Source organism: Brevundimonas sp. (assembly GCF_046295775.1).
Lineage (GTDB): Bacteria > Pseudomonadota > Alphaproteobacteria > Caulobacterales > Caulobacteraceae > Brevundimonas.
This window is the reverse complement of record NZ_JBKBML010000011.1, coordinates 1-53,333: the sequence shown is the minus strand read 5'-3', so window position 1 is coordinate 53,333 and position 53,333 is coordinate 1. Positions and strand designations below refer to the sequence as shown.

Below are 53,333 nucleotides of genomic sequence, written 5' to 3'. Positions count from 1 at the left end.
GAAGTCCGCCCGCTCGGCGACCAGTTCGTCCAGGCGCTCCAGCACCCGACGCCCGGCCGCCAGGTCCCGGGCCGCGCCCGCGCCGCCGAGCCCGCGCGCCACCTCGTTCGGATTGACGAACTGAAACGCCTCCGCGCTCGCGCAGGAAGCCGTTGATGAAGGTGGTCTTCCCGGCTCCGTTAGGCCCGGCGAGGAGGACGAGGGTGGGCATTGCGGCAGGTTAAGCGGGAAATGGGTTTGTGTCCTGATTTCCCCCGCATTTCACGAATCCCAATGGGCGTATTTGTTTACCACCAGCGTCACGCTATTATTTCGGCGAGCGGGAACTTGTCGTACTTCAAGCCTTCCGCAGGCCTAAGAAGCCGAGAGGGTTCATGCTAACCAGCGTCGATATCGAGCACTTCAAGAGCTACCGGTCTGCAACATTGCAGCTTGGCCCGTTGACGGTGTTGATAGGTGCCAATGCCTCCGGCAAGAGCAACGCGCTTGAGGCGTTAAGGCTATTATCTTGGATCGCTCAAGGGAATCGTCTGAGCAACATTAAATACGCTGTTTACGAGAATGACGCGTCTGTCCGGGGCACCACTAAAGATCTAGGCTTTCGCGGGCAGAAGAAATTTACTCTCAAGGCAACTCTCAACAATAGATGGGAGTATGTGTCGTTTACATTGCTGGTCGATGGAAATGGCGATCTGCATATAGCCGACGAGCGTATGGATGTTCTCAATTTTAGCACGCTGCCGCTTTATGAGGTGGTCGGCCGCACCGGTGATATCGGAAGTGATCTTCAGGTCGCGTACAATAATTTTGCTCGAGGCGGAATAAAGCCAAAGGTAAGTTGCACTGATCAGATGGCGATCATGACGCAACTGCAAAGTTCAGCACGGTTTGCCGGTACACACAGACAGGCACAACGGCGAATTCCTGAAAGCTGCGAGCGGTTTCAAAGGGAGTTATCGGCCTTTCTGTTCCTCGATCCTCAGCCGTCCTTGATGCGAGGATACAGCTTTAAAACCGATGACCGCCTCCATGGCGATGGTTCAAATCTCTCTGGAGTGTTGGCCAGGATATGTGACGCGCCAGCTATGGGTGCGAGGCTTCTGGAATTGATTAAGAGCCTACCCGAACAGAATATTAATTCGATTGATTTCATTCAGACGCCAAAAGGCGAGGTAATGGTGCAATTGGAGGAAACTTTTGGCGGTGAAAATAGGAAATTTGACGCAACTCTCCTTTCTGACGGAACTCTGAGAGTTTTATCGATCGCGGCAGCTGTAATGTCAGCTGACGAGGGAAGTCTCGTCGTTATCGAAGAAATTGATAATGGCGTACATCCGAGTCGTGCCGAGATGCTTCTGGGAAACATCGCTGCGATAGCAAGTGAGCGTGGCATTAGAGTGCTGATTTCTAGCCATAATCCTGCGCTGCTCGACGCGTTGCCTGATAGCGCTGTCCCGAGCGTTGTGTTTTGTTACCGCAATCCAGACACTGGCGAGAGCGAGTTGACTCGTCTCCAAGATATTCCTGACTATCCCGCTCTAATAGCGCAGGGGCCGGTTGGTCACTTGATGACAAGCGGCCTTCTGGAACGCTTCGTCAAAAATCATCCGGGCCCAGCTTTAAAGAAGCAACGAGCCGAGGCTTGGCTCGCAGACCTCAGAGGCAAATAGCATGCCCGTGGTCACTATCGTGGACACCTGCGTGTTCTTAAATGTGCTCGACGTTCCAGGGTTCAATCAGAACAGAGGTAGCGTCCTTGACGAGGTCGAACGCCGTATTAGGGCAGGCGAGAACCTGCTCTTGCCATTCTGTGCAATTTTAGAAACCGGCAACCACATCGCTCAGCTGTCAGACGGGGGGAATCGCCGACGATACGCGGACGTTTTCGTTAGCCAAGTGAGAGCAGCGCTTGCCGGGACGACCCCGTGGACCCCGACGCAAGCACTCACGCTAGAGGACTTGGGGTCGTGGTTGGGCGATTTTCCAGATTCCGCGATGCGCGAGGTTGGGCTGGGCGACCTGACCATCATTAAGGAGTGGGAGGCCGCCTGCATTCGGCATCCTCAGTATCGAGTATTGATCTGGTCTCTCGACGGCGGGCTGGCAGGCTACGATAGGGTAATCTAGCCCTCAAATTTTCACCTCCACCACCCCGCCCCCGGCGCGGAATTTCGCGCTCATCTCGGCCATCCCGGCCTCCGCCTCCGCCAGCGATCCGCCCGCATCGTTCTGGGCCTGGGCGTCCCGGCGGATGTCCTGGCTGATCTTCATGCTGCAGAACTTGGGGCCGCACATGGAGCAGAAGTGGGCGGTCTTGTGGGCCTCCTTGGGCAGGGTCTCGTCGTGGTATTTGCGCGCCGTCTCGGGGTCGAGGCCCAGGTTGAACTGATCCTCCCAGCGGAACTCGAACCGGGCGCGTGACAGGGCGTCGTCGTGGGCGCGGGCGGCGGGGTGGCCCTTGGCCAGGTCGGCGGCGTGGGCGGCGATCTTGTAGGTGATGACGCCGTCCTTGACGTCCTGACGGTCGGGCAGGCCCAGGTGCTCCTTGGGCGTGACGTAGCAGAGCATGGCCGTGCCGAACCAGCCGATCATGGCCGCACCAATGGCCGAGGTGATGTGGTCATAGCCCGGCGCGATGTCGGTGGTCAGCGGCCCCAGCGTATAGAAGGGCGCCTCGTGGCAGTGCTTCAGCTGCTCATCCATATTGGCCTTTATCTTGTGCATCGGCACGTGGCCGGGGCCCTCGATCATGACCTGGCAGCCCTTGGCCCAGGCGATCTTGGTCAGCTCGCCAAGCGTCCGCAGCTCGGCGAACTGAGCCTCGTCATTGGCGTCGGCGATGGAGCCGGGGCGCAGGCCGTCGCCCAGGCTGAAGCTGACATCATAGGCCCGCATGATGTCGCAGATGTCCTCGAAATGCTCGTAGAGGAAGCTCTCCTTGTGGTGGGCCAGGCACCACTTGGCCATGATCGAGCCGCCTCTGCTGACGATGCCCGTCACGCGGTTGGCTGTCAGGGGCACGAACGGCAGACGGACGCCCGCGTGGATGGTGAAATAGTCCACGCCCTGTTCGGCCTGTTCGATCAGGGTGTCGCGATAAACCTCCCACGTCAGGTCCTCGGCGACGCCGTTCACCTTCTCCAGCGCCTGATAGATGGGCACGGTGCCGATGGGGACGGACGAGTTGCGGATGATCCAGTCGCGGATATTGTGGATGTTGCGGCCCGTCGACAGGTCCATGACGTTGTCGGCGCCCCAGCGGGTGGCCCAGACCAGCTTGTCGACCTCGTCGTCCACGCTGGACAGCACCGCCGAGTTGCCGATGTTGGCATTGATCTTCACCAGGAAGTTGCGGCCGATGATCATCGGCTCGACCTCGGGGTGATTGATGTTGTGCGGGATGATGGCGCGGCCGCGGGCGATCTCCTGACGCACGAACTCGGGCGTGACGAAGTCGGGGATCGAAGCGCCGAAGTCCTCGCCGTCGCGGATGCAGGGCGCGTTCTGCTCGCGGCGCAGGTTCTCGCGGATGGCGACGTATTCCATCTCGGGCGTGATGATGCCGGCCTGGGCGTATTCGTACTGCGTCACCGGGCGGCCGGGGACGCCCTTGAACACCTGATGGTTGGAGGTGTCGAAGCGCGGGGCCAGGTGGCGGCCCGACGCATGGCCGTTGTCCTCGGGCTTGACCTCGCGGGGATGGGCGACGGGGGCGATGTCGCCGCGATCGCGCTGCCAGCTGGATTTGACCTTGGGCAGGCCCTTCCTGATGTCGATGACCGCGGTCGGGTCGGTGTAGGGGCCCGACGAATCGTACATCGTCACCGGCGGCTCATTGGCGCTCGGGTGGACGGCGACCTCGCGGAAGGGGACGCGGATGTCGGGGAACAGCTCGCCCGCGACATAGACCTTGCGGCCCCCGGCGCGCGGCCCGGTGGGGATGCGACCGTGTTCCTCGGCGACTTTTTTTCGCGCTTCGCTGAGCGGGAGGCTATCGCTCGCGACGCGGTCGCTCTCTGCTTGAGCCTCGTTGAGGTCGGCTTGGGGCGTGACTTGGATGTTCATGGCGGCCTCTTTGCGTAAAGAGGGACCGCCGGCGCGGTTTGAGGGCGCCGCCTGAGCGAGGCCGTGTCTCGTCCCTTCGCCGGCATGACCCGGATCAGGTTCGACCGGTCAGGCGATCACGCCTATCTCAGCGGCTCAGGCGCCGCCCCCGGGAGAACGCCTTCAGGCTAACGCGCGCCGGACGCGAAGTCGAGGCGCGCTGCAAGACGTTGTAAAGACACACCCTCTAGGATGGTTTCTTGGACTGCGGCTGGACGTCAGGCGCGGGCGATAGCGGAGCTTCGCCATGGGCCTGGGCCTGGAACGGATCGTCTACACCAGCCGCGCGCGCACGGCCGAGGTCGGCCTGCCGATGCAGGTGGACATTCTGGCGGCGTCCCAGCGCAACAACGCCCGCGACGGCCTGACCGGCGCGCTGCTGATCCACGACGGCCGGTTCCTGCAGGTGCTGGAAGGCGCAGGCCAGGATCTGGACCGGCTGCTGAAGCGCCTGGGCGACGACCCGCGCCACGAGGGCATCGAGATCATCGAACGCGAGCCGATCCGGCAGCGACAGTTCGGCGAATGGGCCATGGCCAGCACCCGCGTGACGCCGACGCTGGCGGCGCTGCTGCGGCGAACGATCGAAGGCATGTGGACCTCCGACGAGACCCTGGCGCGCCTGGCCGAGGCGGTGGAGGCGCAGGCCGCCTAAGGGGCGGACCAGCCCCTGACCGAAACCCGCGCCTGCCGCGCATCGCCGTCGAAGCGCAGATAGGCCTCGGCGTGACCGCGACGCGGGACATAGGCGACCGTCGCGGTCGCGACCTCGGCGCCCAGAACGCCCTCGACCTGAACCTGGGCGGCGGTGTCGGGGCCGTCATTGATGACGCGCACCGTGGCCACCTGCCCGGCTGCGGTCGGCTGCACCTGAATGATGCGCGCGCTCAGCAGGGGCGGCGCCGACGGCTGCATCGCCTCCCAAGCCACGACCCCGATGGCGCCCAGGGTCACGACGACGCCGATCACGGCCATCAGGCCTTGCAGCAGGGGGCGGGGGCGGGCGGCGCTCTTCTTCTTGCGAGGCATGGGCGTCAGACCAGAAGACGGGCGGCGGCGGCGCCGATGGAGGCGGGAAAGCCCAGCACGATCATGGCCTGCAACGCGCCCTCGATGGCGTGCCCGTCCGTGCGGCCGAACACATAGAGCGCGAACAGGCTAACGCCCAGCGCAATGGCGTAGCCCGGCAGGGTGTAGTGGAGAAAGGCGTGCAGCGGGCGCTCGGCCTCTTCCTGACCCGCGAAGCCCGCATGAAAGACGATCAGGTGCAGCAGGGTCACCGATACGATGATCAGGGCCAGGGCGTGCCAGGCCGTCGCCTTGTAGGCGATCAGCACCATCTCCTCGGTCGGCGCCACGTTCAGGGCGAAGAACAGGGCGCCGGCCGCCATCAAGAACAGCTCGCCGGGATAGCTGGCCTGATCCTCGTCCGTGTCGCCCCGTCCGTCGCCGGCCAGCTGGCGACGGGCCAGCAGCGCGCCCATGGCCCCGGGCACGGCCTGAAGCGCAACGACGCCCACCGTCTGAGCCGGCGGATCGCCGGCCTGTAGCACGCCGAACAGCGTCAGCAGGGCCGCCGCCGTGATGAAGCCGACGGCGAGGGCGGTCGCGGTGTCCATCAGGTCGTTGACCAGCCCGCGCCGGTTCGAAAAGCCCGCGTAATAGGCCAGGCCGTAAAGCAACGGCAGGCCCGCGCCGATGAACAGCAGCAGCCGCCCATGCGGCATGGACACGCCCTGCTCCCACATCTCCATCGTCATCAGAAGCGGGATGTTGAAGATCAACGCGCCGCCGAAGGCCCGCGCCAGATCGCGCACATAGGCCCGCTCTCGGGTCAGGTCGAAACGGGCGACGGCGGTGGTCATGGCGCGGCAACGCTTGAGCGGCGCGCTTGGCTCCTCTCAGGCCGACGATCGCTTGGGCGCGCGGTCGGGCCGCGCTAGGAGGAGCGCGAACGGAGACCGATCCCATGCACCTCGCCCGCTTTCCCCGCGTCCGTCTGGCCCATCTGCCCACGCCGCTGGAGCCGCTGGAGCGGCTGAGCGAGGAACTGGGCGTCGAGATATGGATAAAGCGCGACGACTGCACCGGCCTGGCGGGCGGCGGCAACAAGACCCGCAAGCTCGAGTTCCTGCTGGGCGAGGCGCTGGAGCAGGGCGCGGACACGCTGGTCACCCAGGGCGCGGTCCAATCCAACCATGTGCGTCAGACAGCCGCCGCCGCCTCGGCCCACGGCCTGGCCTGCGAAGTGATCTTGGAGGCGCGCACGGGTTCGACGGCGACGGACTATGTCGGCAACGGTAATGTCCTGCTGAACCAGTTGTTCGGCGCGGTGATGCGCACCGTGCCGGGCGGGACCGACATGGTCGCCGAGCTGGAGACGACCGCCCAGGCCGTGCGGGCGCGGGGCGGCGCGCCTTACGTCATCCCCGGCGGCGGATCGAATGCGACGGGCGCGCTGGGCTATGTCGACTGCGCCCGCGAGATCGTGGTGCAGGCCGACGAGCTGGACCTGAAGATCGACCGCATCATCACCGCCACGGGCAGCGCCGGCACCCACGCGGGCCTGGTCACCGGCCTGGCGGTCATGGGCGCCGACGTGCCCGTGCTGGGCATTGGCGTGCGCGCCCCCAAGGCCAAGCAAGAAGAGAACGTGCTCAAGCTGGCGCAACTGACCGCCGCCAAACTGGGCCGGCCCGACGCGGTGACGCCCGAGATGGTGGTCGCGGACTGCGACTATGTCGGCGAAGGCTACGGCCTGATCGATCAGGCGGTGATCGACGCCCTGGCGCTGGCGGCGCGCACCGACGGGATCGTGCTGGACCCGGTCTATTCCGGCAAGGCGATGAAGGGCCTGATCGCCCTGTCGCGTCAGGGCGCCTTCAAGGGCGAGACCGTAGTCTTCCTGCACACCGGCGGGGCGCAGGGGCTGTTCGGCTATCAGAGCGAGTTGCAGGGGGCGCTTTAGGCGCCAGACCCCGCCGTCGCCGAGGCCGTCCGACGCTGTCGCTGAACATTTACGAGGCTGGCGTCGGCGCAGCGCCTGGGTAAAAAGCCGAGATGACCAAAATTCTCGGCATACTCGGCGGCATGGGTCCGGCCGCGACCGTCGCCTTTCTGGAGCGGTTGCAGGCCCTGACGCCGGCGAAGGCGGACGAGGAGCACATCCGCGTCATCGCCGACATCAATCCGCACGTGCCCAACCGCCATACTGAGCCCGAGGCGGCGGGGCAGACGCTCGGCGAGATGGCGCAGAGACTGCGCCAGGCCGGCGCCGAGGTGCTGGCCATGCCGTGCAACACCGCCCACGCCCATGCCGAGGCGATCCGCGCGGCGGGCCTGCCCTTCATAGACATGATCGCGGCGACCACCGAGGCGGCCAAAGCAAGCGGCGCGACGCGCATCGGCGTGCTGGCGACGCCGGGCGGCGAGGCTCTGTACAATCGGGCGCTGCGCGCGGCGGGGCTGGAGCCGGTGGTGCTGAGCGGCGCGGACCGTCAGGCCTTCATGGACACGGTGTTTGAGGTCAAGGCCGGCGAGCGGCCGCGAGAAGCAATGCGGCGCCTCGCCGACGTGCTGATCGCGGGGGGCGCCGGGGCCGTCATCGCCGGCTGCACCGAGGTGCCGCTGCTGCTGGCGGCCGACGATGTCGCGGTTCCGCTGGTGGATTCCAGCGAGGTACTGGCGCGCGCCTGCGTGGGCGCCTGCCGCCTCGATTGAAGCGGCAGGCGCCAAGCCGTCACCAACGCCAGGCGTCGTGTATGGCCTCGATCACATAGCCGTCGAAACGATCGACCAGATAGATGCTATTGTCGACGAAGACCCACATGGTCCCGGCGGGCGGCCAGGGCAGGCCCCACCGGTCGAAGTCGCGGATCTCATAGCGCCAGAAGATCGAGGGCAGGAACTGGCCCGCGTAAAACTGGCGGCCCCAATAGCTGCGCGGCACGCTGTAGTAACCATAGCCGGGCGCGAAGTAGAAGCCGATGCGTACGCCGCTCCAGCCCCGGAACGAACGGTCGTTGCGCCACCAGTCCGCGCGGGCGTGACGACGGCTCCAGTCGCGCTGCCACTGATCGCGGCTGAAGCGCTGGCGGAACTCGCGGTGATCGCGGTCCCGGTCGCGATTCCAGCCGTTGTCCGGCCGGTTGGGCCGGTCAGGGCGATCCGGACGATCGGGCCGGCTCGGACGATCGGGGCGATTGGGCTGACCAGGGCGGTTCTGGCCGCTGTCCGGCCGGCCCGGCCGATTCCAGCCGTCTGGGCGGTCGGGGCGACCCTCCGCTCCCGGCCGGGCTGGGCGCTCGCCAGCGGGGCGGTCGGGGCGCTGCGGGCGCTCGCCGTCGGGACGAGACGGGCGGCTGGGGCGCTCGCTTTCAGGCCGGTCAGGCCGGCTAGGGCGCTGGCCGTCGGGCCGGTCCGGGCGGTTGGGACGGTCGCCATCCGGGCGGGAAGGGCGCTGCGGCCGCTCGCCTCTGGATTGATCCGGCCGCGCATCGGGCTGCGGGCGCTCGGCGCGCGGACGCTCGGGCCGGGCGGACTGGCCGTCGCCGCCGCCCCGCCGGCCTTCGCCACGCGAGCCTCGGTCAGGCCGGGCGCTTTCGCCTCGGTCCTGGGCCAGGACGGTCAGGGGCGCGGCGGCCGGAACGGCGAAGGCCGAGAGCGCCGAAAACACCATCAGGGTGCGCTTCATTGGACAAGGTCCCCGCACGCCCGTCATGGGCGGCTCATGCATCAGACTGACGTTTGATAGCTGAATGGCCGCTGAACACTGCTCGACGATCACACAAGAAAAGGCCTCCCAGGCCGAAACCTGGGAGGACGAGTTCAGACGACGACTTGAAGATCAGAAGACGTTGTAGAGCACGCTTGCGATCAATCCGGTGGCCACCGCCATCAGCACGATGTCGCTGCCGGCGTGGACGTAGCGGTAGCCGCGCGGCGCGGGCGGCAGATTGTAGAAATACGGGTCGTTCACATAGTAGCCGCGATAGGCCGACGGCAGATACGAGCCCCGCGTCCAACGCTGGCCGTAGTAGCGCGGGTCGACCCGGTAATAGCCGCGACCCGGCGCATACCAGTAGCCCTGACGCGCGCCGCGATAGTCGCGGAAGTCGGAGCGGCCGCGCCACCAGTTCGGATTGCTCCGATCCCACCGGGCGGGCGGGGCGACGTGGCGGGGCGGAGGCGGCCCGCGGAAATCGCGGCGGTCGTTACGACGATCATTGCGGTAATCGCGCCGGTCGTCACGACGGTCCTGACGCCACTCGCGACGGTCGTCGCGCCGATCCTGACGCCATTCGCGCTGGTCGTTGCGGCTCTGCGCCTGGGCGATCATGGGAACGGCGGTCGTGGCCATGGCGACGGCGACGATCGCGGCCTGGGTGAGACGTTTCATCGAAGCACTCCATCTGGGGCGGTTGGCGACCAGCCCGTTAAGCATGGACGCACGATCGGGGCGGGCGCATGAACTCGTCCTGAACAGGTCTGTCAGCTTGCGGGACCAGGCCCGGCGCCCCAGATCGGGGTCAGGCTTTGCAGGAGATGCGCCGATGCCCCGCCCGATCGAGCTCTGGTACTGGCCCACGCCCAACGGCTGGAAGGTGTCGATCGCCCTGGAGGAGATGGGTCTGCCGTATGAGTTGAAACCGGTGAACATCGGTGCGGGTCAGCAGTTCGAACCGGCCTTTCAGGCCATCAGCCCCAACGGCCGGATGCCGGCGATCGTCGATCCCGACGGGCCGGACGGCCTGCCGCTGTCCATTTTCGAGAGCGGGGCGATCCTTCAGTATCTGGGACACAAGTCGGGCCGCTTCTATCCCCGCGACGCGCGCGGCAAGGCCGAGGTGGACCAGTGGCTGTTCTGGCAGGTCGGGGGTCTCGGCCCCATGGCCGGCCAGACCCACCATTTCCGCCAATACGCGCCAGCCTTGATCCAGGATCAGCGTCAGATCGCCTATGGCGTGCGGCGCTACACCGACGAGACCCATCGCCTTTACGGCGTGCTGGATCGGCGCCTGAAGGATCGCGACTACGTGGCCGGCGACTACTCCATCGCGGACATGGCCATCTGGCCGTGGATCCTGCCCAGCCATCAGGGCCAGAACCTGGAGGAGTTTCCGCATCTGGCGGCCTGGCTGAAACGCGTCGGCGAGCGGCCGGCGGTTCAGGCGGGCAGGGCGCTGGGCGACGATCTGCGCCGCGATCTTGGCTCTGCGGGCAAGGACGCCGAGCAGGCGCGCAAGGTGCTGTTCGGTCAGCGCGGGCGGTAAGGCTCTGGAAACGGGCCTCGCCAAAGCGTGAATCGCCCGGCCCGGCCTTCACCTTTCGTTGGCGAAAAACATTCGACGGCGCCCGACGCCGTTAAGACTAACGCAAATAGCGCGGGTCTTTGATCGTCTCATCGCGGCGCCAGAACGGTTGCCGCCTGGAGACTGAGCCGATGACCGCGCACGAAACCGCGCCGCTGACCGCCCAGGCCGACGCTGGCCTGCCCCTGCCGACCGCCGACATGGACGGCGACGCCCTGTTCCGTCTGGGCCTGTCGTATTCCACCGGCCAGAACGGCTGCCCGATGGATCGGGTATCCGCCCACATGATCTTCAACCTGGCGGCCCTTAAGGGCTCGGTCGAGGCGCGCGTCTATCGCCGCGAGATGAGCCAGGAGATGGAGCGCGAGGAACTGGCCGAGGCCCAAAAGGCCGCGCGCCGCTACATCGACGCCGGCGTCGTCAACCTCGCGGCCTAAAACGACGCAAACCCGTTGCCGCCGCCGATGGCGTAGCTGAAGCCGATCGGCAGGGCGCTGCGCACCTGGGTGAAGAAGGCGGCGAGTTCGCCCAGCGTCGAGCGCGGCACGAAGACGATGTCGCCCCGCCGCACCGCCACGGCCTCGCCGCGACGCGGCCGCAGGTCGATAGGGCGGATCATGCGCACGCCGCCCGGCCCGCGCCGAATGAGCGCTGCCTGCGCCGAGCGCGCCGTGGGCAGCACGCCGCCGGCCATGATGACCGCCTGGGTGGCGTCGATGTCGCCGACCATTTCATAGACGCCCGGCGTGCGGACCTCGCCATCGACCCAGACGCGGATCGGTCCGGCCTGGCGCAGGGTCACCTCCACCGCCGGACGGCGCAACTGACTGGCGTAGGCGGTCGAGACGTCGCTCTCGAGTTCCGCCAGCGTGCGGTCCGCCGCCATCACCTGACCGACCAGGGGCAGGGCGACCCGGCCGTCGGGCCCGACGCGCAGGGTGCGGGTCAGTTCGCTGGCGGTCGGGGTGGCGATCTCGATTTCGTCGCCCGGATAAAGCAGATACTCCGGCTCGGCGTCGGTCCAGTTGGCGAACTCGATCTCGGGAAAGCCGGGGTCGTGGGCGATTGGATCGCGCCGCACGCTGGACGCAGCCCCGCAGCCGGCCAGTGCGGCGGAGCCCATCAGGGTCAGAAACAGGCGGCGGTCGAACGACATGGCGATTCCGGATCAGTCATCCGCAGGCTGACCAATCATGGGTAACAGGCCGTTAACGGCCAGGCCTCAAAGCTCTCTCCATCGCCCGCCCGAAGGATTCGGCACGCCCCATGCGCAAGACGGCCGCCGTCATAACCCGCCCACGCTACGGCGTGCTGGACGTGATCGGCCTGCTGTTCCGCGAACTGCTGCTGATGATCGTGGTCTTTCTGGTCATTGCGGGCATCGGTCTGGCGGTCGTGCTGACCCTGCAGAAGACCTACACCGCCAGCGCCAGCGTCTTCGCGGGCGTGGGCCAGGAATACGTCTATCAGCCGCGCGTCGGCGTGGCGGAGCGCAGCGGCCAGACGCCGATGGCGGACGAGGTGGCTCAGGCCGAGGCCGCCATCCTGCGCAGCCAGGAAGTGCGCCAGCGGGTCGTGCGCGCCCTCGGGCCGCGCGTGTTCCAGGGCGACCGCCCCTCGACCGCTGCGCCGGCCAAGCAGGAGTCTGACGCGCTGAAGGTTCTGACCGACGGTCTGGGCGTGGCGACCACGCCGGGCAGCGCCGTGATCGGACTGACGTATGAGGGCTCCGATCCTGTTGTAGCCGCCCAGGTGCTGAACGCGGTGGTCGATCAATATCTGGTCTACCGTCGCGAAGTTTTTCAGGATCGCGCCACCCCTGCCATCGCCAACCAGCGCGAGGTCTTCCAGGACGAGTTGGCCGCAGCGGATCGCACCTACGAGGCCTTCCTCTCCTCTAACCGTATCGGCGACTTCGCTACGGCCAAGGAGACGGCGGCGACGACTTATCAGACTGTATTCGCCGAGCGAATGAGCCAGCAGGCGGCTCTGAACCAGGTCGACCGCCGGCTTCAGACCCTGATCGCCCAGCAGGACCGCACCCCGCCTGAGATCGCCCTGCAGCAGGACCTGAACATTTCGGCCCAGGACCAGATCCTGCAACTGCGCACCGAGCGCGAGCAGTTGCTGGCCCGCTATCAGCCCGACGCTCAGCCGGTACGCGACATCGAGACGCGCATCGCCCAGCTTCAGGCCTACGTTGCTACGGGGACAGCCGTTGGTCCGCGCGAAGTTCGAACCGGGCCCAATCCGATTTGGGTAGAGCTGGAGACGAACCGCATCAACACCCAGGCCGAGCGGGATTCGATCCGCGCCCGCCTGGCAGTGCTGGATCGCCAGGTCGAGGACCTGCGGCAGCGGCTGGCCACCCTGACCCAGCTGGAATCCGAGAACGCGACCCTGGCCGGCGCCCGGACGGTGTTGAGCGATTCGGTGCGCGAGTTTCAGCAGCGCGAGACCCAGAGCCGCGCCGACAGCGGCCTGGTCGCGGCCGGCGCCGACAACGTCACCGTGATCGAGCGCGCCCAGCCGCCGACGCGCGGACGCAGCCTGAAAGTTCCACTGCTGGCCGCCGCCATCCTGTTCGCCGGCTTCACCGCCCTTTGCGTTGGCCTGGTGCGGGTGTTCTCTCGCCGTGGCTTCGTCACCCCGGCCAGCGCGGGGCGGACGCTGGATCTGCCGGTTCTGGCCGTTGCGGATGACAAACGCGCGCGGGCCACGGGCAAGCGACGCGCCGACGCCGAACCCGCTCCGGCGTGATAGGCTTGATTCCCGTATCACGCGCGTAACGATTCGATGGTCGATCTGACGAACGAGATGGCGAGCCTGCTGGCCGCCCTGGGGCCGGCGCCGGCCCATCGAGGACGCGTGATCCAATTCGTGTCGGCCCAGGCCGGAGAGGGCGTCTCCACCGTCGCGCGTGAGTTCGCCCGGCTGGCTGCGTTGCGAGCCAGAAAGTCGGTCTGGCTGATCGACGCCGACCTGGCCCAGCAATCGCAGGCGGAGGCGGTCGCTGCCGACGCCGACCGCTTCGGTGGCCTGGGCGCGGCTGCTTTGGCCTCGCCTGACGGGTCGGCCTTCTACACGGTCACGCCTGCCTTGCGGGGGCGTGACGGCAAGCCGGTTCGTCCGGCGCGCCTGCTGACGGCTCAGCCCTGCCTGGGCGGACGGCTGTGGGTGTCGCGGTTTCGCATGGAGGCGCTGCGTTCGGGTCAGAAGGTCGAACTGCTGGCCCAGGCCGAATACTGGGAAGCGCTCAAGAGACATGCCGAGACGGTGGTGATCGACTGTCCCGCCGCCGACCGCAGCGACGCCGCCATCGCCTTCGCACCCTATGTCGATGCGACGGTGATCGTGGTGGCGGCCGAGACGACCGGCGCGGCCGGCCCCGCCGCCCTGCGCGACGAGATCGAGGGCGTTGGCGGCCGCATCGCCGGCGTGGTCATGAACCGCGCCCGCTGGAAGCCGCCGAGCTTTATCCAGCGGCTGGCAGGCTGACCGCCTCGCGCTTTGCGGTGTGTCGGCCGTAAAGCGCCGGCGCGAAGGCGTCCATCCACAGCACCTTGCCCAGGCCGCGCACCGCCCGGTCGGTCATGGCGAACCGCCCGGGCTTACGCAGCAGCCACAACATCCCGGCGGCCGCGCCATAGACGGCGGCCTGGCCTGCGCCGATCACCATCCAGCGCAGCACCGCCAGCGGCCGACGCTCGGCCATCGCCGTCTGGCTAGGCCCCTGGCCATAGGCGAAGGCGCGGCGATACGCATAGGCCAGGGTCGCGCGGTGCGCGGGGGCGTATTCCGTCACCCAGGCGTCTGCGGCCCAGGCGAAGCGGCCGTTGCGGGCGCGCAGCTCGCGGAACAGGGCGTCGTCCTCGCCGCCGGTGTGGTCGGCGTCGGTGTCGAACGGCGCGGCGCCGGGCAGGGCGGTGGCGCGCACCATCAGGCTGTTGCCCGAGCCATAGACGTGCTCGATCGATCCGCTGACGCTCGGCCCCTCGCGGCCGAAGAATAGATCCAGATAGGCCTGGGCCGGGCCCGCGCCGTCCGGCGCCTTGCCGGTGATGGGGCCGAACACGACATCGGCGGCGGTCTGTTCCTGAACCGCGATCAGGGCTTTCAGCCATACGGGCTCGGCCGCCTCGTCGTCGTCGAGGAAGGCGATCAGCGGCGCATCCGTGGCGGACAGGGCGGTGTTACGGGCGGTGGCGACGCCAGGCACGGGTGCATGGACATAGAAGAGGGGGACCGGCGAAAGGGCGCGCAGGGCCTCGATCACCGGTAGTGCCGAGGCCGCCGGGTCATTGTCCGCCACCACGATCTCGCGCAGCCGATCAGTCACGCCGGTCTGGGCGAAGACCGAGCGCAGCGCCCGTTCCAGCCCCTCAGGGCGGCGCAGCGTGGGGGTGACGACGGCGACATCGGGCCTCATCACAGCGCCTCGGCGTAAAGGGCGGCGCGATACAGGCGCAAAGCGAAGGCGCGGGCCGGGACCGGCGCGGCCTCGGCGCCGGCGACGGCGCGGCTGGCGCGTCGCAGCAGGCCGCGGCCCGGCAGGCGTCGGATGATGAGCGCGACCTTGTGGCTCGGGTACGCCGCGACGGCTTGAGGGTGCAGGGCCGCCAGACGGGCGAAGTTGGCGGCTGACTGCTCATACTTGGCCGCCAGCGCCGGCACCGTGTCCAGGCCCATGTGGGTCGCCGGCACGTCGGCGTGGCCCATGCCGTAGCGGCCCGTGACGCGCAAACCCCACTCCACGTCCTCCCAGCCCCAGCCGGTGAAGCCGGCGTCGAAGGCCTCGGCCTCGAACACGTCGCGGCGGACCAGCAGGTTGGAGGTGAAGACGTGCTTGCCGGGATCGCGCGACCGTTCGGCCGCCGAAAGGCAGTCGGTCCGACCCGCCATGGCGCGGTGCACGGCGAAGCGGGCGTCGTCCGGCGCCTGCTCCAGGGTGAAGCCGCCGAAGACGGCCGGCGGATCCTTTGCAGCTACATCCAGCCAGGCGCGCAGGAAGTCGGACCGATCGGGCCGCATATCGCTGTCGAGGAACAGGAAGTGACGCCCCCTTGCCGCCAGAGTCAGCCGGTTGCGGCCTCTCGCGCGGCCCTCGTTGGCGGGCAGTGTGATGAGCCGGACAGGAACCGCCGCGCTGTCGATCGCGGCCTTGAGAGCCGTCGTGAGTCCCGGATCGTTGGTCCCGTCGTCCAGCAGGACGATCTCGACCGCCCCGTCCGTCGGCTCGGCCAGTAGCCGGGCCAGCAGGTCGAGCGGATCGTCGCGCAGGAAGGGCGTCAGGACTGACAGGCGCGGCGCGGCGCCCGCCCAGGCCGGGCTGTCGTGAATGTCCGCGCTCATGCCTCCGCCTCACGTCTGCGCCGGATCAGCCGCCGCGCCACATCGCGCACGCCCGCTGCGTTCAGGGCCAAGGCCAGGGCGGCGTAGATGCTCGCGCCGACCGTGGCGTCCATCATCAGTTCGGCGAACCCGCCGATCGGCGGCAGGACCAGGACAACCGCCGCCATGGCGATCGTGGCGACGCCGCAGCGCATCAGGGCGCTCCAGTCCGTCGGCATGGGCTCCGCCCGGCGGCCCAGGATCAGAGAGGCCGCCAGACCCAGCGCAAAGCTGGCCGTGGTCGCCCAGGCCGCGCCCATCAGGCCGAAGCGGGGGATCAGCACTGCGTTGAGCGCCAGATTGGCCAGGGCGGGAGCCGCCATGGTGGCGAACAGCAGCTTGGTCTTGCGGCCCAGAATGAAAGCGACGTTGTAATAGTAGGCGCTCAGCCCCCACAGCAGGGCCGACAGGGCGATCCAAGGCGTGATCGAGGCGGCCGCGCCGCGCAGTTCCTCGCCGATCATCACCTCCGCCAGGGGGCGCGCGACCAGGGCGAGGCCCGCCGCCGCCGGCAGGCCGATCAGCAGGAAGGTGGCGGACTGCTCGCGCGCCGCCGGGACCAGCGCCTCGCAACCGCCGCGCTCCAGCGCCAGGATCAGGGCGGGGCCGCTGGCCGCGCCCAGCCAGATGAAGATCACGTCCAGCGTCCGGTTCGCCAGGCTGTAGCCCGCGTGATAGGCGCCCACCGCCGCCTCGTTCAGGAACAGGGCCAGCAGGAACCGGTCGGTCGAGGCCAGCACCAGGGCCAGGGTCAGGGACGCCGCGATCGGATAGCCGTAGGCGGCGTAGGCCTTGAGCCGCTTGATATCGACTACGCCGTCCCGCGCCCGCTTCAGTTCGCCCGGCAGCAGCAAGGGCAGGGCGGCCAGCGGGGCCAGGGCCAGGCCCCAGAAGGGCGAGGCCGCGCCCGCACCCCAGACGGCGAAGCCGGCGCCGACCGCGAACCCGGCCAGCGCGACGAAGATGTCCAGACCGGCGGCTCGCGCGACCTCCCCGGCGGCGCGGTATCGCTCCTGCGCCAGCTTGACCAGAAAGCGCACGGGCGCGCCGCCTAGGGCAACCGCCAGCGCCAACTTGAGCGCCCCGTTGATCGGAACCAGCCACAGGAGCAGAGCCGCGACGGGGACGAAGACGGCGATCAGCAGAAAGGCGGTACGATACAGGGAGGCGAAATGCGCCTTCAGTCCCGGCCCCTCGACCTCTGACGCCCAGAACCGCGCCATGGCCGCTTCGACCCAGGAAAAGGCCAGGACGTGCGACAGGGTCATGACCGAAAAGGCCAGGGCGTACTGGCCGAACTGCTCGGGTGTCAGCAAGCGCGTGAAGACCACGATGGCCAGAACGCCGACCACGCCCTGTACCGCCTGGGCCGGCAGATAGCCCCACACGCCGCGCCAGAACATCAGTCGTTCACCGTTGGGCTGCCCGGTCGCCCAGCAGCACCGGCACGGTCACGGCCATGATCCATAGGTCCAGCCAGAATGACTGATGCTCGACATAGTCGATGTCCAGCTGCACGCGGCGGCGCACCTCGGCGGCGGTGTGCAGCGGACCGCGCGAACCCTTGACGGCGGCCCAGCCGGTCATGCCGGGCTTGATGCGGTGGCGATGGGCGTATTCGGCGACCAGGCGCGCGCTCTCGACCTGACCGGTCTTCATGCCGACCGCGTGGGGGCGCGGACCGACCAGGCTCATCTCGCCGCGCAGGACATTCAGAAGCTGAGGCAGTTCGTCCAGGCTGGTCTTGCGGATGAAGCGGCCGACGCGGGTGACTCGGTCGTCGTCGGCGGTCACCTGGCGGCTGGCGGTGGCGTCGGCGGTCTCGGTCCGCATGGATCGGAACTTCCAGACCACGATCTCTTCCTGATTGAAGCCGTGGCGGCGCTGGCGGAACAGCGCCGGACCGGGGCTGTCCAGCCGCACGATCAAAGCGATCAGCATCAGCAGCGGCGACAACAGGATCAGGGCGATGACGCCGATCACCAGGTCCTGCAGCCGCTTGTGAAATGCCCGGCGCTCGGCGTCCACGGCGTCGAGGTTGCTCAGCGGCGCCTCGGCCAGCTTGTTCAGCGCGGCGTTGCGCTCGTCCTTGCCCTGCGGATCGACCAGCAGGGTGACCTCGTTCGGCAGGACCGACAGCCGCTGCGTCAGTTCGCGCACGCGCGCCTCGGCGCGGGGATCGATGGCCAGGACGATGCGGTCAACATAGGGCGTCATGCGATGGGTCAGCAGATCATCGGCCCCGCCGAGGACCGGAACGCCCTCGACGGCCTCGGGATTGCGCGACAGCCGGTCGTCGAACACGCCCAGGACGTTCAGATCGCGCCGCTTCAGGGCCTCGCGGATCAGCCGTTCGGCGTTCTGGGTGGCGCCCACCACGACCACATTGGGCGTCAGGGCGCCGGATTGGCGGAGCCGCTCCACCCATAAACCCCAGCCCAGGTGCAGGCCGCTCAGCCCAAGGACAGTGACGCTCGTCCAAATCGCCACAGGTTGCACGAGCTGGGCGTCGAAAGCCTCCGCCGCCGCCAGCCCGAACAGGCCGCCGGCCAGGCTGATGGCGACGATCAGCCCCAGCCGCCGCACAAGCGTCTCGTCTCGCCCAAAGCGATAGAGCCGCAGGGACCGCAGCAGTCCGACGATCACCAGGCCGCCGACGACGAAGGGCAGCACCGTCCGCGTTTCAGCCCGCGCCAGATCGACGGGCGATGCGAGGGCGGCGAAGGTGACCGCCAGGGTGATGACCGCGATGGCGTCTATGGCGCGGAAATAATGAGCGGCCAGCCGTGTGGCACCGCGCTGCCGTGCATTCAGCCAGACGTCGGGTCGGAATGGGCCGCGCCGGCCCGTGCCGGAGGGGGGCGCAGGCCGCGTCTCGGCGTCGCGCAGCGCCCGGGCCGCCATCGCTTTGAGGCGGGCGACATGGGCGGCGTCGTCGAGACAGGCCAGGCGGGGTTGGGCGTCGGCCATCGGCATCCGGCGTGAAACAGGTTCACCATCCTGCCCGCACCGGGTCTATGTCGCGTTAACGCCTGTGCGTCATTGCGCCGCCGGGCCATAAAGCAGGGCGTTGAACAGCAGCTTCAGCGAGGCGCGGGCCTGAGCGCGCTGGACCACGTCGGGACCGAGCAGGATCAGCCGGCCTTCGCCGTGCGGAAGTTCGACCACGGCGTCCGATCCTGCGAGGTGCTGTGGCCCGATGGCCCAGCCGCTTGAGACGGTCAGGTCTTCGGGATAGCGGGCGGCGGCCTGGCCCTCACCGGTCAGGCGGAAGCCGGCGTTGCGGTTGAAGAAGACATCCATCGTCTCGGGCGCGCCGAACGCCAGCGGGCGGCTGGTGTCGACCGCGACTTTCAGCAGAGCGCCGGGGATGAAGAACTCGGTGGACGGAAGGGGGCGGCCTTCTGGCGTGGTCAGCACATCCTGAACCGGCGCACCCATCGCCGTCGCAATCCGATGGGCCGAGCCGATGGTCACCACCGTGCCGCCGGCGCGGGCGAAGGCGTCGATCTGGGGCACGGTGTTTTCGGTGGTGATGTAGCCCAACCAGGGTCGGAACTCGGCCGGGATGGCGTCCGGCGTCGGCTGGCCGCGCTGGGCCGAGGCGGCGAGGTTGGCCGGGACCATGTCCGAGGCGAAGACCAGCACGTCGAAACGGTCGTTCAAACCGCCGCGGTCCAGGTCCTGCGGATAGACGACCTCGAAGGGATATTCGAACTGCTCCATCAGCCAGCGGGTCCAGCCCGAGGCCATCGAGCCGCCGTAGCGGTCAACCAGTCCAATGCGGACGGGCTTCAGCGCGATCTGATCGCCGGACGGCGCGCGGCCGACGGCGTGGGCGTTCAGGCCCAGATCCGCTACGGCCTGTTCCACCAGAGTGCGCGAGACGTCCGACGCGGGGATCCACAATGCGCCGGGCTCCAGTTCCGTGCGGCCGACCCGCGTCGCGGCCGTCTGCCAGAAGACCGGCTGGCCGGCCTTAAGCAGGCGGTTGGTCAGGATGAAGCCGTGCAGCGGCGCGTGATCGATCAGCCAGCCGGCGCGGCCCGAGCCTTCGATGCGGCCCGCCGGCGGCGCGACCTCGGCGGTCAGGCGCTCGGTCGGGGCCTCGAAGCCTTCCAGTATGCGGTCGAACTTCACGCCCATCTGCAGCGCCAGGGTGTAGCCGGTCGCGTCATAGGGCAGGGCGGGCGGGCCGCCCGGATACTGCAGATCGTGCGGATGGTCCTGCGGCTCGAACATGTCCAGCACGTGCGGGCGATAGGCCTGGGCCGTGCTCACCACAAACGACCCGGCCGGATAGGTGCGGCCCTCGACGGCGAACGGCCGTGTTGCGCGATCCACGTCCACCCCGGTGCGGATCAGGCTATTGATGAAGGTCAGGGCGTTGGGCAGGTCGGCCTGGTCGGTAGGAATGACATAGCCGCGCGGGTCGCGCAGGGCAGGATCGCGCAGCACCTGTTCATACAGCGCCGGATCGATCGACCGCCCCGAATCTTCGCCGGCCGCGGCCTCCAGCGCCTCAATGCGGGTGGGCGTGAAACGCCAGGTGTCCGTCTCGCCCTTGGCGATGGCGTTCGCGCCCATGCGCCAGATGTTGAACAGCAGCCGGTCGCGGTTGCGCGACGCGTAGTCCAGCACCGCCCGATTGATGCTGAGCGAATAGTCGATCGACTGGGCAAAGCGCCATTCCTGCGGCGCGATGGGGGCCGGAAGGTCGTTTCTCGGCAGTTGATGTTCGGGGATCAGGCTGATGCGGCTGGGCGTCGGGTGGCCGGTGATCTCGGTGAGCAGACCGACGGCATTGTGGAAATAGGTGATCGACCGCTGCATTCCGTTGTTCCAGGTCGAATAGCGGGCGGACGAGCGCATGGTCGAGCCGGGCTTGCCCTCGGCGACCAGCCGGTTGTGCATGATGGCCCCCACTTCCGACAGGGTCGTCATGACGATGGGGTCGTAGTTGTAATTGAAGGGGTCGCGGAAGGGCGGCATGAAAACCACCGTGCCCGCCGGCGAGGTCTGGTGGTGGTTGTAGACGATCTGCGGAAACCACTCGCGGAACATCTGGCGGTTGATGTTGGTCGTCTCGCGCATCGCTGACATGTAGTAGTCGCGGTTGTTATCGTGGCCGACGTAGGCCTGGTACAGGCGCGGGATAGAGTTGAACTCGCGCGCGGCCGGGTCGTCGTTACGCATGTACCAGTCGGCGACCAGCTCCCATCCGTCAGGGTTCAGCGGGGTGAACAGGATCACCACGTCGTCCAGCACCCGCATCGCCTCGGCGTCGTCGGCGATCAGCCATTCGTGGATGGCGGCGATCAGGGCCTGATGCGGCACGGTCTCGGTGGAATGCAGACCGCCGTCGATCCAGACCACCGCCTTGCCTTCCGCCGCCAGGGCGCGGGCTTGGGCTTCGTCGACGCCTTCGGCCTTGGCCAGACGGCGCGCAATGTCCTGATAGCGATCCAGATTGGCGATGTTGGCCGGCGACGAGACGGCGGCGACGTACATGGCGCGCCCCTCGGTCGACTGCCCGATCTCGAACAGCCGCATCCGGTCCGACTGACCCGCGACGGTCTTCAGCCAGGCCTCGAAGCGGCTGTAGTTCACCAGCCTATAGTCGTCGCCGATCTCGTGGCCGAAGGCTTCGCGCGGCGAGGTGACAGGCACCTGGGCCGAAGCCGGCATGGCGGTCAGGACAAGCGCAGCGATCGCCAGCGCCCTTGCGACGTTCAACTTCATTGATCCACCCCCGCTTTTCATAGCCCAAGCCCTTCTAGCCCAACGCGGTCTCGATCGTCGTGCGAATTACCGCGAGGCGGCTCACGCAACCTCTCGGAGATCGGAAAGCAGCGCTCGCCACAGCCGTGAAGCTCGCTTATCAAAGGCGCAGGCGACCTGCGTTCACCGTGGAGAGGGAGTCGCCGGAGACCTTTGATGCCAAGTCGCCTGACGCCCCGCCAGATGCAGTGTCTGCGCCTTTCGGCGACCCTGCACGATCAGCAGATTGCTGATCAGCTGGGGATTTCCGTCCATACCGTGCGTCAGCACATCGAGGAGGGGAAAGCGCGGCTGGGCGTGCAGGATCGCAAGGCGGCGCGCAGGCTCCTCCCTCAGCTTGAGGGAGATGATTTTGACGGGATGGCTCCGGACGCCGCCGTCGCGTCACATCCGGCCGTCAACGAGCCGTCCCCTGCGGTTCCTGACGACGGCGCAGACACAGACCACTCCCTTTACGGAGCCTATGTGCGACTGGGCCGCTGGCGAGAGCCGCCCAGGATCGGCGGTTCCAGGCTGCCGCTCATCGTTCTCTGGGCGATGCTGTTCATCGGCCTGGTCGCGGCGGTCTCGATGCTGCAGTCGGTGATGGAAACGCTGGGGCGGCTTCGTTGAAGTGATCAACGGAGCGGATCTGAAATGACCGGCAAGAACGCCTATGCGTCGCTAGTGGCGCAATCCCTGCATTCGGCCGAGGCCGATGCCGATCGACATCTTGCACAACTGGGCCAGGTTCTGGCGGACATGGCGGGCGGCCGCGTGCACGCCGGGCTTGGCGCGGATGTGGGACTGCGCGGTCTTGACCACCTGGGTCGCGCGCTGAACCAGGCCATCGAAGCGCGCAAGAGCCTGGTCATGGCTCATGGCAGCCTGGCTCGCGACGGGCAGCGTATGGGCCTGCAATGGATGGTGGCCAACCCGACCGAAAAAATGGACCCGGAAGAAAAGCCGGAAAAACCCATCAAAACCGGTCGCCTGGCGCAACCTGCCTGACGCGTGGACACCTTCAGCACCCTGCTGCTCGCTGCGAACCTCGTCGCCTTCCTGCTGATGGGCGTCAAGGGCGGTGCGCCAGAGCGCTGGGCCGTCGCATTTGTCCTGCTGTCATTCCTACTGACTCCCCTCAGGGGGTAGTGGTCGGCAGCTGGAGGGCCGGCGTCGCCGGCGTGAACCTGGCCCTGTTCCTGGCGCTCTGGATGCTTGCGGAGCGCTGGGGGCGCTGGTGGCTGATCGCGGTCGCCGGGTTTCAGCTCATCATCCTGCTGACCCATTTCCTGCCGCTGATGACCGTGACCCATATGGTCAACACGGGCGTGCTCGCCCGCAAAATCTTCTGGGTCGGGATCAGCATCTTCTTCTTCTTCGCGGCCTGGGAAGGTTGGGCCGCGCGACGTTACCGCCTCGAAGGGGGGCATTCACGATGATCACCCAGGATCACACAGACCATTTCACCGCGTGGCGCGAACTGCGTCTGGTCGCGGATGACGAGCCGCAGATGGACCAACTCGACCAGATTGAAGTCGCTCTTCTCAGCACGCCGCCGCGTTCAATTCCCGAAGCTGTCAACCTCGTCGAGATCGTTCGACTGAACGTGATCGCCGGAGGGCGGTCGGACGGACTGGACGCTCAGGCGCTGCACAATGTGGGACGCTTCCTCAGCGCCACCCACTCGGCAATGGCCTGAGGCGGCCGCTTTAATCCACGTTTCGTCGGGCCAGCGCGCGAGCCACGCCAAGCAAGGCCGCGCGCTCGTTCGGCGATATGGCGATGTAGCACTCCGCCAGTTCATGTCCGCCAGCGATGGCGCCCAGACTGGGGCGCCCGCTGGGAGCTTCCTCGTCTGAGGGGAACAGAGAGGCGACAGACACGCCGAGGGCGCGCGCAATGCGCGTCAACATGGAGGCCGATATGCGGTTCACACCGCGCTCGTACTTCTGAATCTGTTGGAAGGTGACGCCGATCGACTCGCCCAGCTGAGTCTGGCTCAAGCCCACGCGAATGCGCTCGGAGCGCACCAGGTCGCCGACGGTCACGTCGACGATGTCAGGTTGCCGAGAGAGGGGTTGGATAGGGGTTTCCTTGGCCATGTCCGCCGTGCCGCCGTTGTGGTGACCGTCTTTCGACCCACTGGAGCCCGGACGCAAGTCAATCTTCACCATTAAAGGTGCGGGCCGCCGACAAACGCGGAAGTTCTGGCGGAGACGGAGGGATTCGAACCCTCGGTACCCCTTACAGGGTACGACGATTTAGCAAACCGTTGCCTTCAGCCACTCGGCCACGTCTCCGGCAGGCGGCGTGATTAGCGGGTCGCGCGGCGGCGCGCAATCCGTTTGCGAGCGCCCCAGCCACGAAAAAGGCCGCCTTCCGAAGAAGGCGGCCTGATCTCTTTCGAGCTGTCGCTCGGCTCAGCGGCCAGGGCGCGGCTTGGGGGCCGGCAGCAGGCCTTCGCGCTGGGCGCGCTTGCGGGCCAGCTTGCGGGCGCGGCGCACGGCTTCGGCCTTTTGACGGGCGCGCTTCTCCGAGGGCTTCTCGTAGTGCACGTGGCGCTTCATTTCACGGAAGCTGCCTTCGCGCTGCATCTTCTTCTTCAGGGCTTTGAGCGCCTGATCGACGTTGTTGTCGCGGACGAAAATCTGAACCAGGTGAATCTCTCCTTTGGCCGCCCGCCGCGTCCTTATCCAAGGGAGACGGGCAGACAAATAAATACTCTCCCGAAAGCAGGGCTCTCGGACGAAGGCGCGCTGATACACGAGGCGCCGCGTCGTGTCCAGATCACCGCAATGATCGTGAACGCCTCGGCAAGCCCGCAAAATGGGCCTATCTTGCTCCTCATGACACAGACCACGCCCCCGGATGAAGCCGCGCCCGAATCGATGCGGGGCGACTGGGCCGACACCACCGAACAGGCGGTTCTGGACGCCGCCGTCGCTCGGGCCGCCGACCTCGGCTGGAACGGACGGCTGGTCCGGTCGGCGTGCGAAGTGAACGGCCTGTCGCGTGGCGACGAGGAGTTGCTATTGCCCAACGGCGCGCGGGACTTGGCGGCGCTGCTGTCGCGGCGACATGATGCGCGGGCTCTTGAGGCGCTGTCCGCGATCGACGCCGGCTCGTTAAAGATTCGCGAGCGCATCGCCCAAGCGGTTTCGGCGCGTTTGGAGGCGGGCGCGCAGGATCTGGAGGCCTGCCGCCGCTGCGCGGGCTTCCTGGCGCTGCCGACCAACACCGACCTGGGGCTGAAGCTGGCGTGGGAGAGCGCGGACCATCTGTGGCGTTGGGCCGGCGACACGGCCACGGATCAGAACCACTATTCCAAGCGGGCGATCCTGTCGGGCATCCTGGTTCCGGCAATGACGATGCGCTGGTTCGATGGGCGCGAGGCGGCCGACGCCTTCGTGGCCCGCCGCATCGAGAACGTCATGGCCTTTGAGAAGTGGAAGGCGGGCAAGGATTTTGACGCGCCGCTGAACCGGGTGATCGATGCGCTGTCGCGGATGCGGTACGGGGCGAAAGCCTAGTTGCCGATCAGGGCCAGCCACTCGTCCTCGGTCAGCACCCTAACGCCGTGTTTGGTCGCGTCGGCCAGTTTTGAGCCCGCACCGGGGCCGGCGACCAAGTAATCCGTCTTCTTGGACACCGATCCGGACACCTTGGCGCCCAGGCTTTCGGCGCGCGCCTTGGCTTCGTCGCGCGTGAAGCGCTCCAGGGCGCCGGTGAAGACGACGGTCTTGCCACTGACTACGCTGTCGGCCCGAGGGCGTTCGGCGTCCTCGACGGCCTCGAGCTCGGCGATCAGCGTCGCGACGACGTCTCTGTTGTGCGGCTCGTGGAAGAACTCGGCGATGGCGCGGGCGGCGACAGGGCCCACGCCCGCCACGCCGGCAATACGGCCCAGGGTGGGATGCGGGCCTTCTTCTCGCGCCACGCGGGCCAGCTCGATCAGGGCGGGCCAGTCGCCGGCCAGGCCTGCGAGGCCGCGCCGGGCGGGCGCGGCCAGGCCGGGGAAGGCGAGGGCGATCTTCTGATCCAGGGGCGCGCCGGGCCACGGGTCGTCCGCGGGCGGCCGCGCCTCGGCCAGTTGCGCCATGACGCGCGGAGACACCGCATGGGTTTCCGCCAACTGCGTCCAGGCCGGCGACGGCACGCCCTCTGACGCTTCGAGCGCGGCGGCGTGGAAGCTGGCCCAATCCCCGAACTCGCGCGCCAGCAGCAGCGACGTCTGGGCGCCGATCTCGCGGATGCCCAGGGCGAAGATCAGCCGGTCCAGGGCGATGACGCGGCGCTCGGCGATGCCGGCGACCAGATTGCGCACGCTGGTCTCGCCATAGCCGTCCTCGGCGCGCAGCTCGGCCAGCCGCGCCTTGTCACGGGCCAGGCGGAAGATGTCGGCGGGCTCGCGCAGCCAGCCGCGCTCGTGGAAGGCGATCAACTGCTTTTCCCCAAGCCCTTCAATGTCGAAGGCGCGGCGGCTGACAAAATGCTTCAGCCGCTCGACAATCTGGGCGTCGCAGATCAGGCCGCCGGTGCAGCGACGCCGCACCTCGCCTTCATCGCGCACCGCCTCGGACCCGCAGACCGGGCAGACAGTGGGAAAGACGAAGGGCTCGGCGCGATCCGGCCGGTCGGGATCGACCACCGACACGATCTGCGGGATCACGTCGCCGGCGCGCTGAAGCACCACGGTGTCGCCGATCCGCACGTCCTTGCGGGCGATTTCGTCTTCGTTGTGCAGGGTGGCGTTGCGCACGACGACGCCGCCGACAGTGACGGGATGCAGGCGGGCGACGGGGGTCAAAGATCCGGTGCGGCCTACCTGAATGTCGATCCCTTCCAGCACGGTCGTCGCCTGCTGGGCCGGGAACTTGTGCGCGATGGCCCAGCGGGGGCTGCGCGCGACGAAGCCCAGGCGCTGTTGCAGGTCCAGCCGATCGACCTTGTAGACCACGCCGTCGATGTCATAGCCCAGCGATGCGCGATCGCGCTCAAGGTCGCGATAGGCGGCGATCAGCGCCTCGGCGCCCTCGACGCGACGGGCCCTGTCGTTGACCGGAAAGCCCCAGGCCTTGAGCGCCTGCAGCGCCTCCCACTGGGTCTCGGCGAATGGCGCGGACGTCTCGCCCCAGGCATAGGCGAAGAAGCGCAAAGGTCGCACCGCGCTGATGTTCGGGTTCTTCTGGCGTAGGGATCCGGCGGCGAAGTTGCGCGGATTGGCGTAGGTCCGGTCGCCCAGCATCTCGGCGTTCCTGTTGAAGGCCTCGAAGTCGTCATTGGCGACATAGACCTCGCCGCGCACCTCGACCACGGCCGGCCAGCCTTCGCCCGACAGGCGCTCGGGGATGTCCTTCAGGGTGCGCAGATTGGCGGTGACGTCCTCGCCCGTGCGGCCGTCGCCCCGCGTCGCGCCGCGCACCAGCGCGCCATCCTCATAGCGCAGGCTGGCGGACAGGCCGTCGATCTTGGGCTCGGCGACGAAGGCGATCGGCTCGTCAGCCGGCAGCTTCAGAAAGCGCGCCACTCGGGCGGCGAAGTCGCGCGCTTCGCCATCGTCGAAGGCGTTGTCCAGCGACAGCATGGGCACGCCGTGGCGCACCGGCGCGAACTGGCTGGAAGCCGCGGCACCCACCGTCTGGGACGGCGTGGTCTCGTCTGTCAGGGTGGGGAAGCGCGCTTCGATGGCGAGGGCGCGGGCCTTCAGCGCATCATAGTCTGCGTCCGAAATCTCGGGCGCATCCTCGGCGTGATACAGGGCGTCGTGGCGGGCCAGCTCGGCCGACAGGCGGTCCAGCTCGGCGCGGGCCTCGGTCTCGGTCAGGGTCTCGACGGAAGAAGCGGGCATCGGGAATCGCGGTCGGCTGGTGACGGGCGCCTTGATAACACCGCCCCGGCGCGTTTCGATGCGCCGACGCCCGCTCGGGCATGACGCAGAGTTAAACTGACGCCGCCGTTCCTGATCGTTAGCGTGGCGCGACTATTCGGAGATTCCAATGCGCCTGAAACTGCTCGCCGCCGCCTCTGTCGCCCTGATGGCGGCCGCCTGCGCCATGCCGACCGGCCCCACGCCGTCAACGCCTATCGAGGCCGCGGCGCCGGCGGCCGATCATGCTCAGTTGCTTGAGGACCTGCGCATCCTGTCGGCCGACGACATGCAGGGCCGCGACACGGGCTCCGAGGGCGGGGCCAAGGCGCGCGAATACATCGTGTCGCGTCTGGAGGCGCTGGGCGTTCAGGCGCCGCTGATGGGCCGATTGCAGCCGTGGGAGATGCAGGGCCGCAGCCCGACGGGCCCGCGCACCTGGAACGGGACGAACATCATCGGCCTGATCCCGGGCACGCGAGCGTCGGACAAGTACATCGTACTGACCGCGCACTATGACCACGTCGGCGTCCACGAGGGCCAGATTTACAACGGCGCGGACGACAACGCCTCGGGCGTGGCGACGGTGCTGGAGATCGCCCAGCGGCTGAAGGCTGAGGCGCCAGAGCACAGCGTGCTGCTGGTCTTCTTCGATGGTGAGGAGCGCGGACTGCTGGGCGCGCGCCACTTCGTCGAGGCGCCGCCCGTGCCGCTGTCGTCCATCGCGCTGAACCTGAACCTGGACATGATTTCGCGGCCGGAGACGGACAAAAAGTTGTGGGCCGTGGGCACCTATCAGCATCCCAATCTGCGTACTTTGCTGGAAGGCATCGCGCCGAACGGCGACGTCTCGCTGGCCTTCGGCAAGGACACGCCGCAGGACGAGGGCAACGACAACTGGGTCAACGCCTCGGACCACGCGCCCTTCCACGCGGCGGGCCTGCCCTTCATCTATCTGGGCGTGAACTATCACCCCGATTATCACCGCCCCAGCGACGACTTCGACAAGGTCATCCCGGCCATGTTCGGCAGCGCGGCCGAGCTGTCCTATTCGGCCTTCCGCGCGCTGGATCGCGGCTTGAGCCGTTGAAGCGGCTGGCGCTTCTGATCGGCGCGGCTCTGACCCTGGCGGCCTGCGACGGACGGCCGGCCAGCCAGGGCGAGGCGGCGCCCGTAGCCGTAGCCTTCAGCCACGATCTCAGCCTAGATGCGTCGGGGTATTATCTCGCGCTGGATCCGGTCGTGGTCGGCGACTGGCGGCTGCACCACCTGTTCGTCGGCCAGGCGCAGGAGTTCGACGCCTGGGAGGGCGGTCGGCGTGATGCGGCTTTCGGCCCGGTGATGATGGAGTTCGAGGATCAGGCCAGCCCGATGGTCGCCAATGAGCTGGGCGAGGCGAGGGCAGGGCGATCGCGCGTGCTGCCGACGACCTATCGCGTCGATGACCGCACGGTGCGGTTCGAGGGCGTGTCGCGGGCCCTGGGGCCGGTCAGCTTCGAAGGCCGGCTGAACGCCGACCGGCTGGAAGCGGCGCGGCGCAGCCTCGGCGACGAGGGCGTGGTGCTGGCCGGCACGTTGAAGGTCGGAGAGCGCACATTCGACGGTGTGCGCTTCCGATGGTGGGCGGGGGACTGAGCCCCCGCCTCAGGCCTTTAGGCCACGGTCGCCTTGACGATCTTGCCGGGCGCGCGGGGCGGCTCGCCCTTGGGCAGGGCGTCGACGTGTTCCATGCCCGATTCGACCTGACCCCAGACGGTGTACTGGCGATCCAGGAAGGTGGCGTCGTCGAAGACGATGAAGAACTGCGAGTTGGCGCTGTTCGGATCCGAGGTGCGGGCCATCGAGCAGACGCCGCGAACGTGCGGCTCGGCCGAGAATTCGGCCTTGAGGTTCGGCTTCTTGGAGCCCGAGGTGCCGGTGCCGGTCGGATCGCCGCCCTGGGCCATGAAGCCCGGGATCACGCGGTGGAAGACCACGCCGTCGTAGAAACCTTCCTGGGCCAGTTCGGTGATGCGCTCGACGTGGCCCGGAGCCAGGTCGGGACGCAGCTTGATGACCACGTCGCGCTGTTCGCCGTCGCCGGTGTCGAGGGTGAAGGTGAGGGTCTCGGCCATTCGGGCCTCCTTTCAAGTTCGCGGGGGTCATAGCGGCTTGGCGCGCGCCCGGCTATGACCAAGCCATGAGTGAAGACGAAAAGCCTGCCGAACGCCGCCGCATGGTCAAGCCGCCCACCGGCGGCACGGCCGCCGGTCGCGGCATGGGCCAGAAGATCAAGACGGCGGACAAGAAGTCGATGTCCAGCCAGCAGTGGATCAAGCGCCAGCTGGCCGATCCCTGGTCCGAACGCGCGCGCGCCGAGGGCTGGCGCAGCCGCGCCGCCTTCAAGCTGATGCAGATGGACGACCATCTGGGTCTGATCAAACCCGGCTGCCGGGTCATCGATCTGGGCGCGGCGCCGGGCGGCTGGGTGCAGGTGGCGCTGGATCGCGGGGCCAAGGCGGTCGTGGGCGTCGACCTGCTGCCCATCGAGCACATCGCCGGCGCCGAGCTGATCCAGGCCGACTTCACCCACGCGGGCGTAGATCGTCAGCTGATGGAGGCCTTGGGCGGGGCGCCGGACCTGGTGCTGTCGGACATGGCGCACAACACCATCGGCCATCGCCAGACCGACCACCTGAAGATCATCGCCCTGATCGAGATCGCGGCCGACTTCGCCATCCGCACGCTGAAGCCGGGCGGCGCCTTCGTCACCAAGAACTTCCAGGGTGGAAACGCCGGCGGCGTTCTGGCCCGGCTGCGCGAGGAGTTCGAAACGGTGAAGCCGTTCAAGCCGGAGGCCAGCCGCAAGGGCTCCAGCGAAGTCTATCTGGTGGCCACCAACCGCCGGTGAGGGCTTAAACCGGGGCGACGCTGGCGCGGCGGGCTTCGCGCTTGGCCTCAATGCGGCTCCAGACGCGGTCGTGGACCGTGAAGAACACCGTCTGCACCATCGGCTCGATCAGGCCGATGGCCAGCGCCACGCCGATGTCGCGCGTCAGGGCGAAGGCGACGCTGACCGCTACGACGAAGTGCATGACGCCGTAGGTCATCGTCTTCAGAGCGATCTGCTTGAACGAGCGGGGCAAGGCGTGGCTGTGGCCGATGTGCCCGTGAGCGCGCGACTGCTCCTCGGGCGACATGAGGCCCAGGCGCGCGGTGAAGGCCTCGGACGCCTCTTCCAGATTGGAGCGCATGCGCCGGTGCTCGATGCGGTGCCAGACCCGATCGTGCACCGAATAGGCGATGGTCTGGAAGATCGGCTCGACCAGGCCGACCGCCAGGGCGATGCGCCAGTCGCGCGTCAGCGCATAGGCCACCGCGATCGCCACGATCAGGTGCATCACGCCATAGCTGGCGATCTTGAGCGCCAGGCGGCGGGCCGATGAGATAATTTCCCGGACCATGTGTGCAAAAGGTCGGTCGGGCGCGGCCGTTCCGCAAGGCAATTGTTCTTATCCGGCCGATAAGCGCCGCCGCCCCTTGCGGGCCCAGTCCAGCGGGCGTTATACGCGGCCCGCAAAACGGAGACTCCAAATGGAGATACGCGAAGGCCTAACCTTCGACGATGTTTTGCTCGAGCCCGGTCCGTCGGAGGTCATGCCCGCCGATGTGGATGTCTCGACGCGGCTGACCCGCGACATCAAACTGAACATTCCGCTGCTGTCGTCCGCCATGGACACGGTGACCGAGAGCCGTCTGGCGATCGCCATGGCGCAAGCCGGCGGTCTGGGCGTGCTGCACCGGAACATGACCATCGAGGAGCAGGCCGATCAGGTCCGCGCCGTCAAACGCTATGAGAGCGGCATGGTGGTCAATCCGGTGACCATTTCGCCCGACACGCCGCTGGGCGAGGTTCGCCAGATCGTCGAGCGCAAGCGCATCACCGGCTTCCCGGTGGTCGATCCGGCTACGGGGCGTCTGGTCGGCATGCTGACCAACCGCGACATGCGGTTCGAGAGCGACCCTTCGGTCAAGGCCTCCGCCCTGATGACGACCGGAGACCTGATCACCGTGCGCGAAGGCGCCGGGCGCCAGGAAGCCCAGGACCTGCTGCGCAGCCGCAAGGTCGAGCGCGTCGTGGTGGTCGACGAAAACTACCGGGCCGTCGGCCTGATCACCATGAAGGACATCCAGAAGGCTCAGGCTTTCCCCAGCGCCGCCAAGGACGACCAGGGCCGGCTGCTGGTCGGCGCCGCCTCGACGGTTGGCGACGCGGGCTACGAGCGGGGCATGGCCCTGGCCGAAGCCGGCGTCGACGTGGTGGTGATCGACACCGCCCACGGCCACTCGGCCTCGGTGGCGGCCGTGGTCGAGCGCATCAAGCGCGAAAGCAACCGCATCCAGATCATCGCCGGCAATGTCGCAACCTATGACGCGGCCCGAGCCCTTATCGACGCCGGCGCCGACGCGGTGAAGGTCGGCATCGGCCCGGGCAGCATCTGCACGACTCGCATCGTGGCGGGCGTCGGCGTGCCGCAGCTGACGGCGGTCATGGACGCGGCTCGCGCGGCGAAGGACTCCGGCGCGCCGGTCATCGCCGACGGCGGGATCAAATATTCCGGCGATCTGGCCAAGGCCATCGCAGCCGGTGCGTCCGTCGCCATGATGGGCTCTATGTTCGCCGGCACCGACGAAAGCCCCGGCGAAGTCTTTCTGTACCAGGGACGCAGCTACAAGTCGTACCGCGGCATGGGTTCGGTCGGGGCCATGGGCGCCGGCTCGGCCGACCGCTACTTCCAGAAGGAAGTCTCGACCGAAAAGCTGGTGCCCGAGGGCATCGAGGGGCAAACGCCCTACAAGGGGCCGATCGCGCCGGTGCTGCACCAGCTGGTCGGGGGCCTTCGGGCGTCCATGGGCTATGTCGGCGCCCCCACCATCGCCGAGTTCCAGAACCGGGCGCGCTTCGTGCGCATCACCGGCGCGGGCCTGCGGGAAAGCCACGTCCATGACGTGATGATCACGCGCGAAGCGCCGAACTACAGGCAGGGCTGAAGACAATGGACATGACCCCCGAGTTCATCGTGCTGGCCGCGACGCTGGTTCTGGCGCTGATCCAGATCCTGGCGGCGGGCGCGGCGCGGACGGCCGAACTGGGGGCCAAGTGGAACGCGGGGCCGCGCGACGGCGTGCCCCCGCCGCCCGGTCCCCTGGCCGGCCGCCTGATGCGGGCGCAGGCCAATCTGTTCGAGACCCTGCCGCTGTTCATCGCCGCCGTGCTGATGGCCCATGTCGCGGGCAAGGACGGCGCCCTGACGGCCATGGGCGCGCATCTCTACTTCTTCGGGCGGCTGGCCTATCTGCCGCTCTATGCCTTCGGCGTGCCCTACGTGCGCTCGGCCGCCTGGGGCGTCGCCTCGGTCGGCCTGATCCTCATCATCATCGCACTGTTCATCTGACGTGACCCCAGCCGCCCGCCTCGCCGCCGCCGCCTCCATCCTCGACAGCATCGCCCAGGGCCGCCAACCCGCCGAGGCGGTGCTCAAGGCCTGGGGTTCTCAGAACCGTTACGCCGGGTCCAAGGACCGGCGCGCCATCGCCGACCGGGTCTACAAGGTGCTGCGCGCACGCGGCCGCCTGTCGTGGATCATGGGCGGGCGGGAGGACGGCCGCGCCCTGGTGATCGGCTCGCTGTCGGCTCTGGACGGACTGCCGCTGGACGAGATCGAGGCGCTGCATTCCGGCGACGGCTATGGCCCGCGTCCGCTGTCCAAGCAGGAGCGCAGCCGCATCACGTCCGGCGAGGGCGAGTTGCCCGGTTGGGTCGCGGCCGGCTTGCCCGAATTCGTGGTCGAGGATTTCAAGACCACCTACGGCGACGCCTGGACCGAACAGGCCCGCGCCTTGATGGAGCCGCGCGCGCCCATCGACCTGCGGGTCAACACGGATCGCGCCGAGGTCGCCTCAGTCGAGGCCGAACTGCGCGAAGCCGGACTTTCGCCCGAGCCCACGCCGTGGTCGCCGATCGGCCTGCGACTGGCGTCCGAGCCGCCGCCGAACGTTCAGGCGCTGGACGCCTTCAAGGCCGGCCGTATCGAAATCCAGGATGAGGGCAGCCAGATCGTCTGCGCCTTGGCCGGCGCCGCGCCGGGCCTGACGGTGGTGGACTACTGCGCGGGCGGCGGCGGCAAGACCCTTGGGCTGGCCTCGGCCATGCAGGGGCAGGGGCGGCTGGTCGCCTCCGACGTGGTCGCCCGCCGCCTCGACAATATCCGGCCTCGGCTTGAGCGCGCGGGGGTGGCAGCGGAACTGGTCCTGATCGGTCAGAACGGCGGGGGGCTGGAGGCCCTGAACGGCGAGGCCGACCTGGTCTTCGTCGATGCGCCCTGTTCGGGCTCGGGCACCTGGCGCCGCCGGCCCGAGGACGCCTGGCGTCTGACGCCCGAAGAGGTCGCACGCCTGCACGCCCTGCAGGTGCGCATCCTCGATCAGGCCGCCAAGCTGGTGAAGCCGGGCGGTCGGCTGGCATATGTCACCTGTTCGATGCTGAGCGCCGAGAACGAGGCTTCGGCCGACGCGTTCGAGGCCGCGCATCCGGAGTTAAGACCGGTCTCGACGACGCCGCCATTCGCCGCCCAAGCGGCCGCCCGCCATCGGATGTCGCCCGCCACGACCGGCACCGACGGCTTCTTCTTCGCCCTTTATGAGCGCACCACATGACCCAGCACCAGAAAGTCCTGATCGTCGACTTCGGCAGCCAGGTCACTCAGCTGATCGCGCGCCGCCTGCGCGAAGCCGGCGTCTATTGCGAAATCCACCCCTTCCAGAAGGCGGGCGAGGCGCTGGCGGCCATGTCGCCCCAGGCCATCATCCTGTCGGGCGGCCCAGCCTCCACGACCGAGGCGGACAGCCCGCGCGTCGATCACGCCGTGTTCGAGGCCGGCGTGCCGATCCTGGGCATCTGCTATGGCGAGCAACTGATCTGCGCCGAGCTGGGCGGACGGGTCGAGAGCGGCCACCATCGCGAGTTCGGCCGCGCCGAAATCGTTATCACTCAGGACAGTCCCCTGTTTACCGGGATCGGCGCCGTGGATCACCGCGAGCCGGTGTGGATGAGCCACGGCGACCGCGTCACCGCCATCCCCGAGGGCTTTCAGGTCATCGCCACCTCCGAGGGCGCGCCCTTCGCCGCCATCGCCGACGAGACGCGCAAGATCTACGGCGTCCAGTTCCACCCCGAGGTCATGCACACCCCGCGCGGCGCGGCCCTGCTCAAGAACTTCACCCACGGCGTGGCCGGCCTCACCGGCGACTGGACGATGGCGGCCTATCGCGACGAACAGATCGCCAAGATCCGGGCTCAGGTGGGCGACGCCAAGGTCATCTGCGGCCTGTCCGGAGGCGTCGACTCTTCAGTGGCGGCCGTGCTGATCCACCAGGCCATCGGCGACCAGCTGACCTGTGTGTTCGTGGACACCGGCCTGCTGCGCAAGGACGAGGCGACCCAGGTCACCACCCTGTTCCGAGAGCACTACAATATCCCGCTGCTGCACGTTGATGCATCGAAGGAGTTCCTCGGCGAGCTTGCCGGGATCAGCGACCCGGAAACCAAGCGCAAGACGATCGGCCGGGTCTTCATCGAGGTGTTCGACCGCGAAGCCGGCAAGATCGAAGGCGCCGCTTTCCTGGCCCAAGGCACCCTGTATCCCGATGTGATCGAAAGCGTCTCCGCGGGTGGCCCGTCGGCGGTCATCAAGAGCCACCACAACGTCGGCGGCCTGCCGGACTATATGAAGCTGAAGCTGGTCGAGCCGCTGCGTGAGCTGTTCAAGGACGAGGTCCGAGCGCTGGGCCGCGAGCTGGGCCTGACCGACGCCTTCGTAGGCCGTCATCCCTTCCCGGGCCCGGGCCTGGCCATCCGCATCCCCGGCGAGATCACGCCGGACGCCGTCGCCACGCTTCAGGACGCCGACGCCATCTATCTGGACGAGATCCGCAAGGCTGGCCTGTACGACGACATCTGGCAGGCCTTCGCCGTGCTGCTGCCGGTCAAGACCGTCGGCGTCATGGGCGACGCCCGGACCTATGAAAAGGTCCTGGCCCTGCGCGCCGTCACCTCCACCGACGGCATGACGGCCGACTTCTACCAATTCCCCTGGGACGTCCTGGGCCGCACGGCCACGCGCATCATCAACGAAGTCAGAGGCGTCAACCGCGTCGTCTACGACGTCACGTCCAAACCGCCCGGCACGATCGAGTGGGAATGATTGAGCCCTAGCTTCGGGCTAGCCGGAAAAACTCTTCACGCGTTCTGGGGTCGTCGCGGACGACGCCGATGAGGTGGCTGGTCGACAGGCTGGCGCCGGGGACGTTTACGCCGCGAAGTGTCATGCAGCTGTGCTCGGCCTCGATGACGACGCCGACGCCGTGCGGCCGCAGCACCTCGTGGATGGCCTTGGCGATCTCCGACGTCATCTTTTCCTGAATCTGCAAGCGCCGGCCGTAACCCTGTACCACGCGCGCCAGCTTCGAGATGCCCACCACACGGTTTGTCGGCAGGTAACCGACGTGGGCGCGCCCGACGACAGGCAGCATGTGGTGTTCGCAGAAGCTGACGAAGCGGATGTCCTTGAGCACGACCAGTTCGTCGTATCCGCCGACCTCTTCGAAAGTCTTTTCCAGATATTCGCGGGGGTCGGTCTCATAGCCCTGGAACAGTTCCCGGTAAGACTTGGCCACGCGTTTGGGCGTTTCCAGCAGGCCTTCGCGGTCGGGGTTGTCGCCGGCCCAGCGGATCAGGGTGCGGACGGCGGCCTCGGCGTCGGCCTGGGAGATGTCGTGGTGATGATCGTCGCTCATGGCCTTCCACATAGCGAGGACCGCCGCGCTTGTGGAGTGTGGCGTTTCCTAACCCGCCGTTAACCACGGTCCCGGCATTTTCTGCCCAGTTCTTCGGAGTGATTCATGAGCGGCGCGGAAGTTCTGGACATCGGTCGTGACGCCCTGTGGCTGACGATCCAGCTGTGCCTGCCCGTGCTTGTCGTGGGCCTGGTGGTCGGCGTCGGCATCGGCCTGTTCCAGGCCCTGACGCAGATCCAGGAGCAGACCATGATCTTCGCGCCCAAGATCATCGCCATCTTCGTTTCGCTGCTGCTGTTCCTGCCGCTGATGGGCGCGCTGCTGGGCGGCTTCATGCAGGAAATCGCTCAGCGTATCGCGGGCATGTAGAACCGATGGACCCCTACGCCACGGCCGATCAGGTCTGGGCCGGGGCCCTGATCTTCGCGCGCATCGGCGCGGTGCTGATGCTGATCCCGGGCATCGGCGAGAGCTATGTGTCGCCGCGCATCCGCCTGTCGCTGGCGCTGGTCATTAGCCTGGCTCTGTGGCCCGTGGTGGCGGGCGCCCTGCCGGCGCTTCCAGCCACGATCGGCGGCATGGTCGGCTGGATCATCCGCGAGGTGATCGTCGGCCTGATGATTGGTGCGCTGCTGCGAATGTTCATGGCGGCCCTGGCGACGGCGGGCGAGATCGTCTCGCTGCAGACCACGCTCGGCTTCGCCCAGACCGCCAACCCGCTTCAGGCCCAGCCAAGTACGACACTGGGGGCCTTTCTGACCCTGCTGGGCGTAACGCTAGTGTTCGCCACCGACACCCATCACCTGTTTATCGCCGGACTGGTGGGGTCCTATGAACTGGTGGCGCCGGCCCGTCCGCTGATGATGCCCGACTTCGCCACCATGGCGGTGCGCACCATGGGCGACAGCTTTGCGCTGGGGGTGCAGCTGGCCGCGCCGGTCCTGGTGTTTGCCCTGATCTTCAACCTGGCCTCAGGACTGGTGGCGCGGGTAATGCCGCAGTTCCAGGTCTTCTTCGCCGCCGCTCCCTTGTCGATCCTGCTGGGCCTGTCGATCTTCGCCCTGAGCCTGGGCGTTGTCGGCACGGTCTTCATCGATCGCTACCGGGCGCTGGCGCGGGTGTTCGTGGGAGGCGCCGGTGGCTGAAGGCCCCGATCCCGACTCCAAGACAGAAGAAGCCACCCCGCGAAAACTTGAGGAGGCGCGCAAGAAGGGCGACGTCGCCAAGTCGCCGGACGTCGCCCAGACGCTGTCGCTGGCGGGCGCAGCGGGTGTGCTGCTGACCAGCGGCGGCTGGTTCGCCAACCGCATCGCCCAGGACCTGCTGCCCTTCATCGCCCAGCCGCACGCCATGGTCGGAGCGATCGAGGCTGGCGGCGGGCTGGAGCTGGGCATGCGGGCCCTGTGGGCTGTTGCCCCCTTCATGGGCGCCGTGATGTTCGCTGTGATCCTGGGCGGGGCAGGCGGCAATCTGGCCCAGTCGGGCGGCTTCATCATCACCGGCGAGAAGATCAAGCCCAAGCTGTCGAACCTGAGCCTGATCAAGGGGTTCAAGCGCATCTTCGGGCCGGACGGGGTGGTCCAATTCGTCAAGACGCTGATCAAGCTGATCGCCGTCTGCGCCGTCTGCTGGTGGGTGCTGAAGCCGCACACGCGCGAGCTTGAAAACCTGGCGGGCATGGTTCCCGCCGCCGTCCTGCCGCTGGCGCGCGACCTGTCGTTCGCCCTGATCGGCGCGGTGTTGGTGTTTCTGGCCCTGACGTCAGGCGCGGATTATCTGTGGCAGCGGCACCGCTTCGCCAAGCGGATGCGAATGGCCAAGCATGAGGTCAAGGAGGACTTCAAACAGTCCGAAGGCGACCCGCACATCAAGGCCAAGCTGCGCCAGATCCGCAATCAGCGCAGCCGCCAGCGGATGATGCAGGCCGTGCCGAACGCTACCGTCATCGTCACGAACCCGACCCACTATTCGGTGGCTCTGCGCTACGAGCCCGACAAGGGCGACGGTGCGCCGATCTGCGTGGCCAAGGGCGTCGACGCGGTCGCCTTGCGCATCCGCGAGGTGGCCCGGGAGCACGAGGTGCCGATTGTCGAGAACGTGCCGCTGGCGCGTGCGCTCTACGCCGCCGTCGATGTCGACGAGGTCATTCCGCGCGAGCATTTCGAAGCCGCCGCCAAGGTGATCGGCTTCGTCATGCAGAAGCGGCGTTGAGCCGGTTAGGCCGGCTTTTCTTCCAGACGTTTGTCCAGATAGGCGCCCACGCGGCGTTCGACGGCCGGGACGTGGTCCTGCCAGAAGTGGCTGGCGCCTTCCTCCAGCTCATAGTCGATCACGATGCCCTTCTGGGTGCGCAGCTTGTTGACCACGCGCTCGACGTCGACCGGCGGAACCACGGTGTCGGCCGTGCCGTGCAGGAACAGGCCCGAGGCGGGGCAGGGAGCCAAGAAGCTGAAATCGTAGATGTTGGACGGCGGAGAGACCGAGATGAAGCCATCCGTCTCTGGGCGGCGCATCAAGAGCTGCATGCCGATGTAGGCGCCGAACTGATAACCGGCGACCCAGGTCTGGGTGGCGGCCGGGTTGGAAGACTGCAGCCAGTCCAGAGCGGTCGCCGCGTCGGCCAGCTCGCCGATGCCGCTGTCGAACTCGCCCTGGGACTTGCCCACGCCGCGCGAGTTGTAGCGCAGGGTGGCGAAGCCGCGCTGCTGGAACAGCTGGTGCAGCGTCACGGTCACCGGATTGTTCATGTGCCCGCCCGCCTTGGGGTGCGGATGCAGGATCAGGGCGATGGGGGCGTTATCGCGCTTGCCTGGCGAATAGCGGCCTTCGATGCGGCCCGCGGCGCCGGGCAGGATGACTTCAGGCATGTGACCCTGTCTTCAACTGTCGTTTCGCAGCTGCGTAATACTTGACCGCGCCGGTAGGACTTTCTAAGTCCACTCGGCGCGCCGCAGCCTTTCGGAAGGCGCGGGTTCTAGCACAGGAGCCCCGAAAAGCGCGCGATTTTTAAGGGCGAGCGATGCGACTGTCGACGAAGGGACGATACGCCGTGATGGCGATGGCCGATCTGGCGCGCAATGGGCGCGACCGGGCGGTGTCCCTGGCCGAGATCGCGGCGCGTCAGGAAATCTCCCTGAGCTATCTGGAGCAGCTGTTCGCGCGGCTTCGCAAGGGCGCGCTGGTCAAGAGCGTGCGCGGTCCCGGCGGCGGCTATCGGCTGGCGCGCGAGGCGCAGGACACCATGATCGCCGACATCGTTCTGGCCGTGGACGAGCCGATCCGCGCGACGCGGTGCGTCGGCGCCGGCTCGCCGCGCGGCTGCATGATCAAGGGCGAGCGCTGCATCACCCACCATCTGTGGGAAGACCTGGGCTCCGAAATCCACGCCTATCTGGCCAGCGTCAGCCTCGAGGACGTGGTCGAGAACCGCACGCGTCAGCGGCGTCAGCCCGCGAGCGCGGGTCTGGAGGCGGCGGCGTGAGCGTCTATCTGGACTACAATGCCTCCGGCCTGGTTCGTCCCGAAGTTCAGGATGTTATGGTCAAGGCTTTGGCGGACAACGGCAATCCGTCGGCCGTTCACGCCGCCGGCCGGCGCGCGCGGGCTCGGATCGAGACGGCGCGGGCCCAGGTCGCCGGCCTGGTCGGAGCCGACGCCACGGCGGTGATCTTCTCGTCCGGCGGCACCGAATCCAACGCCCAGGCCGTGGTCAGCGCCATTCGCGGCGGCTGTGAGCGTGTCATCGTCTCGGCGACCGAACATCCCTGCGTGGCCGAGGCGGCCGCCGTTGCGGGCGTGGCTGTCGAAGTGCTGCCGGTCGACGCCGACGGTGTGGTCGATCTGGACTGGCTGAAGACGGCGCTGGGCAGGCCCGGCCGGGCGCTGGTCGCCATCCATCATGCGAACAACGAGAGCGGCGTGATCCAGCCGATCGCCGAGGCGGCGGCCCTGGTGCGCGCCGCCGACGGCTGGCTGCATGTCGACGCCATCCAGTCGGCAGGCAAGATCGCCGTGAACATGGCGGCGCTGGACGCCGACACCCTGACCCTGTCGGCGCACAAGCTGGGCGGACCCCAGGGCGTTGGCGCCCTTGTGCTCAAGCCCGGACGCGAGGCGGTGCGCATTCTGCACGGCGCCGGTCAGGAGCGCGGCTATCGCGCCGGCACCGAGAATGTGCCCGGCCTGACCGGCTTTGGCGCGGCCGCCGACTGCGCGGCTCGCGACCTGCCGCTGGCTAAAGCGCATCAGGCCTGGCGCGACGCGGCCCAGGCGCGCGTGAAGGCGGCCGGCGCGACCATCGTCGGCGAGACGTCGCCGCGCCTGCCCAACACCCTGTTCCTGGCCGTCGAGGGCTGGGACAGCCCGCAGCAGCTCATCACCCTGGACCTTTCCGGCGTCATGATCTCGGCCGGCAGCGCCTGTTCGTCGGGCAAGACCAAGCCGTCCAAGACCCTGGTCGCCATGGGGCTGGAACGCCTGGCCACGGGCGCGGTGCGCGTCTCGGGCGGCTGGGGCACGGTCGAGGCTGACTGGGCGAGGTTCGCCGACGCCTGGGTCGCCGCCTGGGAGAAACACAAGACGCGCGCCGCCGAGCGCATGAAGGAAGTCGCCTGATGGCCGCCGTCAAGGAAACCGTCGACGCCGTCGCCGCGCTGGAGAAGTACGCCCACGGCTTCACCTCCGACATCGAGACGGAATATGCGCCCAAGGGACTGAACGCCGACATCGTGCGCTTCATCTCCGAGAAGAAGGGCGAGCCGAAGTGGATGCTGGAATGGCGCCTGGCCGCCTATGAGCGCTGGCTGGCGATGGAGGAGCCGACCTGGGCGGCGGTGAAGTACGAGCCCATCGACTATCAGGACCTGTTCTACTACGCCGCGCCCAAGCAGAAGGTCGCGCCCAAGAGCCTGGACGAGGTCGATCCCGAGCTGCTGGCCGTCTACGCCAAGCTGGGCATCCCGCTGAAGGAGCAGGAAGTGCTGGCCGGCGTCGAGGGTGCCCCGCGCGTGGCCGTGGACGCCGTGTTCGACAGCGTCAGCGTGGTCACTACCTTCAAGAAGGAGCTGGAGAAGGCCGGCGTGATCTTCATGCCGATCTCCGAGGCCCTGCGCGAACACCCCGAACTGGTGCGCCAGTATCTGGGCTCGGTGGTGCCGGTGTCGGACAACTATTTTGCAGCCCTGAACAGCGCGGTCTTTTCGGACGGGTCGTTCGTCTACATCCCGCCGGGCGTGCGCTGCCCGATGGAGCTGTCGACCTATTTCCGCATCAATGCGAGCCAGACGGGCCAGTTCGAGCGAACCCTGATCATCGCCGACAAGGGCTCTTACGTTTCCTATCTGGAGGGCTGCACGGCGCCGATGCGCGACGAGAACCAGCTGCACGCGGCGGTCGTGGAGATCGTGGCGCTGGACGACGCCGAGGTGAAATATTCGACCGTCCAGAACTGGTACCCCGGCGACGCCGAGGGCAAGGGCGGCATCTACAACTTCGTGACCAAGCGGGCCGATTGCCGCGGCGACCGGTCGAAGGTCAGCTGGACGCAAGTCGAGACCGGCTCGGCCGTCACCTGGAAATATCCGTCCTGCCTGCTAAAGGGCGAGGACAGCTCGGGCGAGTTCTATTCGATCGCCATCACCAACGGGCATCAGCAGGCCGACACAGGCACCAAGATGGTGCACCTGGGCAAGAACTCGAAGTCGCGGATCATCGCCAAGGCGGTGTCGGCGGGGAAGTCGGACTCGACCTATCGCGGCCTGGTGTCGGTGCACCCCAAGGCGACGGGCGTGCGCAACTTCACCCAGTGCGACAGCCTGCTGATCGGCAAGGACTGCGGCTCGCACACCATCCCCTACATCGAGGCCCGCAACGGCTCCGCCCAGCTGGAGCACGAGGCGACGACGACGCGCCTATCCGACGACCAGCTGTTCTATGCGCAACAGCGCGGCTTGTCGCAGGAGGAGGCCGTGGCCCTGCTGGTCAACGGCTTCGTCCGCGACGTGATGCAGAAACTGCCGATGGAGTTCGCCGTCGAGGCGCAGAAGCTGGTGGCGATCTCGCTAGAAGGAAGCGTGGGATGAGCGAGCGTCAGGCTCTCCTATCGCTTCGCGTCAGGCATGAATCTCTGGCTGCTGAGCTGATTGAAGCGGCAGTTGGTCAAAGCGCCAAGGTTAAATGGACAGCTGGGGACGCCCGGGTTGCGCCGGGAGGTCGCTCTCTTGGCGGGGTGCGTGGTGAAACCTATTGCACCTTCGAGGTGCCGGAAGCGGCAGCCTTTCCTCTGAACGCCGCAATCCTTGCGCTGAGTGACCGTCTCGCAGAACAAACTGCTGCTTTGGCCGATCTAAAACAGCAGGGGGCGGACATTGAAGTTTACGCGACGGCTGACGAAGGCCGACGTGGCGAAACGATCGAGGCGGCGACGATTGCTGCTCTCGCCCGGCTGAGCGCCGGACTGGCTATTGATTGGTACAAATGACCCTTTCCATCTCCAACCTTCACGTCTCCGTCGGGGACAAGCCGATCCTTAAGGGTCTGACGCTCGACGTTCCCGCCGGCGAGGTGCACGCCGTCATGGGCCCGAACGGGGCGGGCAAGTCGACGCTGGGCTACGCCCTGTCGGGCCGGCCGGGCTATGAGGCGACGGACGGCGCCGTGACCTGGCGCGGCGAAGACCTGCTGGCGCTGGAGCCGGCCGAGCGGGCGGCGCAGGGCGTCTTCCTGTCCTTCCAGTATCCGATCGAGATCCCCGGCGTGCCGGCCCTGACCTTCGTGCGCACGGCGCTAAATGCCCAGAAACGCGCGCGCGGCGAGGACGAGGTGTCGGCCCCCGCCTTTCTGAAGATGGTCAAGGCGGCGTCGCAGGCGCTGAAGATGGACTTCGACATGCTGAAGCGGCCGCTGAACGTTGGCTTCTCGGGCGGCGAGAAGAAGCGGATGGAGATCCTGCAGATGGCGCTGCTGGACCCGTCGCTGCTGATCCTAGACGAAACGGATTCCGGCCTCGACATCGACGCCCTGCGCATCGTCGCCGAGGGGGTGAACGCCCTGCGCGGGCCCGAGCGCTCCATGCTGGTCATCACCCACTATCAGCGGCTCTTGGACTACATCAAACCCGACAAGGTCCATGTGCTGGCCAATGGCCGCATCGTCGCTTCGGGCGGGCCGGAGCTGGCGCTGGAGCTTGAGGCGGAGGGCTACGACAAATTCCTTCCGGCGGCGGCATGAGCCTGGCCGTTCAGATCGATCTGAAGGACGCGTCCAGTTTCCCGTCGCGTCGGGTCGAGACGTGGAAATACAGCGACCTGCGGCGCTATCTTCGCGACGCGCCTCAGCCGTCGGAAACGGCGGTCGTGGATCGGCCGGGCCCGTTCGACGCGCTGGGCGGCGAGGCGATCGTGCTGGCAAATGGGCGGCCGGTTGGCGCGAGCGACTTCATTGCTTCGGGCCGGCAGACGCTGCGGCTGCGTTACATCTCCGACGCCGACGGGACCGGCCACACGGCCTCGGCGCGGATTTCGGCGCGCGAGGGCGCGCAGCTGCTGATCCTGGAAAGCCACGAGGGGCGGGGCGGGGCCTATGTCGCCCACAACCGGCTGGACATCGACGTCGCGCCCGGCGCCGAGGTCACGCGGCTGGTCCTGGTCGAGGAGCCCGAGCAGGCGATCTCGGTCATGAACGCCGATGTGCGCCTGGCCCCCGGCGGCCGCTATCGCCAGACCGTGGTCGCGACCGGCGCCAAGCTGCAACGGATCGAGACCCAGGTGCTGCACGGCGGCCAAGGGGCGGACGCCCGCATCGATGGCCTGTATCTGCTGGACGGCGCGCGCCAGACCGACCTGACGAGCGTGGTCGACCACGCCGAGCCGGACGGGACCACAAGCCAGCTGATCAAGGGGGCAGCCCGCACCGACTGCGCGCGCGGGGTCTTCCAGGGCAAGATCGTCGTGCGTCGCGGGGCCGACGGCACGGATGCGCGCATGGGCCACCACGCCCTGATCGCCTCCGACCGCGCCGAGATCGACGCCAAGCCCGAGCTGATCATCTACGCCGACGACGTGCAGTGCGCGCACGGCAATACCATCGGCACCCTGGACGAACAGGCGCTGTTCTACATGCAGCAGCGCGGCCTGCCGGCGGACGAGGCGCGGGCGCTGTTGACCCAGGCGTTTCTCATCGAGGTGGTCGATCGGATCGAGGCCGAGGACGCCAGAGAGGTGGTGCGCGAATGGCTGACGGCGCGACTTTGACCGCGCGTCCCGCGCTGGACGTCCAGGGCCTGCGCGCTCAGTTCCCGATCCTGTCGCGGCAGGTGAACGGACGGCCGCTGGTCTATCTGGACAACGCCGCCTCGGCGCAGAAGCCGCGCGCGGTGATCGACGCCATGGTCAGGGTGATGGAAGGCGGCTACGCCAACGTCCATCGCGGCCTGCACACCTTGTCGAACGAAGCGACCGAAGCCTTTGAAGCGGCGCGCGAAACGGTCGCACGTTTCCTGAATGCGCCGTCGCCCGAGACCGTCGTCTGGACCAAGGGCGGCACCGAGGCGATCAATCTGGTGGCGGCGGGACAAGGCCAGTCCATCCAGCCGGGCGACGAGATCATCGTCAGCGAGATGGAGCACCACTCCAATATCGTGCCGTGGCATCTGCTGCGCGAGCGGCGCGGCGCGGTGCTGAAATGGGCGCCGATCCGCGATGACGGGCCGCTGGACATGGCCGCCTTCGCCGATCTGCTGGGGCCCCGGACGCGCATGGTCGCCGTCACCCACATGTCGAACGTGCTGGGCACCATCAATCCGGTCCAGGAGATCACGCGACTGGCCCATGCCGCCGGTGCACGGGTTCTGATCGACGGCTGCCAGGGGGCGGTGCACGCCGCGCCGGACGTTCAAGCCATCGGCTGCGACTACTATGTCTTGACGGGCCACAAACTGTACGGCCCGACCGGCATCGGAGCGCTGTACGGCACGGCCGAGGCGCTGGAGGCCCTGCCGCCCTATCAGGGCGGCGGCGAAATGATCGAGACGGTCACCAAGGACCGCGTGACCTATGCCCGCCCGCCGCACCGGTTCGAGGCCGGCACGCCGCCGATCATCGAGGCCATCGGCCTGGGCGCGGCGCTGAACTGGCTGTCCACCCTGGATCGCGATGCGATCGCCGCGCACGAAGCGGGGCTGTACGCCCGCGCGCGGGCCGCCGTAGCCGACATCGACGGTCTGCGAGTGCTGGGCGAGGCGCCGGGCAAGGGCGCGATCCTGACGTTCGACGTCCAGGGCGCGCACGCCCACGATCTGGCCCAGGTGATCGACCGCTATGGCGTGGCCGTGCGGGCCGGCCTGCATTGCTGCGAGCCTCTGGCGGCGCGTCTGGGCGTGACGTCGAGCACGCGGGCCAGCTTCGCCCTATATAACACTGCGGAGGAGGTCGACGCCTTCGCCGATGCGCTGACCCGGGCGCGGAAGTTCTTTGTGTAAGCCATGGAAGACACGAACATCACCACCAGCGCCGACTTCGCCCAGAGCTGGGACGAACCGCAGAAAAGCGCCCTGTCCCAGGCCGAACTGGACCGGCTGACCGACGATCTGGTGACTGCCCTGAAGACGGTGTTCGACCCGGAAATCCCGGTCGACATTTACGAGCTTGGCCTGATCTACAAGGTCGATGTGAACGACGACAAAGACGTGCTGGTCGAGATGACCCTGACGGCCCCCGGCTGCCCGGTGGCGGGCGAAATGCCGGGCTGGGTCGAGGATGCGGTGATGAAGGTCGAGGGGGTGAAATCCGCCCGCGCCAATCTGGTGTTCGACCCGCCGTGGGATCCGTCCAAGATGAGCGACGAGGCCAAGCTGGCCTTGAACATGTTCTAGGGAGCGGCTCCATGACCGACCTGCAGACCGCCCCGAGACCGCGCCGCCCTCGGCCCAAGGCCGTGACACTGACGGACGCCGCCGCCGCCCGCATCCGCGAGATCGTGGACGCCGCCGGCCGGCCGGTGGCGGGCCTGCGCGTGGGCGTCAAGAACGGCGGCTGTGCGGGGCAGGAATACACCTTCGCCCTCGCCGACAGCGCCGAACCGCTGGACGAGGTAGTTGAGGACAAGGGCGCGACCGTGCTGATCGAGCCGAAGTCGATTCTGTTCCTGATCGGGTCGGAAATCGACTTCGAGACGACGCGCATGGCGTCCAAGTTCGTCTTCCGCAATCCGAACGAATCCGACGCCTGCGGCTGCGGCGAGAGCGTCACCATCATCCCGGCCCTGGCGGACGACTGACATGATCCGGCTGGAAGGGGTGACCCGGCGCTATCGCAGCGCCGCCGGCGAGCGGATCGCGCTGGACGGCGTGGACCTGGAGATCGGGCGCGGCGAGGTTTTCGGCGTGGTCGGTCGGTCCGGCGCGGGCAAGTCGACCCTGATCCGCGCCATCAACCGGCTGGAGACGCCCGACGCTGGCCGGGTGTTCGTCGACGATCAGGAGATCACGGCCCTAAACCCGGCCGAACTGCGCGCCGCGCGGCGGCGGATCGGCATGATCTTTCAGCATTTCAACCTGCTGAACTCCAAGACCATCTTCGACAATGTCGCCTTTCCGCTTCGGTTGGAAGGCCGGCCGACGGCCGAGGTGGCGGCGCGGGTGAACGAACTTCTGGAGCGGCTGGGTCTGGCAGAGCATGGGCGCAAGCATCCGGCCCAGCTGTCCGGCGGGCAGAAGCAGCGGGTCGGCATCGCGCGCGCCCTGGCCTGTGGACCCAGCGTGCTGCTGTGCGACGAGGCGACCAGCGCGCTGGACCCGGAGACGACCGACGACATCCTGGCCCTGCTGGACCAGCTGAACCGCGAACTGGGCCTCACTATCGTGCTGATCACCCATCAGATGGAGGTGGTGCGCCGCGTCTGCGATCAGGTGGCGGTTCTCAAGGACGGGCGGATCGTCGAACAGGGGCCTACCGCCGACGTCTTCCTGCACCCCAAACATCCCGTGACCCAGGCCATGCTGGCCGAGGGCGAGGAGGCGTTCGACGCCTCGGTGACGCCGCCTGGCGCGCGTCTGGCGCGGCTGACCTTCCGGGGCGCAGCCACCTATGAGCCAGAGCTGAGCCGCGTCGCGCGATCGACCGGCGTCGACTATTCGATCCTGTCGGGCCGCATCAGCCGCATCCGGGGCGAGCCCTACGGCCAGATGACCGTGGCCTTCACAGGCGGCGACGCCGAGGCCGCCGTGGCGCAACTGACGGCGCGCGGCGTGGCGGTGGAGACGGCCTGATGTTCGATAATGTGCGCTGGGACGAGATCGGCCAGGCGACGCTGGACACCCTGCTGATGCTGGGCGGTTCGCTGGCGCTGACGGTGCTGTTGGGCCTGCCGCTGGGCGTGTTGCTGTATCTGTCGGGCAAGGGGCGGCTGGCGTCGAACCCGGCGCTGAACGCGGTGCTGTCCTTCGTGGTCAATGTGCTGCGGTCGGTGCCTTTCATCATTCTGCTGATCGTCATGCTGCCGCTGACCGTGCTTCTGGTCGGAACGTCGCTGGGCGTGGCCGGGGCCATTCCGCCGCTGGTGGTGGGGGCCGCGCCCTTCTATGCGCGTCTGGTCGAGACGGCGCTGCGCGAAGTGGACAAGGGCGTGGTCGAGGCGACCCAGGCCATGGGCGGCTCGACCTTCCAGATCGTCACCCGCGCCCTGTTGCCCGAGGCCATGCCGGGCATCATCGCCGGCGCCACGGTCACGGCCATCGCCCTGGTCAGCTACACCGCCATGGCCGGCGTGGTCGGGGCCGGCGGCCTGGGCGACCTGGCCATCCGCTTCGGCTATCAGCGCTTCCAGACCGATGTGATGGTGGTCACCGTCGTGCTGTTGCTGGTGCTGGTTCAAATCCTTCAGATGGCCGGCGACCGCCTGGTCCAGGCCGTCTCTCACCGCTGATCGCTCCCCCGAAAGGCCTTCCCCATGATCCGTCGTTCGCTGCTGATTTCCGCCGCCGCCGCCCTGATGCTCGCCGCCTGCGGCCAGGGTGACCAGGCCAAAAGCGGGGCCAATGCGCCGCTGCGCATCGGCGTCACCCCTGTGCCGCACGCCGAGATCCTGGAGGCCATCCGGCCCACCCTGGCGGCCGAGGGCGTGCCGATCGACGTCGTTGTCTTCAACGACTACGTCCAGCCCAACGTCCAGCTTTCGGAGAAGCGGCTGGACGCCAACTATTTCCAGACCAAGCCCTATCTGGACGAGTTCAACCTGGCGCGCGGCACGGATCTGGTGACCGTTGCTGGCGTGCACGTCGAGCCTCTGGGCCTTTATTCACGCAAGCACGCCAACCTGGCCGCCGTGCCGGCGCGCGGGTTGGTGATCCTGCCGAATGATGCGTCGAACACCGGCCGCTCGCTGCTGCTGCTGCAAAGCGCCGGCCTGGTGCGCCTGCGCGACCCGGCCAATCCGCTGCAGACGGTGCGCGACATCGTCGCCAATCCGAAGAACCTGACCTTCCGCGAGATCGAGGCCCCGGCCATTCCGCGCACCCTGTCGGAGGCCGACGTGGCGGTGATCAACACCAACTACGCCCTGGACGCCGGGCTGAAGCCGCGCACCGACGCGCTGGCGCTGGAAGGCGCCGACAGCCCCTACATCAACTACCTGGTGTCGCGGACCGACAACGCTGAGGACCCGCGCATCCAGGCTCTGGCCCGCGCCCTGCGCAGCCAGGCGGTCAAGGACTTCATCGCCGGCAAATACGAAGGCGCGGTGATCCCGGCGGCTTAAAGCCGCCGGGGCTCAAACGTCGAGATCCGCCACCGCGAAACGCGCATTGTCCTGGATGAACTGGTAGCGAGCCTCGGCCTTGCGGCCCATCAGGCGCTCAACTAGGTCCTCGATTTCGTCCTCGCTCTCGGGCACCGAGACGCGGGCCAGCGTCCGCTTCTTCGGATCCATGGTGGTTTCCTTGAGCTGGGAGGCCATCATCTCGCCCAGGCCCTTGAAGCGCCCGATTTCGACCTTCTTGCCCTTGAAGACTGAGGCCAGAAGTTCGTCGCGATGGGCGTCGTCGCGGGCATATTCCGAAAGCGGCCCGGCCGAGAGGCGATAGAGCGGGGGCAGGGCCATGAACAGGCGGCCCTGGCGGATCGTCTCGGGCATGGACCGGTAGAAGAAGGTGATGAGCAGCGCCGCGATGTGGGCGCCGTCCACGTCGGCGTCGGTCATGATGACGATGCGCTCATAGCGCAGGTCCTCGATGTTGAACCGGCTGCCGGGCTGCACGCCCAGGGCCAGGGCCAGGTCCGACAACTCGACATTGGCGCGCAGTTTGTCGGCCGTGGCCGAGGCGACGTTCAGGATCTTGCCGCGCAGAGGCAGGATGGCCTGGGTCGTCCGGTCGCGCGCCTGTTTGGCCGAGCCGCCGGCCGAATCGCCCTCGACGATGAACAGCTCTGTGCCCTCGGCCGATTGTCGCGAACAGTCGGACAGCTTGCCGGGCAGGCGCAGCTTGCGGGTGGCGGCCGCGCGCTGGACCTCCTTGTCCTTGCGACGGCGCAGACGGTCCTCGGCCCGGTCGATGACGAAGCCGAGCAGGGCGTTGGCCTGTTTCGGGCTTTCGGTCAGCCAGTGATCAAACGGATCGCGCATCAGCTGTTCGGTCAGGCGCTGACCCTCCGGCGACGACAGGCGATCCTTGGTCTGCCCCTGGAACTCGGGATTGCGGATGAAGACCGAGATCAGGGCGCCCGCATTGGCGATGACGTCCTCGGCCGTGATCAGGCCGGCGCGCTTTTCGTTGATCAGCTCGCCATAGGCCTTGAGGCCCTTGACTAGGGCGGCGCGGAAGCCGGCCTCGTGGGTGCCGCCGTCGGGCGTCGGCACGGTGTTGCAGTAGGACGAGACGAAGCTGTCGCTGTCGCCGAACCCGATCGGGGACCAGGTCACGGCCCATTCGACCGCGCCGGCCTCGCCCTTGCGCTCGACCCGCCCGGCGAAGGTCGGGGTGACCGTCTCCATCTCGCCGATGCGCTCGACCAGGGCGTCGGCCAGGCCGTTGGGGAAGTGGAAGGTGGCGGTCGCGGGCGTGGCGTCGGTGATGCGCTCCTCTGCGCAGGTCCAGCGGATCTCCACGCCCCGGAACAGATAGGCCTTGGAGCGCGCCATGCGGAACAGGCGCGCGGGCTTGAAGGCGGCGCCGACGCCGAAGATCTCAGCGTCCGGGTGGAAGCGGATCAGCGTCCCCTTCTTCTTGGACGGCCCGACCTGCTGGATAGGGCCCAGCACGTGCCCCCGGCTGAAGGACTGCTTCCATTCGAAGCCGTCGCGCCAGACGGTGACGTCCAGATGGTCCGACAGGGCGTTGACGACCGAGACGCCGACGCCGTGCAGGCCGCCGGAGGTCTCATAGGCCTTGCCCGAGAACTTCCCGCCCGAGTGCAGGACGGTCATCACGACTTCCAGCGCCGACTTGCCCGGATGCTTGGGGTGCGGATCGACCGGAATGCCGCGTCCGTCGTCGCGCACCGACAGGAAGCCGTCCGCGTCCAGATCAACCGTGATCAGCTTGGCGTGGCGGGCGACCGCCTCGTCCATGGCGTTGTCCAGCACCTCGGCGAACAGATGATGCAGCGCCCGCTCGTCGGTGCCGCCGATGTACATGCCGGGGCGTTTGCGTACAGGCTCCAGCCCCTCCAGCACCTCGATCGAAGAGGCGGAGTATCCGGTGGCCTGAGCCGTTGCGGGACTGGGGTGGGCCGTCAGCTCCGCCTTCGGTGCTGCAGGCGCTGCAACGGGCGCGGCGACAGGGGCCGGCGCGGGCTTGGGCCCGGAGTCAGGCTCCGGGCCTTTCGGCTCGGGAATGTCATCGAACAGGGAAGGAGCGGCGGAGTGAGCCATGTCTCGATTGTGCGGCGATTCGGGAGCCGGTGACGTAGGCCGCGCGCGGACGCGGGGCAAGCGCGGCGGCGGGAGCGCGCAACGCTGTGGGCTCGCGCATTGTCGCACGCGCCACGATCGCCAGAACCAGCGCCCAAGGCAGATGCTGGTGGGTCAGGATCACGCTTTCCGACAGGCTCAGCAGAATGAAGACCGTCAGATAGGACAGGCTCCACCAGCCTTCGCGCGCGCCCTGATGCGGCAGGCGTACGATCAGGCAGAGGGCGGCGATGGCCAGGATGGCGCCGACAAGGAAGGTCCCGGGCCAGCCCACCTGCACCAGAAGATCGATCCAGCCGTTGTGGGCCGACGGCACGATCCACTGCGTTTCCTGGCGGACAAAAGCGGCCGGCTCGCTGTGCGGCCCCCAGAAAGCGGCGTAGCCGTAGCCCGTCAGCGGCCGCTCGGCGACGCGGCGCATCAGGCTGGCCCAGATGTCGGTGCGGCCCGTCAGCGAAGGATCCTTGCCCAGGGCCTCCAGAATCTCGCCGGATTCGGTGGACCACAGCCAGGCGCCGAAACCGACCGCCACCACGCCCAGCCAGACGGCGACGACCGTCAGCGCGGGCCCGCCGCGCCTCAGCACCCACAGCCCGCCGATCAGGCCCACGCCCAGCACCAGACAGAGCAGCGAGGTCTTGGACTGGGTGCCCAGGATCAGCAGGGTCGACAGGCCCAGGGTGGCGAAGGGGACCAACCGTCGCGGATCCCCGGCCGCAAGACAGGCTGCGGCGGAGACGGCGGCGATCACCATCACCAGGCCCATCTGGTTTTTCTCGTACCAGAGCCCGCGCCACAGGCCGGCGTTGACGTCGCTGTGCACGCCGATCGACGGCATGACGAAGATCATCATTAGACTGCCGATGCCCATCACAAGGCCGGCGTGCATCAGCAGGCGGGGCAGGGCGATGCCTCGGAACGCCGCCCCCAGATAGACGGCGAAGAGGCTGGTCATGGCCATGGCGATGGTGCGTCGCTGGGTCACCTCGGCGAAGATCGACCAGTATTTCGAACTGAAGGCGAGCCCGACCAGCAGCAGCACCGCGATCCAGGCGGGCCACGCGCGGCACATGTCGCGAAAGCGCACCAGCACCAGCGTCAGGGTGATGAGATAGATCGGCGGCCAAACCAGCCGCAGGATCGGCGCCTCGCCCTGATCCGGCGCAAAGATCGGCCCCAGAACGGCGCCGGTCAGCATGACCACGACGAACCCCGCCGCCAGCTGTTCCCACCAGGGCGGTTCGGTCAGCACAGGGCTTGGTGTCGAGGGCGCACGCACGCCGCAACGATGCAATGAGCCGATTAAGGAAGGCTTGGGGGCGAGCTCAAAAAAGCTCAAGCTGAGGCCGTGCGTCGGCTGGAACGCGAAAGCGGCCCTCGTCCAGCTGGTGACGTGGTCCGTCCAGGCCGTAGCGTTTGATCGCCGCCTTGAAGCGGGCGCTCAGGAGCTCGGCGATCGGGCCGGTTCCCTTCATGCGCTGTGACCAGTCGGCGTCGTAATCCTTGCCGCCGCGGGTCTGGCGGATCAGGGACATGACCCGAGCGGCGCGGTCGGGCCGGTTCTCGGCGAGCCATTCGCGGAACAGATCCTTGATCTCGAGCGGCAGACGCAGGGTGACATACATGGCCGTGGTCGCCCCGGCCTTGGCCGCGGCCTCCAGGACCGACTCCATTTCATGGTCGTTCAGGCCGGGGATGACGGGGGCGAAGCCGACGCCGACGGGACAGCCCGCCTCGGCCAGACGACTGATCGCCTCCAACCGCTTGGCCGGGGTGGAGGCGCGGGGCTCCATGGCGCGGGCCAGCTTGCGGTCGAGCGTAGTGATCGAGACGAAAGCCGACGCCAGCCCCGCCTTGCCCATCGGCCCCAGAATGTCGGCGTCGCGCGCGATCAGCACCGATTTGGTGATGATGCTGAACGGCTGATTGAACCGCTGCATGACCTCCAGAATCGACCGGGTCGACCGCGTCTCGCGCTCGATCGGCTGATAGGGGTCGGTGTTGCCGCCTATGTGGATGCGTTTGCAGACGTAGCGGGGCTTGAGCAGCTCCTGCTCCAGCAGACGCGCGGCCTCGGGCTTGAAGAAGATCCGGCTCTCGAAATCCAGGCCCGCGGATAGGCCCATCCAGGCATGGGACGGACGGGCGTAGCAGTAGATGCA

57 protein-coding genes, 1 tRNA gene and 1 riboswitch (1 of these 59 running past the window's edge) are annotated in these 53,333 nt (G+C 67.7%); of the genes, 35 read left to right on the top strand and 23 right to left on the bottom strand.

Going from position 1 to position 53,333, the window contains the following annotated elements:
• Positions 1-102, bottom strand: the beginning of a protein-coding gene (locus tag ACK4I0_RS08545) for a zeta toxin family protein (RefSeq protein WP_409609937.1). 297 nt of this gene lie to the left of the window's left edge; only the first 102 of its 399 coding nucleotides appear in the window; its start codon is at positions 100-102; its stop codon lies beyond the left edge, outside the window.
• 272 nt (positions 103-374) lie between these two features.
• On the opposite strand from ACK4I0_RS08545, the gene ACK4I0_RS08540 reads away from it, so the two are divergent.
• The gene (locus tag ACK4I0_RS08540) at positions 375-1,670 is read left to right on the top strand and encodes an AAA family ATPase (protein WP_409609935.1); all 1,296 of its coding nucleotides are present in this window, start codon (positions 375-377) and stop codon (positions 1,668-1,670) included.
• A 460-nt stretch (positions 1,671-2,130) separates the two neighbouring features.
• On the opposite strand, the gene thiC is transcribed toward ACK4I0_RS08540, so the two are convergent.
• The gene (thiC, locus tag ACK4I0_RS08535) at positions 2,131-4,065 is read right to left on the bottom strand and encodes a phosphomethylpyrimidine synthase ThiC (protein ID WP_409609933.1); all 1,935 of its coding nucleotides are present in this window, start codon (positions 4,063-4,065) and stop codon (positions 2,131-2,133) included.
• Positions 4,066-4,118: 53 nt separating this feature from the next.
• Positions 4,119-4,227, bottom strand: a riboswitch (TPP riboswitch).
• Between the two features lie 124 nt (positions 4,228-4,351).
• On the opposite strand from thiC, the gene ACK4I0_RS08530 reads away from it, so the two are divergent.
• Positions 4,352-4,759: a BLUF domain-containing protein gene (locus tag ACK4I0_RS08530; protein WP_409609931.1), complete on the top strand. Its 408-nt coding sequence runs from the start codon at positions 4,352-4,354 to the stop codon at positions 4,757-4,759.
• On the opposite strand, the gene ACK4I0_RS08525 is transcribed toward ACK4I0_RS08530, so the two are convergent.
• Together ACK4I0_RS08525 and ACK4I0_RS08520 are read right to left on the bottom strand one after the other, a co-directional pair.
• Positions 4,756-5,133 carry a hypothetical protein gene (locus tag ACK4I0_RS08525; RefSeq protein ID WP_409609929.1) on the bottom strand — a complete coding sequence of 126 codons (378 nt, stop codon included), beginning with the start codon at positions 5,131-5,133 and terminating at the stop codon, positions 4,756-4,758. The genes ACK4I0_RS08530 and ACK4I0_RS08525 overlap by 4 nt on opposite strands.
• Positions 5,134-5,138: 5 nt before the next feature.
• On the bottom strand, positions 5,139-5,969 hold the full coding sequence (locus ACK4I0_RS08520) for a TIGR02587 family membrane protein (RefSeq protein WP_409609927.1): 831 nt from the start codon (positions 5,967-5,969) through the stop codon (positions 5,139-5,141).
• 104 nt (positions 5,970-6,073) lie between these two features.
• On the opposite strand from ACK4I0_RS08520, the gene ACK4I0_RS08515 reads away from it, so the two are divergent.
• Both ACK4I0_RS08515 and ACK4I0_RS08510 read left to right on the top strand, forming a co-directional pair.
• On the top strand, positions 6,074-7,072 hold the full coding sequence (locus ACK4I0_RS08515; protein ID WP_409609925.1) for a D-cysteine desulfhydrase: 999 nt from the start codon (positions 6,074-6,076) through the stop codon (positions 7,070-7,072).
• A 92-nt stretch (positions 7,073-7,164) separates the two neighbouring features.
• Positions 7,165-7,824 (top strand): aspartate/glutamate racemase family protein, encoded by a 660-nt coding sequence (locus ACK4I0_RS08510; RefSeq protein ID WP_409609923.1) that lies wholly within the window; start codon positions 7,165-7,167, stop codon positions 7,822-7,824.
• A 19-nt stretch (positions 7,825-7,843) separates the two neighbouring features.
• Here the strand turns inward: ACK4I0_RS08510 and ACK4I0_RS08505 are convergent, their stop codons facing one another.
• The gene (locus ACK4I0_RS08505) at positions 7,844-8,797 is read right to left on the bottom strand and encodes an RcnB family protein (protein ID WP_409609921.1); all 954 of its coding nucleotides are present in this window, start codon (positions 8,795-8,797) and stop codon (positions 7,844-7,846) included.
• A 153-nt stretch (positions 8,798-8,950) separates the two neighbouring features.
• Complete coding sequence (locus ACK4I0_RS08500) at positions 8,951-9,502, bottom strand: RcnB family protein (protein ID WP_409609919.1); 552 nt, start codon at positions 9,500-9,502, stop codon at positions 8,951-8,953.
• A gap of 154 nt (positions 9,503-9,656) precedes the next feature.
• Between ACK4I0_RS08500 and ACK4I0_RS08495 the strand changes: the two genes are divergently transcribed.
• Complete coding sequence (locus tag ACK4I0_RS08495) at positions 9,657-10,376, top strand: glutathione S-transferase family protein (protein ID WP_409609917.1); 720 nt, start codon at positions 9,657-9,659, stop codon at positions 10,374-10,376.
• 170 nt (positions 10,377-10,546) lie between these two features.
• Complete coding sequence (locus ACK4I0_RS08490; RefSeq protein ID WP_409609915.1) at positions 10,547-10,852, top strand: sel1 repeat family protein; 306 nt, start codon at positions 10,547-10,549, stop codon at positions 10,850-10,852.
• Here ACK4I0_RS08490 and ACK4I0_RS08485 read toward each other — a convergent pair.
• A complete protein-coding gene (locus ACK4I0_RS08485) occupies positions 10,849-11,571 on the bottom strand; it encodes a polysaccharide biosynthesis/export family protein (RefSeq protein ID WP_409609913.1) in 723 nt (240 codons plus the stop codon). The genes ACK4I0_RS08490 and ACK4I0_RS08485 overlap by 4 nt on opposite strands.
• A gap of 110 nt (positions 11,572-11,681) precedes the next feature.
• Here ACK4I0_RS08485 and ACK4I0_RS08480 point away from each other — a divergent pair, with 110 nt between their 5' ends.
• Together ACK4I0_RS08480 and ACK4I0_RS08475 are read left to right on the top strand one after the other, a co-directional pair.
• Complete coding sequence (locus ACK4I0_RS08480; protein WP_409609911.1) at positions 11,682-13,175, top strand: GumC family protein; 1,494 nt, start codon at positions 11,682-11,684, stop codon at positions 13,173-13,175.
• Positions 13,176-13,211: 36 nt separating this feature from the next.
• Complete coding sequence (locus ACK4I0_RS08475) at positions 13,212-13,913, top strand: hfsB (protein ID WP_409609909.1); 702 nt, start codon at positions 13,212-13,214, stop codon at positions 13,911-13,913.
• Here ACK4I0_RS08475 and ACK4I0_RS08470 read toward each other — a convergent pair.
• From ACK4I0_RS08470 to ACK4I0_RS08450, 5 genes are all read right to left on the bottom strand, one after another.
• Positions 13,891-14,844, bottom strand: coding sequence for a glycosyltransferase (locus tag ACK4I0_RS08470; protein WP_409609907.1), 954 nt, complete (start codon positions 14,842-14,844; stop codon positions 13,891-13,893). The genes ACK4I0_RS08475 and ACK4I0_RS08470 overlap by 23 nt on opposite strands.
• Positions 14,844-15,767 carry a glycosyltransferase family 2 protein gene (locus ACK4I0_RS08465; RefSeq protein ID WP_409609905.1) on the bottom strand — a complete coding sequence of 308 codons (924 nt, stop codon included), beginning with the start codon at positions 15,765-15,767 and terminating at the stop codon, positions 14,844-14,846. Before ACK4I0_RS08465 ends, ACK4I0_RS08470 begins: the two co-directional genes overlap by 1 nt.
• Complete coding sequence (locus ACK4I0_RS08460) at positions 15,764-17,209, bottom strand: lipopolysaccharide biosynthesis protein (protein ID WP_409609903.1); 1,446 nt, start codon at positions 17,207-17,209, stop codon at positions 15,764-15,766. Before ACK4I0_RS08460 ends, ACK4I0_RS08465 begins: the two co-directional genes overlap by 4 nt.
• Before the next feature lie 7 nt (positions 17,210-17,216).
• On the bottom strand, positions 17,217-18,776 hold the full coding sequence (locus ACK4I0_RS08455) for an exopolysaccharide biosynthesis polyprenyl glycosylphosphotransferase (RefSeq protein ID WP_409609901.1): 1,560 nt from the start codon (positions 18,774-18,776) through the stop codon (positions 17,217-17,219).
• 69 nt (positions 18,777-18,845) lie between these two features.
• Positions 18,846-21,548 carry a M14 metallopeptidase family protein gene (locus tag ACK4I0_RS08450; protein WP_409609899.1) on the bottom strand — a complete coding sequence of 901 codons (2,703 nt, stop codon included), beginning with the start codon at positions 21,546-21,548 and terminating at the stop codon, positions 18,846-18,848.
• 195 nt (positions 21,549-21,743) lie between these two features.
• Here ACK4I0_RS08450 and ACK4I0_RS08445 point away from each other — a divergent pair, with 195 nt between their 5' ends.
• The 4 genes from ACK4I0_RS08445 (at position 21,744) to ACK4I0_RS08430 (ending at position 23,268) form a co-directional block, all read left to right on the top strand.
• On the top strand, positions 21,744-22,199 hold the full coding sequence (locus ACK4I0_RS08445) for a helix-turn-helix domain-containing protein (RefSeq protein ID WP_409609897.1): 456 nt from the start codon (positions 21,744-21,746) through the stop codon (positions 22,197-22,199).
• A 24-nt stretch (positions 22,200-22,223) separates the two neighbouring features.
• Positions 22,224-22,577 carry a hypothetical protein gene (locus ACK4I0_RS08440; RefSeq protein ID WP_409609895.1) on the top strand — a complete coding sequence of 118 codons (354 nt, stop codon included), beginning with the start codon at positions 22,224-22,226 and terminating at the stop codon, positions 22,575-22,577.
• A gap of 173 nt (positions 22,578-22,750) precedes the next feature.
• Positions 22,751-23,008, top strand: a complete 258-nt coding sequence (locus ACK4I0_RS08435) for a hypothetical protein (protein WP_409609893.1) — start codon at positions 22,751-22,753, stop codon at positions 23,006-23,008.
• Positions 23,005-23,268 (top strand): hypothetical protein, encoded by a 264-nt coding sequence (locus tag ACK4I0_RS08430; protein ID WP_409609891.1) that lies wholly within the window; start codon positions 23,005-23,007, stop codon positions 23,266-23,268. Before ACK4I0_RS08435 ends, ACK4I0_RS08430 begins: the two co-directional genes overlap by 4 nt.
• A gap of 10 nt (positions 23,269-23,278) precedes the next feature.
• Here ACK4I0_RS08430 and ACK4I0_RS08425 read toward each other — a convergent pair whose 3' ends face one another.
• The 3 genes from ACK4I0_RS08425 to rpsU form a co-directional block, all read right to left on the bottom strand.
• Positions 23,279-23,743, bottom strand: coding sequence for a helix-turn-helix domain-containing protein (locus ACK4I0_RS08425; protein WP_409609889.1), 465 nt, complete (start codon positions 23,741-23,743; stop codon positions 23,279-23,281).
• A gap of 34 nt (positions 23,744-23,777) precedes the next feature.
• Positions 23,778-23,869, bottom strand: a tRNA-Ser gene (locus tag ACK4I0_RS08420).
• Positions 23,870-23,989: 120 nt separating this feature from the next.
• Positions 23,990-24,226, bottom strand: a complete 237-nt coding sequence (gene rpsU, locus ACK4I0_RS08415) for a 30S ribosomal protein S21 (RefSeq protein ID WP_092312110.1) — start codon at positions 24,224-24,226, stop codon at positions 23,990-23,992.
• A 189-nt stretch (positions 24,227-24,415) separates the two neighbouring features.
• On the opposite strand from rpsU, the gene ACK4I0_RS08410 reads away from it, so the two are divergent.
• Positions 24,416-25,099 carry a COQ9 family protein gene (locus ACK4I0_RS08410; RefSeq protein ID WP_409610015.1) on the top strand — a complete coding sequence of 228 codons (684 nt, stop codon included), beginning with the start codon at positions 24,416-24,418 and terminating at the stop codon, positions 25,097-25,099.
• On the opposite strand, the gene ligA is transcribed toward ACK4I0_RS08410, so the two are convergent.
• Positions 25,096-27,417: an NAD-dependent DNA ligase LigA gene (gene ligA / locus ACK4I0_RS08405; RefSeq protein ID WP_409609887.1), complete on the bottom strand. Its 2,322-nt coding sequence runs from the start codon at positions 27,415-27,417 to the stop codon at positions 25,096-25,098. The two genes, ACK4I0_RS08410 and ligA, sit on opposite strands and share 4 nt — an antisense overlap.
• Before the next feature lie 148 nt (positions 27,418-27,565).
• Here ligA and ACK4I0_RS08400 point away from each other — a divergent pair, with 148 nt between their 5' ends.
• Both ACK4I0_RS08400 and ACK4I0_RS08395 read left to right on the top strand, forming a co-directional pair.
• Complete coding sequence (locus ACK4I0_RS08400; protein WP_409609885.1) at positions 27,566-28,525, top strand: M20/M25/M40 family metallo-hydrolase; 960 nt, start codon at positions 27,566-27,568, stop codon at positions 28,523-28,525.
• Positions 28,522-29,070: a hypothetical protein gene (locus tag ACK4I0_RS08395; protein WP_409609883.1), complete on the top strand. Its 549-nt coding sequence runs from the start codon at positions 28,522-28,524 to the stop codon at positions 29,068-29,070. The genes ACK4I0_RS08400 and ACK4I0_RS08395 overlap by 4 nt, the downstream gene beginning before the upstream one ends.
• A 17-nt stretch (positions 29,071-29,087) precedes the next feature.
• On the opposite strand, the gene ACK4I0_RS08390 is transcribed toward ACK4I0_RS08395, so the two are convergent.
• A complete protein-coding gene (locus ACK4I0_RS08390; protein ID WP_135064032.1) occupies positions 29,088-29,549 on the bottom strand; it encodes a peptidylprolyl isomerase in 462 nt (153 codons plus the stop codon).
• Positions 29,550-29,614: 65 nt separating this feature from the next.
• Here ACK4I0_RS08390 and ACK4I0_RS08385 point away from each other — a divergent pair, with 65 nt between their 5' ends.
• Entirely contained in the window at positions 29,615-30,325 is a 711-nt protein-coding gene (locus ACK4I0_RS08385) for an RlmE family RNA methyltransferase (protein ID WP_409609881.1), read from the top strand.
• Positions 30,326-30,329: 4 nt separating this feature from the next.
• Here ACK4I0_RS08385 and ACK4I0_RS08380 read toward each other — a convergent pair whose 3' ends face one another.
• Positions 30,330-30,878 (bottom strand): DUF2061 domain-containing protein, encoded by a 549-nt coding sequence (locus ACK4I0_RS08380; RefSeq protein ID WP_409609879.1) that lies wholly within the window; start codon positions 30,876-30,878, stop codon positions 30,330-30,332.
• Between the two features lie 130 nt (positions 30,879-31,008).
• Here ACK4I0_RS08380 and guaB point away from each other — a divergent pair, with 130 nt between their 5' ends.
• The 4 genes from guaB to guaA are packed head-to-tail and all read left to right on the top strand — an operon-like array spanning position 31,009 to position 35,678.
• Positions 31,009-32,466: an IMP dehydrogenase gene (gene guaB, locus ACK4I0_RS08375; protein ID WP_409609877.1), complete on the top strand. Its 1,458-nt coding sequence runs from the start codon at positions 31,009-31,011 to the stop codon at positions 32,464-32,466.
• 11 nt (positions 32,467-32,477) lie between these two features.
• Complete coding sequence (locus ACK4I0_RS08370; protein ID WP_409609875.1) at positions 32,478-32,870, top strand: MAPEG family protein; 393 nt, start codon at positions 32,478-32,480, stop codon at positions 32,868-32,870.
• A 1-nt stretch (position 32,871) separates the two neighbouring features.
• A complete protein-coding gene (locus tag ACK4I0_RS08365) occupies positions 32,872-34,131 on the top strand; it encodes an RsmB/NOP family class I SAM-dependent RNA methyltransferase (protein ID WP_409609873.1) in 1,260 nt (419 codons plus the stop codon).
• Positions 34,128-35,678, top strand: a complete 1,551-nt coding sequence (gene guaA, locus ACK4I0_RS08360; RefSeq protein ID WP_409609871.1) for a glutamine-hydrolyzing GMP synthase — start codon at positions 34,128-34,130, stop codon at positions 35,676-35,678. Before ACK4I0_RS08365 ends, guaA begins: the two co-directional genes overlap by 4 nt.
• A gap of 7 nt (positions 35,679-35,685) precedes the next feature.
• On the opposite strand, the gene folE is transcribed toward guaA, so the two are convergent.
• Positions 35,686-36,270: a GTP cyclohydrolase I FolE gene (gene folE, locus ACK4I0_RS08355; RefSeq protein WP_409609869.1), complete on the bottom strand. Its 585-nt coding sequence runs from the start codon at positions 36,268-36,270 to the stop codon at positions 35,686-35,688.
• A 105-nt stretch (positions 36,271-36,375) separates the two neighbouring features.
• Between folE and fliQ the strand changes: the two genes are divergently transcribed.
• The 3 genes from fliQ to flhB are packed head-to-tail and all read left to right on the top strand — an operon-like array spanning position 36,376 to position 38,481.
• Positions 36,376-36,639, top strand: a complete 264-nt coding sequence (gene fliQ, locus ACK4I0_RS08350) for a flagellar biosynthesis protein FliQ (RefSeq protein WP_135061290.1) — start codon at positions 36,376-36,378, stop codon at positions 36,637-36,639.
• A 5-nt stretch (positions 36,640-36,644) separates the two neighbouring features.
• The gene (gene fliR / locus ACK4I0_RS08345; protein WP_409609866.1) at positions 36,645-37,415 is read left to right on the top strand and encodes a flagellar biosynthetic protein FliR; all 771 of its coding nucleotides are present in this window, start codon (positions 36,645-36,647) and stop codon (positions 37,413-37,415) included.
• Complete coding sequence (gene flhB, locus ACK4I0_RS08340) at positions 37,408-38,481, top strand: flagellar biosynthesis protein FlhB (RefSeq protein WP_409609864.1); 1,074 nt, start codon at positions 37,408-37,410, stop codon at positions 38,479-38,481. Before fliR ends, flhB begins: the two co-directional genes overlap by 8 nt.
• 5 nt (positions 38,482-38,486) lie before the next feature.
• Here the strand turns inward: flhB and ACK4I0_RS08335 are convergent, their stop codons facing one another.
• Entirely contained in the window at positions 38,487-39,137 is a 651-nt protein-coding gene (locus ACK4I0_RS08335) for an alpha/beta hydrolase (protein WP_135061284.1), read from the bottom strand.
• Between the two features lie 152 nt (positions 39,138-39,289).
• On the opposite strand from ACK4I0_RS08335, the gene ACK4I0_RS08330 reads away from it, so the two are divergent.
• Genes ACK4I0_RS08330 through ACK4I0_RS08275 form a run of 12 tightly spaced genes read left to right on the top strand, consistent with a single transcriptional unit; the run spans position 39,290 to position 49,020 of the window.
• Positions 39,290-39,751: an Rrf2 family transcriptional regulator gene (locus tag ACK4I0_RS08330; RefSeq protein WP_409609862.1), complete on the top strand. Its 462-nt coding sequence runs from the start codon at positions 39,290-39,292 to the stop codon at positions 39,749-39,751.
• The gene (locus ACK4I0_RS08325) at positions 39,748-40,884 is read left to right on the top strand and encodes a cysteine desulfurase family protein (protein ID WP_409609860.1); all 1,137 of its coding nucleotides are present in this window, start codon (positions 39,748-39,750) and stop codon (positions 40,882-40,884) included. The genes ACK4I0_RS08330 and ACK4I0_RS08325 overlap by 4 nt, the downstream gene beginning before the upstream one ends.
• Entirely contained in the window at positions 40,884-42,350 is a 1,467-nt protein-coding gene (sufB, locus tag ACK4I0_RS08320) for a Fe-S cluster assembly protein SufB (protein WP_409609858.1), read from the top strand. Before ACK4I0_RS08325 ends, sufB begins: the two co-directional genes overlap by 1 nt.
• Positions 42,347-42,748, top strand: a complete 402-nt coding sequence (locus ACK4I0_RS08315; RefSeq protein WP_409609856.1) for a hypothetical protein — start codon at positions 42,347-42,349, stop codon at positions 42,746-42,748. The genes sufB and ACK4I0_RS08315 overlap by 4 nt, the downstream gene beginning before the upstream one ends.
• The gene (sufC, locus tag ACK4I0_RS08310; protein ID WP_409609854.1) at positions 42,745-43,497 is read left to right on the top strand and encodes a Fe-S cluster assembly ATPase SufC; all 753 of its coding nucleotides are present in this window, start codon (positions 42,745-42,747) and stop codon (positions 43,495-43,497) included. Before ACK4I0_RS08315 ends, sufC begins: the two co-directional genes overlap by 4 nt.
• Positions 43,494-44,519 carry a Fe-S cluster assembly protein SufD gene (gene sufD / locus ACK4I0_RS08305; protein ID WP_409609852.1) on the top strand — a complete coding sequence of 342 codons (1,026 nt, stop codon included), beginning with the start codon at positions 43,494-43,496 and terminating at the stop codon, positions 44,517-44,519. Before sufC ends, sufD begins: the two co-directional genes overlap by 4 nt.
• Positions 44,498-45,745: a cysteine desulfurase gene (locus ACK4I0_RS08300; protein WP_409609850.1), complete on the top strand. Its 1,248-nt coding sequence runs from the start codon at positions 44,498-44,500 to the stop codon at positions 45,743-45,745. The genes sufD and ACK4I0_RS08300 overlap by 22 nt, the downstream gene beginning before the upstream one ends.
• 3 nt (positions 45,746-45,748) lie before the next feature.
• Positions 45,749-46,138 carry an SUF system Fe-S cluster assembly protein gene (locus ACK4I0_RS08295; protein WP_135061269.1) on the top strand — a complete coding sequence of 130 codons (390 nt, stop codon included), beginning with the start codon at positions 45,749-45,751 and terminating at the stop codon, positions 46,136-46,138.
• Positions 46,139-46,149: 11 nt separating this feature from the next.
• Positions 46,150-46,542, top strand: coding sequence for a HesB/IscA family protein (locus tag ACK4I0_RS08290; RefSeq protein WP_135061267.1), 393 nt, complete (start codon positions 46,150-46,152; stop codon positions 46,540-46,542).
• Position 46,543: 1 nt separating this feature from the next.
• The gene (locus ACK4I0_RS08285; RefSeq protein WP_409609847.1) at positions 46,544-47,533 is read left to right on the top strand and encodes a methionine ABC transporter ATP-binding protein; all 990 of its coding nucleotides are present in this window, start codon (positions 46,544-46,546) and stop codon (positions 47,531-47,533) included.
• On the top strand, positions 47,533-48,189 hold the full coding sequence (locus ACK4I0_RS08280; protein WP_409609845.1) for a methionine ABC transporter permease: 657 nt from the start codon (positions 47,533-47,535) through the stop codon (positions 48,187-48,189). Before ACK4I0_RS08285 ends, ACK4I0_RS08280 begins: the two co-directional genes overlap by 1 nt.
• A gap of 24 nt (positions 48,190-48,213) precedes the next feature.
• Complete coding sequence (locus ACK4I0_RS08275) at positions 48,214-49,020, top strand: MetQ/NlpA family ABC transporter substrate-binding protein (RefSeq protein ID WP_409609843.1); 807 nt, start codon at positions 48,214-48,216, stop codon at positions 49,018-49,020.
• Positions 49,021-49,032: 12 nt separating this feature from the next.
• Here ACK4I0_RS08275 and parE read toward each other — a convergent pair whose 3' ends face one another.
• The 3 genes from parE to ACK4I0_RS08260 form a co-directional block, all read right to left on the bottom strand.
• Positions 49,033-51,132 carry a DNA topoisomerase IV subunit B gene (gene parE / locus ACK4I0_RS08270; protein WP_409609841.1) on the bottom strand — a complete coding sequence of 700 codons (2,100 nt, stop codon included), beginning with the start codon at positions 51,130-51,132 and terminating at the stop codon, positions 49,033-49,035.
• The gene (locus tag ACK4I0_RS08265) at positions 51,098-52,423 is read right to left on the bottom strand and encodes an O-antigen ligase family protein (RefSeq protein WP_409609839.1); all 1,326 of its coding nucleotides are present in this window, start codon (positions 52,421-52,423) and stop codon (positions 51,098-51,100) included. The genes parE and ACK4I0_RS08265 overlap by 35 nt, the downstream gene beginning before the upstream one ends.
• A gap of 73 nt (positions 52,424-52,496) precedes the next feature.
• A partial coding sequence (locus tag ACK4I0_RS08260; RefSeq protein WP_409609837.1) for a PA0069 family radical SAM protein occupies positions 52,497-53,333 on the bottom strand: 837 nt, incomplete at its 5' end.

Coding starts and splice junctions, on each gene's coding strand:
- ACK4I0_RS08540 (WP_409609935.1), top strand. CDS start 375: ATGCTAACCAGCGTCGATATCGAGCACTTCAAGAGCTACCGGTCTGCA.
- thiC (WP_409609933.1), bottom strand. CDS start 4,065: ATGAACATCCAAGTCACGCCCCAAGCCGACCTCAACGAGGCTCAAGCA.
- ACK4I0_RS08530 (WP_409609931.1), top strand. CDS start 4,352: ATGGGCCTGGGCCTGGAACGGATCGTCTACACCAGCCGCGCGCGCACG.
- ACK4I0_RS08525 (WP_409609929.1), bottom strand. CDS start 5,133: ATGCCTCGCAAGAAGAAGAGCGCCGCCCGCCCCCGCCCCCTGCTGCAA.
- ACK4I0_RS08520 (WP_409609927.1), bottom strand. CDS start 5,969: ATGACCACCGCCGTCGCCCGTTTCGACCTGACCCGAGAGCGGGCCTAT.
- ACK4I0_RS08515 (WP_409609925.1), top strand. CDS start 6,074: ATGCACCTCGCCCGCTTTCCCCGCGTCCGTCTGGCCCATCTGCCCACG.
- ACK4I0_RS08510 (WP_409609923.1), top strand. CDS start 7,165: ATGACCAAAATTCTCGGCATACTCGGCGGCATGGGTCCGGCCGCGACC.
- ACK4I0_RS08505 (WP_409609921.1), bottom strand. CDS start 8,797: ATGAAGCGCACCCTGATGGTGTTTTCGGCGCTCTCGGCCTTCGCCGTT.
- ACK4I0_RS08500 (WP_409609919.1), bottom strand. CDS start 9,502: ATGAAACGTCTCACCCAGGCCGCGATCGTCGCCGTCGCCATGGCCACG.
- ACK4I0_RS08495 (WP_409609917.1), top strand. CDS start 9,657: ATGCCCCGCCCGATCGAGCTCTGGTACTGGCCCACGCCCAACGGCTGG.
- ACK4I0_RS08490 (WP_409609915.1), top strand. CDS start 10,547: ATGACCGCGCACGAAACCGCGCCGCTGACCGCCCAGGCCGACGCTGGC.
- ACK4I0_RS08485 (WP_409609913.1), bottom strand. CDS start 11,571: ATGTCGTTCGACCGCCGCCTGTTTCTGACCCTGATGGGCTCCGCCGCA.
- ACK4I0_RS08480 (WP_409609911.1), top strand. CDS start 11,682: ATGCGCAAGACGGCCGCCGTCATAACCCGCCCACGCTACGGCGTGCTG.
- ACK4I0_RS08475 (WP_409609909.1), top strand. CDS start 13,212: ATGGTCGATCTGACGAACGAGATGGCGAGCCTGCTGGCCGCCCTGGGG.
- ACK4I0_RS08470 (WP_409609907.1), bottom strand. CDS start 14,844: ATGAGGCCCGATGTCGCCGTCGTCACCCCCACGCTGCGCCGCCCTGAG.
- ACK4I0_RS08465 (WP_409609905.1), bottom strand. CDS start 15,767: ATGAGCGCGGACATTCACGACAGCCCGGCCTGGGCGGGCGCCGCGCCG.
- ACK4I0_RS08460 (WP_409609903.1), bottom strand. CDS start 17,209: ATGTTCTGGCGCGGCGTGTGGGGCTATCTGCCGGCCCAGGCGGTACAG.
- ACK4I0_RS08455 (WP_409609901.1), bottom strand. CDS start 18,776: ATGGCCGACGCCCAACCCCGCCTGGCCTGTCTCGACGACGCCGCCCAT.
- ACK4I0_RS08450 (WP_409609899.1), bottom strand. CDS start 21,548: ATGAAGTTGAACGTCGCAAGGGCGCTGGCGATCGCTGCGCTTGTCCTG.
- ACK4I0_RS08445 (WP_409609897.1), top strand. CDS start 21,744: ATGCCAAGTCGCCTGACGCCCCGCCAGATGCAGTGTCTGCGCCTTTCG.
- ACK4I0_RS08440 (WP_409609895.1), top strand. CDS start 22,224: ATGACCGGCAAGAACGCCTATGCGTCGCTAGTGGCGCAATCCCTGCAT.
- ACK4I0_RS08430 (WP_409609891.1), top strand. CDS start 23,005: ATGATCACCCAGGATCACACAGACCATTTCACCGCGTGGCGCGAACTG.
- ACK4I0_RS08425 (WP_409609889.1), bottom strand. CDS start 23,743: ATGGTGAAGATTGACTTGCGTCCGGGCTCCAGTGGGTCGAAAGACGGT.
- ACK4I0_RS08410 (WP_409610015.1), top strand. CDS start 24,416: ATGACACAGACCACGCCCCCGGATGAAGCCGCGCCCGAATCGATGCGG.
- ligA (WP_409609887.1), bottom strand. CDS start 27,417: ATGCCCGCTTCTTCCGTCGAGACCCTGACCGAGACCGAGGCCCGCGCC.
- ACK4I0_RS08400 (WP_409609885.1), top strand. CDS start 27,566: ATGCGCCTGAAACTGCTCGCCGCCGCCTCTGTCGCCCTGATGGCGGCC.
- ACK4I0_RS08390 (WP_135064032.1), bottom strand. CDS start 29,549: ATGGCCGAGACCCTCACCTTCACCCTCGACACCGGCGACGGCGAACAG.
- ACK4I0_RS08385 (WP_409609881.1), top strand. CDS start 29,615: ATGAGTGAAGACGAAAAGCCTGCCGAACGCCGCCGCATGGTCAAGCCG.
- ACK4I0_RS08380 (WP_409609879.1), bottom strand. CDS start 30,878: ATGGTCCGGGAAATTATCTCATCGGCCCGCCGCCTGGCGCTCAAGATC.
- guaB (WP_409609877.1), top strand. CDS start 31,009: ATGGAGATACGCGAAGGCCTAACCTTCGACGATGTTTTGCTCGAGCCC.
- ACK4I0_RS08370 (WP_409609875.1), top strand. CDS start 32,478: ATGACCCCCGAGTTCATCGTGCTGGCCGCGACGCTGGTTCTGGCGCTG.
- guaA (WP_409609871.1), top strand. CDS start 34,128: ATGACCCAGCACCAGAAAGTCCTGATCGTCGACTTCGGCAGCCAGGTC.
- folE (WP_409609869.1), bottom strand. CDS start 36,270: ATGAGCGACGATCATCACCACGACATCTCCCAGGCCGACGCCGAGGCC.
- fliQ (WP_135061290.1), top strand. CDS start 36,376: ATGAGCGGCGCGGAAGTTCTGGACATCGGTCGTGACGCCCTGTGGCTG.
- fliR (WP_409609866.1), top strand. CDS start 36,645: ATGGACCCCTACGCCACGGCCGATCAGGTCTGGGCCGGGGCCCTGATC.
- ACK4I0_RS08335 (WP_135061284.1), bottom strand. CDS start 39,137: ATGCCTGAAGTCATCCTGCCCGGCGCCGCGGGCCGCATCGAAGGCCGC.
- ACK4I0_RS08330 (WP_409609862.1), top strand. CDS start 39,290: ATGCGACTGTCGACGAAGGGACGATACGCCGTGATGGCGATGGCCGAT.
- sufB (WP_409609858.1), top strand. CDS start 40,884: ATGGCCGCCGTCAAGGAAACCGTCGACGCCGTCGCCGCGCTGGAGAAG.
- ACK4I0_RS08315 (WP_409609856.1), top strand. CDS start 42,347: ATGAGCGAGCGTCAGGCTCTCCTATCGCTTCGCGTCAGGCATGAATCT.
- sufC (WP_409609854.1), top strand. CDS start 42,745: ATGACCCTTTCCATCTCCAACCTTCACGTCTCCGTCGGGGACAAGCCG.
- sufD (WP_409609852.1), top strand. CDS start 43,494: ATGAGCCTGGCCGTTCAGATCGATCTGAAGGACGCGTCCAGTTTCCCG.
- ACK4I0_RS08300 (WP_409609850.1), top strand. CDS start 44,498: ATGGCTGACGGCGCGACTTTGACCGCGCGTCCCGCGCTGGACGTCCAG.
- ACK4I0_RS08295 (WP_135061269.1), top strand. CDS start 45,749: ATGGAAGACACGAACATCACCACCAGCGCCGACTTCGCCCAGAGCTGG.
- ACK4I0_RS08290 (WP_135061267.1), top strand. CDS start 46,150: ATGACCGACCTGCAGACCGCCCCGAGACCGCGCCGCCCTCGGCCCAAG.
- ACK4I0_RS08285 (WP_409609847.1), top strand. CDS start 46,544: ATGATCCGGCTGGAAGGGGTGACCCGGCGCTATCGCAGCGCCGCCGGC.
- ACK4I0_RS08280 (WP_409609845.1), top strand. CDS start 47,533: ATGTTCGATAATGTGCGCTGGGACGAGATCGGCCAGGCGACGCTGGAC.
- ACK4I0_RS08275 (WP_409609843.1), top strand. CDS start 48,214: ATGATCCGTCGTTCGCTGCTGATTTCCGCCGCCGCCGCCCTGATGCTC.
- parE (WP_409609841.1), bottom strand. CDS start 51,132: ATGGCTCACTCCGCCGCTCCTTCCCTGTTCGATGACATTCCCGAGCCG.